Genomic DNA, 55054 nt, shown 5'->3' on the forward strand with positions numbered 1-55054 from the left:
CGCTGGCTGGGCTGGTGGGTGGGGGCCGACACCGACGGCATCGACGACGGCGACGCCGCCGGTCAGGCGCGGCTGCGGGCCGCGGTGGCCGCGGCGGCCCATCTGCACCGGGTGCGCGGCACCCGCCGCGGGCTGGCGGAGACGGTGCGGCTGGCGTTCGGCGTCGCACCGGAGATCTCCGAGAGCGGCGCGGCGGCGTGGAGCGCCCGCCCGCGCGGCCCGGCCCCGGGCGAGCCCCGCCCGCGGCTGCACGTCACGCTCCGGCTGCCCGCGCCGACCGCCGCGGACACCCACCGGCTGGACGCCCTCGTGGCGGCCGCCCGCCCCGCCCACATGCCGTACACCGTCGAGGTGCTGACGGCGGAAAGGACCTGACCGACATGAGCAACAGCCCGTCCTCCGGAGCCTCCGGCAAGGACGCGCGCCCGGCGGCCTGCGAACAGTGCGGTACGCCGCACGAGGCGGGGCAGCCGTTCTGCGACACCTGCGGCGCCGTCCTGCGCTGGACGCCCGGCGGCGTCCGCCCGGCCGCCGCCGCGCACCGGCCGCCGCCCGGCCCGGACGAGGACACCGCCGGTCTGCCGTCCGCCCCGGGCCGCCCGGCCGCGCCGGACGCCGCATCCGACACCGCGGACACCGGCCGGGAGCGGACGGCGGGCTCCTCCGGCACCGGCGGCACGGCCGGGTCCTTTGGAACGTCCGGCACCGGTGCGGCGGAGGGCCCCGGTCCGGCGGCCGCGCCCGGGACCGGGACCGCGTCCGGGACCGCGTCCGGCACCGCGTCCGGGACCACGCCGCTGCCCGGCGCCTCCGATCCGGCCGAGGACGAGCGGGCCCGCGCCCGGGCGTTGCTCGTGCCGGTCGACGATCCGCAGGGGGAGCCGGAGCGGCCGTCCGTGGCGCCCGTGCTGCCGGGGCAGCCCATCGCGGCGCGGCCGCAGGTCCGGGCGCCGGGCGAGTATCAGACGGTGGACGGGACGGCCTGTCCCTGGTGCGGTACGCCCAACCGGCCGGACCGGCACTTCTGCTGCCGCTGTGCGATGCGGATGGCGTCGTCGCCCGACGGGCCGGTCCGGCTGCCGTGGTGGCGGCGGCTGTTCGACCGCCGCAACCGGGAGCAGCCGTGGGCCGGGGACCGGCCGCGGCTGCGGTGGCAGCTCGGCCGGATCCTGCGGTGGCTGGTCACGGCCGCGGCGCTCGGCCTCGTCGTGTTCGGGCTGTTCCACGTCGACGAGGGGATCCAGGCGGTCAAGGACCACTTCGCCAAGCGGGCGCTGGTGAGCCCGGAGGCGGCCACCGCGTCCCGGTCGTTCGCCAAGCACGGGCCCGACCAGGCGTTCGACCCGTTCAGCAACACCTGGTGGGGGCCCGGGGTCTCGCCGGGGACGGGGAACTGGCTGGAGGCGCGGTTCTCGGACCCGGTGCGGCTGCTGGACATCGGCATCACACCAGGTGAGTCCTCGCACGCCGAGGCGCTCGACAAGTCGGCGCAGCCGCACCGGATCACGGCGCAGATCACCATGGACAACGGGCACACCGCCACCCAGGTCATCAACCTCGACCAGGGCAGCGGTTTCCAGCACCAGAAGTTCCGCTACGGCGATGTGGTGAAGGTGCGGCTGACCGTGGACTCGGCGTACGGGACGGGGCCGGACAAGCAGGTGGCCATCGCCGCGGTCGAGTTCTTCGGGCCGTCGCACAGCCAGAGCTGACGACGCGGGCGCGCGGGGCCCGTCCGGGAGCGGGCGGGCCCCTTCGCACACGCCCGCGCGCCGGGTCCGTGCACACCGCCCCGACCTTCTCTACAGTGTTGTAGATTTTGGGTTTCCGCAGCCGGGCGGGCGCGCCCGCGGCACGCCCGTCATCCGGTGGCACCGCCCGGCTCACCGTCACGACAGAGGAATCTGATGTCCGTAAACCTGAGCAAGGGCCAGAAGATCAGCCTGAGCAAGTCCGACGGCGGCGCGCTCACCCTCGTGCGGATGGGGCTGGGCTGGCAGGCCGCGGGCCGCAAGGGGTTCTGGGCCAAGCTCACCGCCAAGGAGATCGACCTGGACGCCTCGGCGGTGCTCTTCGCCGGGCAGCAGCCCGTCGACGTCGTCTTCTTCCAGCATCTGATCAGTGACGACGGCTCGGTCCGGCACACCGGCGACAACCGCGTGGGCGGCGCCGGTCAGGGCGGTGACGACGAGTCGATCCTGGTGGACCTCGGGAAGGTGCCCGGCAACGTCGACCAGATCGTCTTCACCGTCAACTCCTTCACGGGCCAGACGTTCCAGGAGGTCCAGAACGCCTTCTGCCGGCTGGTCGACGAGACCACCGGCCAGGAGCTGGCCCGCTACACCCTCGACGGCGGCGGCGCGCACACCGCGCAGATCATGGCCAAGGTGTACCGCTCGGACCAGGGCTGGCAGATGGCCGCCCTCGGCTCCCCGGCGAACGGCCGCACCTTCCAGGACCTGATGCCGTCCATCGCCGCGCACCTGTGACGCGTGCGCCGCACCCGGCGGGGACCGGGTGCGGCGCGGTCGCCTTCCCGGGGGCGCGGCAACCGTGCCGCTCCGACGGCGATTCCTAGAACGCCCCCGCGATCGCCGCGCCCAGGAACGCGGCGCCGAGACCCGCGGCGAGTTGGGCGGCGACGTTGGCCGCCGCGAGGAACCGCGCACCGTCCTCGGCCAGCCGCAGCGTCTCGTACGAGAAGGTCGAGTACGTCGAGAGCGCGCCGCACAGCCCGGTGCCCAGGGTCAGTTGCACCTGCGGGGGGACGGCGCCGGACGCCGCGGCGCCGGTGATCAGGCCGAGGATCACGCACGCCGAGATGTTGACCGTGAAGGTGCCCCAGGGGAACACCGAGTCGTGGCGTGCCTGGACGGCGCGGTCGGTGAGGTAACGCAGCGGGGCGCCGACCACGGCGCCGGCGATGACGAGCAGCCAGTTCACCGGCGCACCTCGCTCCGCGTGTACCGCAGGGTTTCGCAGACGTCCAGGGTGACCAGACCGTCGCCCACCACCTCGTCGAGCTGCGGCAGGAAGCCGCGGATGCGCTCCTCGGTGTCGATGAGGACGACGGCGACCGGCAGGTCCTCGCTGAGCGACAGCAGGCGGCTGGTGTGGATGACGGACGAGCCGCCGAAGCCCTCGATGCCGTGGAAGACGGAGGCGCCGGCGAGCCCGGCGGCGCGGGCGCGGTGGACGATCTCGACGAAGACCGGCTTGTGGTGCCAGGTGTCGTGCTCCCCGACGTAGACGGTCGCCCGCAGCGCGGATCCGGTGAACCTCACTTCTGCCTCCCTACGACGACCCGGCGGGTGACCGTCGCCGCGAGGGTCACGGACACCAGCGCCGTGACGACGGTCAGCGCCAGATAGGCGAGCCCGGTGCGGGCCCGGCCGTCGGCCATCAGCCGCTGGATCTCCACGGCGTAGGTGGAGAACGTGGTGAAGCCGCCGAGCACGCCGGTGCCGAAGAAGGGCCGCACCAGGCGGTGGGCGGCCCAGACCTCGCTGATCAGCACCATGAAGACGCCGATGACGGCGCAGCCGAGGGAGTTGACCGCGAGCGTGGTCCAGGGGAAGCCGCCGCGCGGGGTGGGCCACAGCAGCGAGGCGCCGTAGCGGGCGCAGGCGCCGAGGGCGCCGCCGAGGGCGACCACGCCGACGACGGCTCCCTGGCCGCTCAGCGGATTGCGGCGCCGCGCGGGCGGGCGGACGCCGATATCGGGGTCAACGGGGTCGTCACACACCGGTTCCTGGGCCTTCACCATGCGTCTCTCCTACTCGCGGCGCTCCGTCGCCGGGCGCACATCGTCGCAAGTAGGGACCGTTGGCGGCATGTCGCCGCGGTTGGGTACGGCGGGCCCCACCGCCGTGCAGCGCCCGAAGGCGCCGCGTGGCTCCACGGTACCTCCGGGCTGCCGGAGAGCTGTACCGGGGGCTGGCCGAAAAGCATCCACGGGGACGAGGCGGGCGCCCGTACCGCGTACGGAGCCTCCCACGGGGCGGGATGCCGGTGGGCGCAGGGCGTGCGGGCCGGTTCCGCGGCCGTCCGGTGCGGCCGGACCGGACGCCTTCCGCACCAGGTCACCTGCGGTTCCGGGCGCCGTCTGCGGGCATCGGCGCGGCTTCGCGACGGATTCCACGGGCGACGGAACGCGCACGGCGGCGGCGCCCGCGGCGGGCCGGGCGACGGCGGCCGCACCGCTCCGCCCGAGCCCGCCACCCCGCCTGCGGCCCCGCTCCGGACGCCTCCGGACGGCTCCGTCCCGGGGGCCACTCCCCCACCCACCGCCACCACCGAATCCGTTCCGCCACCTCCACCACGACACCAATACCTCCCCATCACCCCCTCCCCGCAACGGATTTCGTCGTCTTGCGAATTTCATATGAAACCTTGACGGACCTCTGGGACAGGGGTTTCATTCGGTCACCGAAACGGCGACCGCGCCTCGGCTGCGCTTCCCGGGTCGCTCCGCTTCGTGGCACCACCTCTTCGGCACGCACCTCGGCCGCTCGCACGATGGGACACGGATGACCACTACGCCCTCCACACCCGTTGCCTCCGCGACCCCCGCGGCGGATCCGCATCCGGTGCCGGCGGCCGGAGCGGATACGGACGCCGCGGCCGGCGAAGCCCCCAAGCTCAACCGGTCGATCGGCGTGGTGGGCGGCACCCTGCTCACCCTCTCCTGCCTGACCCCGGCGTCCTCGCTCTTCGTGATCGTGCCGGACTCCTTCGCGACGCTGGGCACCGGCACCGCGCTCACCATCGCCATCGCCGCCGTGCTCTGTATCGGCGTCGCGTTCGCCTACTCCGAACTGGGCACCCTGATCCCCAGCTCCGGCGGGGAGTACGCGATGGTCGGCACGTTGATGGGGCGGCTCGCCGGCTGGCTGGTCTTCGTGCTGTCGCTGATCGTCGTCATGATCGTGCCGCCGATCATCGCGCTGGGCACCGCCGACTACCTGGCCCCGCTGACCCCGCTCGATCCGCAGTGGACGGCCGCCGCGGTGATGCTCCTCGCCACCGCCATGGGCCTGCTCGACCTGCGGGCCAACGCCTGGATCACCGGCGTCTTCCTGGTCCTGGAGGTGGTGGCCGCCGCGGTCGTCGCCTTCCTCGGCTTCAGCCACACCAGCCGCCCGGCGTCCGTCCTGGTGCACCCGGTGATCGCCACGCCCGACGGGCACAGCACCGCGCTGACCGCGGGCCTGGTGGTGACCGGCCTGGCCACCGCGCTCTTCATCCTCCAGGGCTTCTCGACGGCGGTGTACCTCGCCGAGGAGATGGAGAACCCGCGGCGCAACGTCTCCCGTACGGTCCTGTGGACGCTGGGCATCGGCGCGGCGGTCGTGCTGGTGCCGGTCGTCGCGATCACGCTGGGCGCCCCGGACCTGGCGACACTGACCTCGGGTGATGTCGCGGGCATGGTGGAGTCCTGGAGCAATTCCGCGGTCGGTACGTTCGTCAGCCTCTGCATCGCGCTGGCGATCATCAACGCGGCGATCGTGATGGTGATCCAGAACTCCCGGGTGGTCTTCGCCTCGGCACGCGACGCGGCCTGGCCGAGCGGCGTGGGCCGGCTCCTGTCCCACCTCGGGCAGCGCTTCGGCTCCCCCTGGGCCGCGACGCTGGCGGTGGGCGTGCCCGGTGCGGCCCTGTGCTTCGTCAACCTGGACATGCTGAGCGAGGTCACCGGCGTCGCGGTCGCGGCGATGTACGTCTTCGTGGCGCTGGGCGCGCTGGTCTCGCGGCGGGGCGCGCACCGGCACCGCGCGGCCTGGCGGATGCCGCTGTGGCCGGCGGTGCCGGCGCTGCTCGTACTGGTCCTGGTGTGGGTGCTGTGGCAGCAGAGCGCCGAGAGCCTGGCGATCACCGGCGCGATCGTCGCGGCGGCGGCCCTGTACTGGGCGTGCTACCTGCGGCCGCGCCAGGACACCCACTGGGTGATCTCGGTACCGGAGGAGGAGGCCGGGGAGGGCGCCTGAGCGGTGCGGCGGGCGGACACCCGGACGGGCCCGGCGGGCGCGGTCACCGACCCGCGCCCGCCGGACCCCGGCTCACCGCCACTCGCCCTGGGCCACCTCGATGTGGTCGTGCAGGGTGTCGGCGGCGCTCAGCTCCGCCGCGCCCGTGGTGACCAGGCAGAGCAGCAGCCCGGCGGCGACGGCGCGGCGCAGCCGGGGCGCCGGGCGGGCGCCCACCTCACGGCCGAGCAGCGCCGCGACCCGGCGGGGCACCGGTCCGGCGGTGGCGGCCAGGACCGTACGCGGCCCGGGCGCGGGGCCGCCCGCGAGCGCCGCCCGGCCGACCGCGCGGGCGGTCAGCGTCCGGTCGCCGACGGCGTCCGCGGCGGCCTCGTCGGCGATCCGCTCCAGCGCGTACCCGAGCGGCGCGCACAGACCGCGCAGCGCCGGATGGCAGCGGGCGGCGAGGTCCGCGGCGGCGAGCAGCAGATGGTGACGGCCGCGCAGATGGGCGCGTTCATGGGCGAAGAGCGCCGCGTGCTCGGCCGGTTCCAGGGCGGCCAGCATCGCGGTGGTCACCACGATCCGGTCGGGCCGCCCGGGCAGCGCGAAGGCGTCCGGCCGCTCGTCGGACACCACGGCCAGTTCGCCACCGGCCGGCCCGGCCCATGCGCGGGCGGCCCGCAGGTCGGCGCGGTGGGCGCGCAGGCGGACCGCCACCGCGACGGCGCTCGCGCCCAGCAGTGCGGCGGCCGCCGCCGAGAGGGCGACGGTCACGGCGGGCGGACCGTCGGTGAGCGGGGTGAGCAGGTCACCGGCGGCGGCCACCCACGGCAGGTACGACGCGCCGGGGACCGTCAGCAGCGCCAGCGCCGCCGCGGTGCAGAGCGCGAGCCCCACCGCGACGCAGACCAGCAGCGCGGCGGCGCGGCGCGGTGCGAGGGCGTCGGCCAGCCGCCGGGCCGCCGGGACGGCGAGGAACGGCGCGAGCAGCGGGATCCACACGAAGGACATCACGGGCGGTCTCCGGCGGGGCCCTCGTCGAGCAGGGAGCGCAGCAGCCGCTCGTCCTCGTCGGAGAGCTGGGAGACGAACCGGGCGAGCACGGCGCCGCGGTCCTCGTCCTTCGCCAGCTCCGAGTGCATCCGGCGGGCGGTCAGCCCGGGGGCGTCCTGGGCGGGTGCGTAGGCGTAGCCGCGGCCGGAGCGGGCGCGGACGACGCTGCCCTTGTCGTGGAGGCGGCTGAGGATCGTGGTGACCGTGGTGCGCGCCAGCGACGCGCCGAGCGCCTGCTGGACCTGACCGGGGGTGAGCGGACCGTCCGCCGCCCACAACACGGCGAGCACCCCGGATTCCAGCTCACCGGCGGGCCGCCGTTCCTTGTCCGCGCCGCTCATCGGGTCTCCTCCCTGCCGCTCATGGCGTCCAGCCTCCCATATCGTCGTCTACAGTGGCGTAGTCGGTCTACTGGCGTGTAGACACTCACGCCGTCCGGTCCAGGCCTCCCTCCGGGGCGGACGGCGGACCGAAGGGCCCGCACGCGGGGCGCCGCACGGCGCCCGCCCACCGGCGCCCGTCCCTCCTCCGCTCACAAGGAGCTGCCGTGACCCTTCCGCTCGCCGCCGGCGGAGCCTCCCTCGACGGGGGGCTCTACCTCTGGGTGACCGATCTCGCCGCGCACGCCCCGGCCCCGTGGAACACCGCGGTGTCGGTGTGGACGGACTTCGGCCTCGGCGCGTTCGCCCTGTGCCTGGCCGTCGCCTGGTGGCGGGCGCGCACCGCCCAGGACCCGGCCCGGATGGCGCGGGCGCTGGCCGTACCGGTGGCGATCGTCGCCGCGTACCTCGTCAACGACCTGGTCAAGGCGGTCTTCGACGAACGGCGGCCGTGCCAGGTGCTGCACGCCGTCACCGTCCAGGCGTGCCCGCCGCCGGGCGACTGGTCCTTCCCCAGCAACCACGCCGCCATCGCCGGCGCCGCCGCCGTGGCGCTCCTCCTGGTGGACCGGCGCATCGGCGCGCTCGCCGCGGTGCTGGCGCTGCTGATGGCCGCGTCCCGGGTGTGGGTGGGCGCGCACTATCCGCACGACGTCGCGGCCGGACTGGTGGTCGGTGCGGTCGTGGCCTGCGCGGTGTCCGTCCCGGCGGGCCGCGCCGCGCCGCTGGTGGAGCGGCTGCACGCCACGCGGCTGCGGCCGTTGGTGACGGCGGCGTAGCGGCGAACGACGGGCGGCGGGCGGCTCAGGCCGTCCGCCGCCCGCCTCCTGCGCGGGCCCCGGCCGGCCGCGGGCGCCCGCACTCCACCCGCGGGCCACTCGTCCTCCCGCCCCGGAGCACCGCAGCCCCCCCGCCCCTCACTCCCCCGCGGCCAGGGCGCGCCCCCGTGCGGCCGTCACCAGTTCGACGGCCTGTTCGCGGGTGCGGCCCGGTACCGCGTTCCAGTCGCCGATCAGCGCCCGCCAGCCGCGGTGGCGCAGTTCGCCGAGGATGTGGGCGGCGGCGCGTTCCGCGGCGTCCTCCGATCCGACGCCGAGCGCCACCGCGCCGAGGAGCGCCCCGCAGACGCACCGGCGCCCGCGGCGGTCCCGCAGCCGGTGCGGGCGCTGCTGCCAGCCCCAGGTCCGGAGGATCTCGGCGGTGACGGCGAGTTGGGTGCTCGGCCGGTGGGCCAGGCCCGGGCGGCGGCGGTGCGCCCAGTCGGGCAGCGCACGGGCGAACCGGCCGGGCAGCCGCACCTCGACGTCCGGGCGGGTCCCGTGGCGGGGCACCGCGCGCAGCGCCTCGGCGACCAGTTCGTCGACGGTGGCGCGGGTCAGCCGCCGGGCCGCCGGATCGGCGGGCGCGGTGCGCGCCCAGCCCGCGGCGATGCCGTCCCACGCGGCCCGCTCCCGGGCGTTTGCGCCCCCGGATTCCGGGCCGGCGCCCCGGCGGACGGGATCCCGCCCCGCCGAGTCCGGCCCGGCGCCCGGGCCCGGCCCGGCGTCCACCAGGCGGGCGGCGGCCCGGTCGAGAGCGGTGACGGTCAGCTCCGGGACGGGCATGAGGTCCCCTTCGCGGTGCGCGGGATGGCTGTGCCGCGACCACCGCGGCACACCGGAGACCTTATGTCCCTATTTGCGGTTTTTCTTCTTACGTGCGCCTCGCGTCTCGCGTGCGCCTCGCGTCCGGAAGAGGCCCGAGCCGGGCGCGCCGGTTCGGTCTCCGGCGAGCGGCGCGGCCCGCGCGCCGATCGGGCTCCGGCGCGCGGGCCGCCGCTCCGAGGTGACGGGCGCTCAGCCGCGGCCGCCCGCCGCCGGGGGCCAGGCCTGGAAGCGCTTCGGGCGGGGCGGGGCGTAGGTGCGCGCCTTGGAGGTCTTCAGGCCGAGGCGGACGAGGGATTCGGCGATGGTGACCGCCGCCGCGACGCCGTCCACCACGGGCACGCCGGTCCGCTCGACGACGCGTTCGCCCAGCCCGGACATGCCGCCGCAGCCCAGGCAGATCACCTCGGCGCGGTCCTGCTCGACGGCGCGGGCCGCCTCCTCGGCGATCGCCTCGACCGCGGCCGCCGGGTCGCGCTCCAGGTCGAGCACGGCCAGGCCGCTGGCGCGGACCGAGGCGCAGCGGGCGGCGAGCCCGGCGAGGGTGAGCCGGTCCTCGATCAGCGGGACGGCCCGGTCGAGCGTGGTGACGACGGAGTAGCTGCGCCCCAGGAACTGCGCCGTGGAGGCGGCCGCCTCGGTGATGTCGACGACCGGGACGTCCAGCAGCTCCTGGAGCCCCTCGCGGCCGTGTTCGCCGTAGCCCGCCTGGATCACCGCGTCGTACGGATCCCGGTAGGCGCGGACGGTCTCCATGACGGCGACGGCCGCGAGGTGGCTCTCGTAGTTGCCCTCGACGGACTCGGCGCCGAACGCCGGGGTGAGCGGCACGATCTCGGTGCCGGGCGCGGCGACGGCCGCCGCCTGTGCGCCGATGCTCCGCGTCATCGATTCGGTGGTGTTGACGTTGACGACCAGCAGCCGCATGAGGGGTTTCCTGTTTCGCTAGGGGTTTTCGGTGGAGCGGGGCGCGTTACGCGCTGGGCACGGCGATCTCCTCGCCGTCCACGTCCTCATGCGGGTGGCGTGCCCGGCCGGGCACCGCCACGTAGAGCACCGCGGCGAGCACCGCGCCGAGGAACCACGAGAAGCCGGAGACGGCGGAGAAGTACGGGACGAGGGCGACCGCGACGGCGACGGCGGCCGAGGGGACGAGGGCGGCGACGGCGCGCGGGTTGACGCCCGAGCGGTAGGCGTAACTCGCCCGCGGGTCCTCGGTGTAGAGGTGCGGGACGTGCACGCGGGTCCGGCGGATCAGCCAGTAGTCGGCCTTCACGATGCCGAATACCGGGCCGAGCAGCGCCCCGAGCCCGCCGAGGAAGTACTCGACGACGACCGGGCTGTCGTAGAGGTTCCACGGCAGGATCACCAGGCCGATGACGGCGCTGACGACGGCCGCGCGGCGGAAGTCGAGCCGCTGCGGGAAGAGGTTGACCAGGGCGTAGACGGGTGCGACGAAGTTGGCCATGAGGTTGACCGCGACCGTCAGCACGATGAGCGCCAGCGAGGCCAGGACCAGCAGGAAGGTGTTGGGGATCGTCCGCACGATGTCGTCGGAGCCCGCGATGATCCGGCCGTTGATCTTGAACTGCGCGCCGCTGAGCACGACCACGATGCCGGCGAAGAACATCATGTTGACGGGGATGCCGATGAGATTGCCCAGCAGGATCGAGCGGTGGGATCTGGCGGAGCGGGTGAAGTCGCAGAAGTTGAGGACGAAGGTGCCGTAGATGACGACCCACAGCGCCGCCGCCTCCAGGATGTGCAGCCAGCGGTCCGCGCCGGTGAAGGGGTGGCCCGCGTCCATCGCCAGCGACCAGTCCGCCTTGGCGAACATCCACACCGCCAGCGCCAGCATCGTCACGAGGACCGCCGGCGCCGCCACCGCGATGTACTTGCGGATGACGTCCATGCCGTAACTGACGATCAGCACCTGGACGAGCCAGAGCACGAGGAAGGAGGCCCAACCGAGCGCCGGCAGACCGAGCAGCGAGTGCTGCTGCCAGGAGCGCAGCCCCGGCGCCACCGCCACCAGCAGCGTGGAGAGCACGGACGAGGCGAGATAGGTCTGGATGCCGAACCAGGCGATGGCCACGCCGCCGCGTACCACCGCCGGGAGCTTGGCGCCCCGGATCCCGAAGGCGATCCGGCTCATCACCGGGAACGGCACGCCCGTCTTCGCCCCCATGTAGCCGGAGAGGCTCAGCAGCCCGAAGAGGAAGACGGAGGCGAGGACGAAGGCGGCGAGGATGTCCCAGACGCCCATGCCGAGGGCGAACAGGCCGATCGCGAAGGCGTAATTGCCGAGGCTGTGCACGTCGTTGGCCCACAGCGTGAAGACGTTGTACCCGCTCCAGCTGCGACCGGCCTTCTTGGTGGGGGCGAGATCGGGGTTGTAGAGCCGGGGACTGGTGTCGGTGCCCGCGGTGCCCGCCGCCGGGCCGGCGAGCGGCGTCCCCTCCGTGCGCGATGCGCCCTGCGTTGCGGTCACACCAGCCGCCTTTCCAGAAAATTTTCCGGTATACAGAAATCAAATTCCGCTGAGGTGACGGGGACGCTACGGGCGGCTTGACGCGGCGGTCAAGAGGCGTGCAGAAGAAAAACGCAGGTGGGGTGCGTCACAGAAGATGCGGCTGCGGGAGCGCCGTAAAGGGCGGACGAGCCTTGATGGGATACCAAACACCAGATCCGGCTCCACGCCCAGCAGATGAGGCCGACATCACGGCCGTCCGGCGACCGACGGCGGGGCGACATCGGCCACCCCTTCGCGCCACCTGGCCGAAGTGTGCCGGTCAGCGCCGTATCACCCCTCCGGACCAGGCATACTTCAGTCATTGCGCAATCCGGGAACCATAGGATCGCGGAAACCGAAGGACGCCGTACCGGACGGCAGTTGTGGAGGACGAGATGACGGTGGCCCTGACCAAGGGCGGCAATGTGTCGCTCAGCAAACAGGCCCCCGGCCTGACCGCCGTGCGGGTGGGGCTGGGCTGGCGGACCGAAGCCACCGCAGGCACCGGCTGCGACCTGGACGCGAGCGCGCTGCTGTGCGACGCCTCCGGAAAGGTGCTCTCCGAGGAGCACTTCGTCTTCTTCAACAACCTCCGCAGCCCCGAGGGCGCGGTGACCCTCGCCGCCGCACCGAACGACGGCAGCGGCGACGACGCCCGGATCGACATCGACCTCACCGCGGTGCCCGCCGCCGTCACCAAGATCGTCTTCCCGGTCTCGCTCTACGAGGCGGAGACCCGCGGGCAGAGCTTCGCGCAGGTCACCGCCGCCCACATCCGGGTCACCGGCACCGACGGCACCGCCCTCGCCCGCTACGACCTGCACGGCGCGGGCGGCGCCGAGACCGCCATGGTCTTCGGTGAGCTCTACCGCCACGGCGCGGAGTGGAAGTTCCGCGCCATCGGCCAGGGATACGCCTCCGGGCTCGCCGGCATCGCCCAGGACTACGGCGTCGACGTCCTGCGCCCCGAACCTGCCGCCCCGGCACCGGCCGCCGCGCCCCCGGCGCCGCCCGCGCCCGCCATGCCCCCGCTCCCCCCGGAGCCCGCCGCCTTCCCCCCGGCCGCTCACGCCACCGTGCCGGACCCCGCATCCCACCCCGCACCGATCGGAGACACCGACATGACCTGCTTCTTCGACCCCTCGCACGGCCCCGGCACGACGCCCGTCATGTGGTCGCCGCAGTGGGGCGTCCCGCGCCAGATCACCTCCTGCCCCGGCTGCGCCCAGCGCGTCCAGACCACCCCGCCGCCGTACTACACCGCACCGCAGCAGGGCTACCCCCAGGCCGGCTACCCCCAGCAGCCCACCCAGCCGGGCTACCCGCAGGCGGCGCCCGCACAGCCCGGCTACCCGCAGCCCGAACAGCCGCAGCAGGGCCGCCGGTTCGGCACCGGCGCGCTCATCGGCGCCGGTGCGGCCGGTCTGGTCGGCGGCGCGCTGCTCAACGAGGCGTTCGACGACGACGAGCCCGATGTGATCGTCAACAACTACTACGAGGACTGAGCCCACCGCGGGCGGCCCGGGCGGCGGCGAAGTGCCGCGCCCCCGGCCCTCCTTGAAACCGCCGCGGCGCCCGGCCACCACCCCCGGCCGGGCGCCGCCGCGTCCGCCCGCGCCGCCGCCCGACGGGCCCGGCGGCCGCGCGCCGGGTGCCCACGTAGGATCCGCTTGTCAAAGGTCAAGGATCTGCCGGGCGGACGGTGGACGTGCGGCGATCGGGGTGGCATCGATGAGGCTCTGCTTCCTGGTGGAAGAGCAGTACCGCCATGACGGAATGCCCCGGGAGGTGATCGCCCAACTCGGCGCCTGGGGCCACACGGTGGACGTCATCCGGCCCGGCCGCGCGCTGCTGCCGCTGACCTCCGCCCTCACCGCCGGCGACCACGACGCCTGGGTGCTCAAGACCGTCTCCGGCGGCCCCGGCCTCACCCTGCTGGAGGCCGCCGCCCACACCGGTCTGACGACGGTCAACGACGTCCGGGCCATCCGCGGCGTCCGCGACAAGGCGCTCGCCGCGGTCATCGCCCGCACCCACGGCCTGCCCGTCCCGGTGACGTACGCGGCCGCCCGCGCGCAGGAGTTCGCGCGGCTGCCCGAGGCGGAGTTCCCGCTGGTCGTCAAGCCCGCCGACGGCAGCTCCGGCCGTGCCGTGCGGCTGGTGCGCGATCCGGGCGAGCTGACCGCCACGGACCACGAACCCACCACCGGGCTGCTGATCGCCCAGCCCTACGTCCCCAACTCCGGCACCGACCTCAAGGTCTACAGCGTCGCCGGGGAACTGTTCGCCACCGAGCGCCGCTCCCCGCTCCACCCCGGGCACGCGGTCCGCGAGCGGTGCGTCCCGCTCTCCGCCGAGGTCGCCCGGATCACCGCCGAGACGGGCGCCGCCTTCGGACTCGACCTCTACGGCGTCGACGTCCTGTACGGGCCCGACGGCCCGGTGGTCGTCGACATCAACGACTTCCCCAGCTTCCGTCAGGTCCCGGACGCCGTCGCCCGGGTCTCCGCCGCCGTCCTCCGCCTCGCCCGCCGCGATCCCGGCGCCCTGACCGCCCCGCCGCTCCCGGTCCCGGTCACCGTCCCCGCACAGCCCGCGGCGCGCTGACGCCCCGCCCGCCCGCGCGGGGCCCGGCCGCCGCCTGGACCTGCGGAATTGCGAAAGTTAGCAATTGGTTAGATGCTGTCGTGATGAGCTTTGCACTGTGGCCCGGCCACCGGGAGGAACGGTGATCGCGGGGCTGGAATCGCTGCGGCAGCGGCACGTCCTGACCCTGCCCACCGTTCCCGCCGCGGTCCGGGTGGCGCGGGAGACCGCCGAGCAGGTCCTCGCGGAGTGGCACATCGGCGCGCACCACCCGACCGTCGGCCCGGCGCTGCTGATCCTCGCCGAGCTGGTCACCAACAGCGTCCGGCACGCCGCGCCGCTCTCCACCCAGCTGACCGTCGTCTACGCGGCCCGCCGCGACCGGCTGGTCGTCGCGGTCCACGACCGGCACCCGTACCTGCCGACGCTGTACGGCGCGCGGGTCGGCAGCGACGGCGGCGGACTGGCCACCGTCATGGAGCTCACCCTCGGTCTGGGCGGCACGGCCGGGGTGGTCCCGGACGAGGACGGCAAGGGCAAGACCGTACGGGTCGCTCTGCCGCTGTGAGCCGGGCGCGGGCCTCCGGGCGCCCTCGCCGGGCCGCCTGCGGTGACCGGCGGAGTTGATAATCTTGGCGATTGCCGAGGTCACCACGTCGGCCTCAGGTGGCTTCGGATTCCCGCGCGCGTCGGCCGCCCGTCACCGCGCGGGAGGAGGAACCGATGTCGTCGACGAGCGGATGGACGCGGTACGCCGCGGAGGGCCCGGCCGGGCCCTCCCGCCGCGCCGGAGAAGTGGGGGCGCGATGAGCACGCCGCTGTACCAACTCAAGGCCGAATTCTTCAAGACGCTGGGGCATCCGGCACGCATCCGCGTTCTGGAGCTGCTGAGCCAGCGGGAGCACGCGGTGGCGGAGCTGCTGCCCGAGATCGGCCTCGAACCGGCACATCTGTCCCAGCAGCTCGCGGTCCTGCGGCGGGCGAAGCTGGTCACCACCCGCAAAGAGGGCTCGACCGTCCACTACTCCCTGGCCAACCCGCAGGTCGCGGAGTTGCTCAGGGTCGCCCGGACGATCTTGACGGGCGTCCTCGCCGGCCAGGCCGAGCTCCTCGCCGATCTCCGGGCGACCACGGACGAGGCCCCGAAGCCGTAGCCCGGGGCGGCAGGAGGGTGCGCACGGGGCGCCGCGCCCCGGGTGCCACAATGCCTCCATGAGCAACAACGTATTTTTCGACATCACCATTGACGGCCAGGCCGCGGGCCGCATCGTTTTCAAGCTGTACGACGACGTCGTGCCGAAGACCGCCGCCAACTTCCGCCAGCTGGCCACCGGCGAGCACGGCTTCGGTTACGCCGGTTCCGGCTTCCACCGTGTCATTCCGCAGTTCATGCTCCAGGGCGGCGACTTCACCAACCACAACGGCACCGGCGGCAAGAGCATCTACGGCGAGAAGTTCGCCGATGAGAACTTCCAGCTCAAGCACGACCGCCCGTTCCTGCTGTCGATGGCGAACGCCGGCCGCAACACCAACGGCTCGCAGTTCTTCATCACCACCGTCGTCACCTCGTGGCTGGACGGCAAGCACGTCGTCTTCGGCGAGGTCGTCGAGGGCCAGGACCTGGTGACGAAGATCGAGGGCCTCGGCTCGCAGAGCGGCGCCCCGAAGGCCAAGGTCACCATCGAGAAGTCCGGCGTCGTCGCCTGACACCCGCACCACCGACGGGGCCACCGCCCCGCGGCCGAGCGCGCCCCCGGCACCACGCCGGGCGGCGCGCTCGGCCGTTTCCGGTGCGGGGAACGCGCCAATCTCCGGCCGGATCGCGCCGCGGGTGCCCGCGTCAGCGGTCTTTGCGGATGCGCTCGTTGCAGCGGTCGGCGGCGCGTTCGCCCAGCACGCCGAGGACGGCGCGCAGCCGGCGCGCGGGCGGCTGGTCGTCGGCCGCGACATCGGCGCCGGTCACCGTCGCCGGGGCGTCGCCGCGGGGCAGTGCCCGGGCGACCGCGGCCATCAGGCGGGCGGTGGTCACCGGGGCGACGCCGCCCGCCACGGCGCCGAGCCGGGCGGCCGGGGTGAGGACGATCCGCGGGCGGCGGCGCCGCATCCCGGCGACGATCCGGTCCGCGGCCCGTTCGGCGTCCACGGACAGCAGCGGCAGCCCGGCCAGCGCCGAGAACCAGGCGTACTCCCGCCGCCGGTCGCCGCCGAAGTACGCCCGCACATGCGCACCGGTCCGCACCGGCCCCGGATGGACGGCGGTGACGGTGACGCCGTGCGCCGCCTCCTCGGCGCGCAGCCCCGCCGCGAGGGCGCCGACGGCCGATCCGGCGCAGGCGCGGGGCACCAGATGCGGTGTGGGCACCGGCGCGCCCACCGACCCGATCAGCCCGAGGCGGCCGCCGACGGGGCTGCGCCGCAGGTGGGGCAGGGCGGCGAGGGCGGTGTGCAGGGCGCCGGTGAAGACGGCGTCCAGGGCCCGGCGGAAGCCGTCGGGGCCGAGCGCCGCGGCCGGGCCGACCTGGAGGAGGCCGGCGTGGGCGACGACGATGTCGATGCCGCCCTCGTCCTCGGCGATCTCCGCGAACCGGTCGCCGACCGCCGCCGCGTCCCGGACGTCGCAGACCACCCCGCGCACCGGGCCCCCGGCGCTCCGTCCGGCGAGCCGGACCGCCCGGTCGAGTTCGGCGGCGTCCGGGGCGAGCAGCACCACCCGGCAGCCGTGCTGCGCGAAGCGGCGGCCGAGGAGGAGGCCCAGGCCCCGGGAGCCGCCGGTGACGACGGCGGTGAGGCCGCCGATGTCCGGTGCGGCGGTCAGCGCGTCGCGGGCTCTGGTCATGGCGCACCTTCCGTGGCGCCGTCGCGTCCTCCGGGCGGCGCACGGCCGCGCGGCGGCGGCGGGCGGGGTGGGAGCGGGGATTTCCGGGACCACGGTACGTCGGCGGGGGCCGCGGCGCGCGGTGGGCGGGCGCGGGCGGCGGGGCCCGGTTCCGGGTCCGTTCACGGGAGCGGCCGCCGCCCGATGGCGGTGCGGGCGGGGAGCGGACAGCATGTGCCGGGAGCGGGCCGGTGCCGTGCCGAGGCGCCGGGCCCGGCGGCCGGTGCCTGCCCGGCGTCATGTCGTGCCCTTGGAGGAACCCGACGCCGGGCCCGGCGCCCGCCGCCTGCCCGTTCCTCGTCCACCGGCCCCGACCGTGAGGTGTGCCCCATGTCGAAGCCTCCGCTGCCCGAGGCGGCGATCGCCGTGCTGGCGAAGGCCAACCCCGCCGTCATCGCGACCCTGCGGCCGGACGGCCAGCCCGTCTCCACGGCCACCTGGTACCTCTGGGACGGCGGCCGGGTCATGGTCAACATGGACGAGGGCCGCCGGCGGCTGACGCATCTGCGGGCCGATCCGCGGGTGACGCTCACCGTGCTCGACGAGGGCAACTGGTACACCCATCTCAGCCTCATCGGCCGCGTCGCCGAGCTGCGCCCGGACGAGGACCTGGCCGATATCGACCGGCTGTCCCACCACTACCTCGGCACCCCGTACCCGCGGCGGGACCGGGCCCGGGTCACCGGCTGGATCGAGATCGAGCGGTGGCACGGCTGGGGCACCCTCAAGGACAGCGCGCAGGCCGGTTGACCGGGGCCCGCAGCGGGCGCGGGCCCCGGATCCCGGTCTCACCGCGCGGCGGTCAGGGCGTGCCCTCCGCCGCGGCCCGCGGGGCGCCGGAGCGTTCCCGGACGGCCGTCACGATGGCGGAGAAGTCGCGGTCCGCTCCCCCGCCGGCGCCGAACTCCGCGTACAGCCGGGCCGCCTGGAGGCCGAGCCGGGCGTCGACCCCGCCGGCGCGGGCGGCGTCGGCGGCCAGGCCCAGGTCCTTCGCCATGAGGGCGGCGGCGAAGCCCGGGCGGTAGCCGCGGTTGGCCGGGCTGGCCGGGACGGGGCCGGGGACCGGGCAGTTGGCGGTCAGCGCCCAGCACCGGCCGGACGCGGCGGCGGCGACGTCGTAGAGCGCCTGGTGGGACAGGCCCAGGCGCTCGCCGAGGACGAACGCCTCGCTGACCGCGATCATCGAGATGCCGAGGATCATGTTGTTGCAGATCTTCGCGGCCACTCCGGCGCCCGCGCCGCCGCAGTGGACCGCCTTCCGCCCCATGGCGGCGAGGAGCGGTTCCGCCTCGGCGAACTCGTCCGCGCCGCCGCCCGCCATGAAGGTGAGGGTGGCCGCCTCGGCGCCCGCCACCCCGCCGGAGACGGGTGCGTCCAGCGCCCGGTGGCCCGCGTCGGTGGCCGCCCGGTGGACGAGGCGGGCGTCGGCGACGTCGATGGTGGAGCAGTCGACGAAGAGGGTGCCCGGCGCGGCGGCGGCGAGCAGGCCCTCGTCCCGGTGGAGGGCGAGGACGTGGCGGCCCGTGGGGAGCATGGTGACGACCGCGTCGGCGGCGGCCACGGCGTCCGGTGCCGAGGCGGCGGTCTCGACGCCGGCGGCCGCCGCCAGCGCCCGGTCCGACAGGTCGTAGCCGCGTACCCGGTGACCTGCGCGGACGAGGTTGGCGGCCATCGGGCCGCCCATGTGGCCGAGACCGATGAAGGCGATGTTCACCACGGGACCTCCTGGGGTGCGGCGCCGGTGGCCAGGCGCAGCGGCCGGCCGGCGGGCGGGGCGAAGAAGCGCGCCACGTCGTCGTCGGTCACCTCGGCGAGGGAGGCGGGCGACCAGCGGGGCGTGCGGTCCTTGTCGATCACCTGGGCGCGGATGCCCTCGGCCAGGTCGGGGGCGGACAGCGCGGCGCAGGAGACGCGGTACTCCTGCTCCAGCACCGCCTCCAGCGGGCCGAGCCCCGGTGCCCCGCGCAGGGCGGCGAGGGTGACCTTCAGCGAGGTGGGCGAGGCGGCGAGGAGGGCTGCGGCCGCCTCCTGCGCGGCGGGCCGGCCGCTGCCGAGCAGCCTGTCGACGATCTCCTCGACCGTGTCCGCCGCGAAGGCGTGGTCGATCCATGCGCGGTGCGCGTCGAGGCGGCCGGGCGGGGCCTCGCCGACGAAGTCCGCGAGGACGTCGTGGACGTCGCGGCCGGCCAGGGCGGTGAGCAGGTCCGGCAGCCGGCCGGCCGGGACGAAGTGGTCGGCCAGGCCGCAGCGCAGCGCGTCCCCGGCGCCGACCGGCTGCCCGGTCAGCGCGAGGTAGGTGCCCAACTCGCCGGGCGCCAGCGCCAGCAGATGGGTGCCGCCGACGTCGGGGACGAAGCCGATGCCGGTCTCCGGCATGGCCAGCCGGGTCCGCTCGGTGACGATGCGGACAGTGCCGTGCGCGGAGACGCCGACGCCGCCGCCCATCACGATGCCGTCCATGAACGCCACGTACGGCTTGGGGTAGCGGGCGATGCGGGCGTTGAGCCGGTACTCGTCGCGCCAGAAGGCGGCCGAGGCCGCGCCGCCGCCCGCGCGGATGTCGTCGTGGACGGCGCGGATGTCGCCGCCCGCGCACAGCCCGCGCGCGCCCGCGCCGGTGAGGACGACGGTCCGTACGGCGGGGTCGTGCTCCCAGGCGTCGAGCGTCTCGGCGATGCGGCGGACCATGGGGTGGGTGAGGGCGTTGAGGGCCCGGGGGCGGTTGAGGGTGAGGCGGCCGGTGCGGCCCGTCACCTCGGTCAGGACCGGGTCGTCGGATGCGGTCACCGGGCGACCTCCGTCAGGCCGCGGGCCACGACGATCCGCATGATCTCGTTGCTCCCTTCCAGGATCTGGTGGACGCGGAGGTCCCGGACGATCTTCTCGATGCCGTACGCGCTCAGATAGCCGTAGCCGCCGTGGAGTTGCAGGGCCCGGTCGGCGACGGCGTAGCCGGTGTCGGTGGCGAACCGCTTGGCCATCGCGCACAGCTGCGGCGCCTGCGGGTCGCCGGCGTCCAGGGCGTCGGCGGCCTGCCGCACCAGGGCGCGGGCGGCGGCGAGTTCGGTCGCCATGTCGGCGAGGCGGAAGCGGAGCGCCTGGGCGTCGAGCAGCGGGGCGCCGAACGCCTCCCGGTCGGCGAGGTGGGCCAGGCTGCGGTGGAGGGCGCTGCGGCCGCCGCCGAGCGAGCAGGCGGCGATGCCGAGGCGGCCGCCGTTCAGGCCCGTCATGGCGATGCGGAAGCCGTCGCCCTCGGCGCCGAGCATCCGGTCGGCGGGGATGCGGACGCCGTCGAGGACCACCTGCCGGGTGGGCTGCGCGTTCCAGCCCATCTTCTGCTCGTCGGGCCCGAACGACAGCCCCGGGTCGTCGCGTTCGACGACGAAGGCGGAGATGCCGCGCGGCCCCTCGCCGCCGGTGCGGGCCATCACGACGTAGACCCGGGAAGCGCCCGCGCCGGAGATGAACTGCTTGACGCCGGTGAGGACGTAGTGGTCGCCGTCGCGGACGGCGCGGGTGCGCAGCGCGGCGGCGTCGGAGCCGGCGCCCGGTTCGGTCAGGCAGTAGCTGCCGAGCGCCGCCATGGTGCACAGGTCCGGCAGCCAGCGGGCGCGCTGGGCGTCGTCGCCGTAGTGGTCGACCATCCAGGCGACCATGTTGTGGATGGAGAGGTAGCCGGCGATGGAGGGGCAGCCGGTGGCCAGCACCTCCAGGACGACGACGCCGTCGGCGCGGGTCAGCCCGGAGCCGCCGTGGTCCTCGCGGACGTGGATGCCGCCGAGGCCCAGTGCGGCGGCCTTGCGCAGGACGTCGACGGGGAAGTGCTTGTCGCGGTCCCAGGCGACGGCGTGCGGGGTGAGGTGTTCCTCGGTGAAGTCGAGGGTGACCTCGGCGAGGGCGAGTTGGTCCTTGGTGAGGGTGGTGGTCATCGCCCTCATCCCATCGTCGGCAGGGTGAAGCTCGCGCCTTCCTTGACCCCGGAGGGCCAGCGCGAGGTGACGGTCTTGGTGCGGGTGCAGAAGCGGATCGCGTCGGGCCCGTGCTGGTTCAGGTCGCCGAAGCCGGACCGCTTCCAGCCGCCGAAGGTGTGGTAGGCGACGGGCACCGGGATCGGGACGTTGACGCCGACCATGCCGGTGTCGACGCGGCGGGTGAAGTCGCGGGCGGTGTCGCCGTCGCGGGTGAAGAGCGAGACGCCGTTGCCGTACGGGTGCGCGCTGGGCAGCCGCAGCGCCTCCTCGTAGTCGGCGGCGCGCACCACGCTCAGGACCGGGCCGAAGATCTCCTCGCGGTAGATCCGCATGGCGGGGCTGACCCGGTCGAAGAGGGAGGCGCCCGCGAAGAAGCCGTTCTCGTGGCCGGGGAGGGTGAAACCGCGGCCGTCGACGACGAGTTCGGCGCCCTCGTTGACGCCGATGTCGACGTAGCGGCGCACCCGGTCGACGGCGTCGCGGCCGATCATCGGGCCGAAGTCGGCGTCCGGGTCGTCCCAGGTGCCGATGCGCAGCCGGCTCATGCGTTCCTTGAGGCGGGCGACGAGGCGGTCGGCGGTCTCCTCGCCCACGGGGACGGCGACGGAGACGGCCATGCAGCGCTCGCCCGCGGAGCCGAATCCGGCGCCGATCAGCGCCTCGACGGCCTGGTCGAGGTCGGCGTCGGGCATCACGATCAGGTGGTTCTTGGCGCCGCCGAAGCACTGGGCGCGCTTGCCGTGGCGGGCGGCGGTGGCGTAGACGCCGGCGGCGATCGCGGTGGAGCCGACGAAGCCGACGGCCTGGACGCGCGGATCGGCGAGGAGGATGCCGGCCGCCTCCTCGCCGCCGTTGACGACGTTCAGCACGCCGGGCGGCAGTCCGGCCTCCAGGAAGAGTTCGGCGAGCCGCAGCGGGACGGACGGATCGCGTTCGGAGGGTTTGAGGACCACGGCGTTGCCGCAGGCCAGGGCGGGTGCGGCCTGCCAGAGCGGGATCATCGCGGGGAAGTTGAACGGGGTGATGCCGGCGATGACGCCGAGCGGGCGGCGCAGCGAGTGCACGTCGATGCCGCGCCCGGCGTTGTCGGTGAACTCGCCCTTGAGCAGATGCGGGATGCCGGCGGCGAACTCCACGGCCTCCAGGCCGCGTTGGAGGTCGCCGTGGGCGTCCGCGACGGTCTTGCCGTGCTCGCAGGAGAGCAGCCGGGCGAGCCGTTCGCGTTCACCGTCGACGAGTTGGAGGAATTTCAGCAGCACCCGGGCGCGCCGCTGCGGGTTCCACTCGCCCCACTCCGGCTGGGCCGCGGCGGCGTCGCCGATCGCCCGCTCGGTGTCGGCCCGCCCGGCGAGCGGGACGCGCGCCTGGACCTGGCCGGTGTTGGGGTCGTGGACGTCGGCGAAGAGCCCCGAGGTGCCCGGGGCGGGGGCGCCGCCGATGAAGTGCGTCAGTTCACGGATCATGGGATGCCTGCTCTCGTCAGGTGCGATCCGGGGAGGGCGCGGCGGGCCGGGGCGCACCCGGTGGGGTGCGGGCAGGGTCCGCCGCGGAACACGATGGCCGGGGGCCGTCGCGGGCCGGGGGCGTGGCCGGGGCGTCGTCGCACGGGGTGCGGTCGCCCCGGGCGCCGTCACGGGCGCCGCGAAGAGGCCCTTCGGGCGGACGCCGCCGCTCGCCGCGCGGGGTCACCTGGGTCGTGGGTACGGACCGGTGCCATGCGTGTCTGCTCCATCCTCGTGGACAACACGGAACACCCCGCGGCCGGTATCCTGACTCCCGGATCTGCGCGCGCCCTTGGCCTTCCCGACGGTGCTTCCACCGTCAGTGGCCATCTCTCGCCGAAGGGCGTACTCCCCGGTCACAGTGGCGGGACCGCGCCGGATTCACACCGGCTTCCCTGCACCGCGGGCCTTGGCCCCGAACATATAGTTGGACGTCCTAGTAAGTCCACCCCACCCGCCGGGCCGTTGCCATCGGCGGATGGGGACCTCGCAGGTCAGACCGGCTCCGGCGGCTCCACCGGCTCCCGGCCGCGGAGCGCGGCGCGGTCGTCCGTCTCGTAGGTGAGGCGGTTGACCACCTCGACCACCCCGTCGACGCTCTCGCACAGCCGCACCGCGACGACCACCAGGCTGCGGCGCGCGAGGGTGCCGCTGAGCGTCACCGTGCCGTCCGAGACCTCCACGGTGACGGCGGACGGCGGGACGCCGAGCGTGCGGGTCAGCACGTCCTCCAGGATCTCCTCCTGGATCGCGCGGTCGCGCCGCAGGAAGAGCTGGACGAGGTCGCCGCGGCTGAGCACGCCGATGAGCAGCCCCTCGTCGTCGACCACCGGCAGCCGCTTGACGCCCTTCTCCGCCATCACCCGGGCCGCCCGGATCGCGCTCCACCGCGGGCGCGCCACGACGGCGGGGCTGGTCATGAGCGAGTCGGCGGTGTTCGACGGCGTCCGCTCGATGTGCCGCCGCAGCAGATCGGCCTCGGAGACGACGCCGAGCGTCCGCCCGGCCTCGTCCACCACCGGCACGGCGCTGATGTCGTACTCGTCCAGCAGCCGCGCGATCTCGCCGAACGCCGTGCCGGGTTGCACGGCGACGGCGCCGGGCGTCATCAGATCGGCGACACTACGGTGCCTCATCGCGTTCCCGTCCCTCCCGATATCCACCCCAACGGGATATCTGCGCTCCATTGTCGCGCGTCCCTGGGCGCCGCTCTCCGGCGCCTTCGGACCGGGCCCGGGCGCCGGGCGTCTCAGCCGGCGGTCGCGACGAAGGCCACCAGGGCGATCAGCGCGGCGCAGACGCCGAGGTTGACCACCTTGTGCTCCCAGAACACCGCGACGAACTCGCGGAGCGTGGCGCTCGGCCAGAAGTACCTCGCGGTCGGCGAGCCCAGCACCTGGCCCTCGACACCGGCCTGACGGGCCGTCATGGCGGCGCGGAAGGCGTGGAAGTTGTTGGTGACGACGACGCAGCGGTAGCCGCTCTTGGCGGCGGTCATGATCTCGTGGCTGAAGCGCAGGTTCTCGTCGGTGGTCCGGGAGCGGTTCTCCTCCCGGACGTGGTCGGCCGGGGCGCCCTGCTCGACCAGCCAGCGGGCCATCGCCTCGGCCTCGGGCAGCTTCTCGTCCGGGCCCTGGCCGCCGGAGGTGAGCAGGACCGGCGCCGGGCCGCCGCGGGCGAGCTGCGCGTCGTGGATCTCCAGGCCCTTGCGCAGCCGGGAGGCCAGCAGCGGCGGCACCCGCTCGCCGCCGATCAGCCCGGAGCCCAGCACGACCACGTAGTCGACGTCGCCGCGGACCGTGATCCGCCCGTAGAGGAAGGCGTAGGCGAGGAAGCAGAGGAAGAGGAAGGAGACGTAGGCGGCGAGGAGGAGCACGGCGACGGCGACGGGGAAGGCGGGCGAGCCCGCCAGGCGGCCCAGCGACGCCAGCAGGACGATCAGGCCGAAGACTGCCACGCCCAGCAGCCCCGAGAGGAGGTTGGCCGGGCGGAGCCCTTCCTTCCTGGCCATGGTGATGCCGTTGGCCACCAGGAAACCGCCGAGCGCCACCACGCCGACGGTGGGGGTGAGGAAGGCCAGCAGGTAGACCGCCTCGGCCGCGACGGGAGGCAGCCGGCTCGCTCTGCCGAGGAGCCAGCCGGAGAAGCTGATGAGCGCCAGTCCGAGGAGGACGGCGTTACGGAACCGGCGGCGGTCCTTCCGGACGCTGAGCCCGAAGAGGGCGAAGAGGAGGACGGTCATGATCATGTGCGCAGTATGCATCGGCGCCGCGCCCGCCCGGCAGGCCGCTGCCCGGACGGGGACGGATCCGTGACAGGGCAGGTCAGAAGGGGTCCGGTGGGGACTTGTCGGGTCGGCGCACGTCCTCGGGGAGGCCGGGCGGACCGCCTGCGGGGCCGGTCGGCCCTGGCCCGGGGGCCGCTTCGGCGCGACGGTGGGAAGAGGTCCCGGGAGCCGGAAGGCGGTGGGGACGATGGAGCTTCCCGTGGTGGTGGGCATCGACGGTTCCGACGCGAGCCTCACGGCCGTGGACTGGGCCGCCGGCGAGGCCGTACGGCGCGGGCGTCCGCTGCGGCTGGTGCACGCCTCGCTGTGGGAGCGGTACGAGGGCGTGGAGCCGGACCCGGCCGCGGACCGGCCCGCGGAGCAGCTGCTCGCCGAGACGATCGCCGCCGCCGCGGCCGAACGCGCCGGACAGCGGGCGCCGGGCCTCGCCGTCACGGCGGACGTGGCCGCCACGGACGCCGCGACCGCGCTGCTCGACGCGGCGCAGGAGGCCGCGCTCCTGGTCGTCGGGGACCGCGGGCGGGGCGCGGTGGCCGGGCTGCTGCTCGGCTCCGTCAGCCTCCTCGTGGCCGCCCGCGCCCCCTGCCCGGTCGTCGTCGTCCGCGGGGACCGGCACGCCCTGGAGGAACGCCACGGGCGGGTGCTGCTGGGCATCGGCGACCACGACGTGGACTCCCCGGCGGTGCGGTTCGCGTTCCGCGCCGCGGCGGCCCGGGACGCCGAACTCGACGCCGTCCGCACCTGGCGGCGGCCGCTGCACGAACCGGCCGGCCACCCGCTGCTGGCCGGTGCGCCCGGCACGTACCACGCCGAGCGCGCCGCGGAACTGCTGGACGAGGCGGTGGCGGCCGCGGTCCGCGAGCATCCCGGGGTGCGGCTGCGCAGGCGTACGCCCGAGGGGACCGCGCGCCGGACGATGACCGCGTGGTCGGCCGCCGCCGATCTGCTGGTTCTCGGGGCGCGGCGGCACGGCGGCGTCTTCGGGCGGGAGTTCGGCGGTGTCGTCCACCGGGCGCTGCACCATGCGGCGTGCCCGGTGGCCGTCGTCCCGCAGCGGCGGCCGGCCGTCGCCGAGACCGCGGAGGAGGAGCCGTGAGCGGGACGGGCGGCTCCAGGACGGGCGGCTCCGGGGTGCGGGGCCGGAGGTGAACGGCATGGTGTGGAGCCGGAGATGAACGACATCCTGGTCGGCGTGGACCCGCAGGAGCTGTCGGTCCCGGCGCTGGTGTGGGCCGCCGACGAGGCCGCGCACCGCAAGGTGCGGCTGCGGCTGGTGACCGTCGCGCCGCCGCTGCGGTACGGGGCGTTCACCCGCCGCAGCGCCCTGCTGATCCGTGCGCAGTCCGCCCTGGCCACGGCGGAGGACCTGGTGCGGGAGCTGCACGCCGGGCTGTGGACCGCGACGGAGTTCCTCGACGGCCCGCCGGTCGCCGTGTTGCGGGACCGGACGGTGCACGCCGCGCTCGCGGTGCTGGGGTCGCGGCGCCTCGGCCGGGTCGCCGAGGTCCTCGGTGAGACGTCGGTGGCGATCCCGCTGGCCGCGCGCGCCCACTGCCCGGTCGTGGTGGTCCGCGCCCCCGAGCGTCCGGCGATCCATCCGCCGCTGGTCGTCGTCGGGGTGGACGGCGGCCGGGACTGCCGGGCGGCCGTCGGCTTCGCGGTCGCGGAGGCGGCGCTGCGCGAGGCCCGGCTGCGGGCGGTCTGGGTGTGGCCCGGCCCGCTCCCCCACCGGGACGACGCCGCACAGGAGCTGGCCGCACGCCGCCGCGCACTGGCCGAGGCGGTCGCGGGCTGGGCCGAGCGCTACCCCGAGGTCCCCGTGGAGCAGCAGGTCGTCCGGGGCCGCCCGGTCGAGCAGCTGAGCCGGGTCTCGTACGCCGCCCTCGCGGTGGTCGTCGGCCGCGGGAGCCACGGCGGGCGGTGCGCGGGGCGGCTCGGGTCGACGGTTCACGGGTTGCTGCACCGCGCGGCGTGCCCGGTGGTCGCGGTTCCGCCGGAGGGGTAGCCGCGGCGGGGTGGCCGTCAGTTCCGTTCCGGTCCCGGGGGTTCCCTTGCGGGTCCGGTCCGGTGGGCGGATTCCGGCGCCGGGACGCCGGTCCCGGGGGTTCCCTTGCGGGTCCGGCTGGGGGTTCCCTCACGGGTCCGGCCGGGGGTTCCCTCACGGGTCCGGCCGGGTGGTCAGGTCGCACCGTACGTCCACCACGCCCTCCACGGCGCGGGTCAGGCGGGCGGCGAGCGGGACGACCGCGCTGTCGGCGACGGTGCCGGAGAGCGTCACGACTCCGGCGTCGACGGCGACGCCGATCCGGTGGGGCGTCTCCGGGAACAGCGGCTCGACGACCTCGCGGCGCACCTCGGCCGCGAGGTCCGCGTCCGGGCGGAGGAACACCTTGAGCAGATCGGCGCGGCTGACGATGCCCCGAAGGGCCCCGTCCTCGTCGACGACCGGCAGCCGTTTGACCTGGTGGGTGGCCATGAGGCGGGCGGCCTGGGGCAGGGACGCCCCGGCGCCGACGGTGACGGCGGGGGCGGCCATGAGGTCCTCGGCCCGGCGGGAGCCCGCCTTGGCGGTGGCGTCCAGACGGCGCCGCTGCTCGATGAGGCCGGTGCGGTGGTCGTGGAACTCCTCCTTCGCCAGCAGATCGGCCTCGGACACCACACCGACGACCCGGCCCGACGCCCCGACGACGGGCACGGCGGTCACCTTCCACCGGGCCATCGCCGCCACGATCTCCTTGAAGCCGGCGTCCCGCCGGACGGCGACGACCTGCCGCGTCATCACATCGGCGACGGTGAACAGCTGGGCGGTCATGGGGCTTTCCTCATCGTGCGGGACGCGGACGGGGTGCGGGGTGGGGTTCGCGTACGGGACGCGGTCCGCCGCGGGCGGCGGGGCGCGGGCGGCCGCCGGGGCGTGCCCGGGCACGGGCCGGTGGCCCCGCTGCGGCACCGGCGCACGGCGCCCGGCGCGCGCCCGGCCTGTTCCCACCGTCTCCCTCCGGGTGCCGCCGCGCACGCCGGGGCCGGTGGGGCCGGTAGGGCCACCTGGCTCGGTGGGGCCGGTCACCGAGCAGGGAGGGCCGCCCCCGCGCCGGGACGGGGCCGCTCCCGGTTGCGGCGGCACGGGTTCGCGGAACCCTGGAAGGGACCACGGCCGACCGGGGTCCGGGGCGGCCGCTCCCCCGGAGACGGCCTGGGCCCGGTCCGCCCCGGGGTGCCCGGACCGGCCCGTGCCGCCCGGGCGGTGCGTACGCCGTACGCGAGGAGGCATCAGGTGAACTCCCCCGGCCCGCCGGCCGGTCCGCCCGCCGGTCCGCTGCGGGCGGTCGTCCTGGACACCGACGGTGTCCTCCTCGACTCCGCCCGCCTGCACGCCGCGGCGTGGCGGACCGCGCTGGACGCCTGCCTCCGGGCCGTCGCGGACGGCGCGCGGCCGCCGTTCGACAGCGACGCCGACTACCGCCGGTTCGTCGACGGGAGATCCCGCTACGACGGGGCGGCCGCCTTCCTCACCGCCCGGGGCATCGACCTCCCGACGGGCACCCGGGGCGACCCGCCCGGCGTCGGCACGGTGTGGGCGGTCGCCGCGGCCAAGGAGCGGGCGTTCGCCGAGCGGGTCCGGCGTAAGGGCGTCACCGCCTTCCCGGACGCCGGCCCCGCGCTGCGGGCGCTGCGCAGCGAGGGCGTGCCGTGCGCCGCGGTGTCGGCGTCCCGGCACGCCCGGGAACTGCTCGCGGCCGCGGGGCTCGACGGGCTCTGCACCGTGGTCGTGGACGGTGCGGACGCCGCCCGGCACGGTCTCGCCGGGAAACCCGACCCGGCGCTCTTCCTGCACGCCACCGGCCTGCTCGGCGCCCGCCCGGCGGACACCGCGGTGGCCGAGGACGCGCTCGCCGGGGTGCGGGCGGCCCGGCGGGGCGGCTTCGCCCTCGTCGTCGGCATCGACCGCACCGCGGACAAAAGCGCCTCGGCCGCGCTGCGCGAGGCGGGCGCGGACGAGACGGCCGGCGAGCTGACGGCGCTGGTCCGGCGGGTACGGGGAGAGCGCGGATGACCGACCCCGACTGGCGGTACGACCGCTACGACCCGGCGCGCGAGCGGCTGGTCGAGGCGCTCTGCACCCTCGGCAACGGCCGGTTCGCCACCCGCGGCTCCGCCCCCGAGTGCCCGGCCGGCCCCACCCACTACCCGGGCACCTACCTGGCGGGCTGCTACGACCGGCGCACCTCACACGTCGCGGGCCGGCGGATCGAGAACGAGGACCTGGTCAACCTGCCCAACTGGACGCTGCTGCGCTACCGCTGCCGGCCCGACGACGCCCCGCCCGGCCCCTGGCTGACGCCCGGCGCGGCGCGCCACTGCACCGCCCGCCTCGACCCGCGGACCGGCGTCCTCGTCCGGTACCTGTTCTTCGAGGACGCCGACGGGCGCGGGCTGCGCGTGAGCCATCTGCGGCTCGTCCACATGGCGGACCCGGATCTGGCGGCGCAGCGCACCCTGTTCCGCGCCTACGGCTGGCGCGGCACCGTCGAGGTCGAGTCGGTGCTCGACGGCGACGTCACCAACAGCGGCGTGGCGCGCTACCGGGACCTCGAAGGGCGTCATCTCGGCGGCCATCAGGCAGGTTTCCGGTCCGGCGGCGTCGCCTGGCTGGCCTGCCGGACGGCCGACCCGGGCGTCCGGATCGCGCTGGCCGTCCGCACCGAGGCCACCCCGGAGCGCCCCGCCCGGGAGACGGTCACGGCCACCGGGACCGTCCAGACCTACCGGCTGCCCATGGCGCCCCGGCGCACGGCGACGGTGGTGAAGACCCTGGCCCTGCGCTCCTCGCTGGACCGGCCGGTCGCCGACCCGGCCACCGCCGCCTGCGACGAGGCCGCCCGGGCACCGGCGCTGCCCCGGCTGCTCGCCACCCACGAGGCGGCCTGGGCGCGGCTGTGGGAGCAGGGGGAGCTGGAGGTGCCGGGGGAAGCGGGCCGGATTCTGCGGCTGCACCTGTTCCACCTGCTGCAGACGCTCTCCCCGCACACCGCCGGCCTCGACGCCGGCGTCCCCGCGCGCGGGCTGCACGGCGAGGCGTACCGGGGGCACGTCTTCTGGGACGAGCTGTTCGTGCTGCCCTACCTCGGTCTGCACTTCCCGGAGGTGGCGCGGTCCCTGCTGCTCCACCGCCATCGGCGGCTCCCGGCCGCGCGGGCGGCGGCGCGCGACGAGGGCCTTCCGGGCGCCATGTACCCCTGGCAGAGCGCGAGTTCGGGCCGGGAGGAGACGCAGACGCTGCACCTCAACCCGCGCTCCGGGCGCTGGCTGCCCGACCATTCGCACCTCCAGCGCCATGTGGGATCGGCGATCGCCCACAACGTCTGGCGGTACGCGGAGACCACCGGCGACCGCGGGTTCCTGTACTCCGCCGGGGCGGAGATCCTGCTGTCGGTCGCCCGCTTCTGGTCCGGGGCCGCCACCTTCGACCCGGCGCTCGGCCGCTACCGGCTCACCGGTGTCGTCGGGCCGGACGAGTACCACGACGCCTATCCCGACGCCGCCGGGCCGGGCATCGACGACAACGCCTACACCAACGCGACCGCCGCCTGGGTGCTCGCCCGCGGTCTCGACCTGCTCGGCGAGCTGCCCGCCGCCCGGCGCGCGGAACTGTGCGGGTCCCTCTGCCTCGACGACGCGGAACTGTCCCGCTGGGACGCTCTCTCCCGCCGGCTGTACCTCCCCTTCCACCAGGGTGTGATCAGCCAGTTCGCGGGCTACGGCGACCTGGCGGAGCTGGACTGGGAGCGCTACCGGGAGCGCTACGGCGACATCCGCCGGCTGGACCGGATCCTGGAGGCCGAGGGCGACACCGTCAACCGCTACCAGGCGTCGAAGCAGGCCGACGCCCTGATGCTCGGGTATCTCTTCCGGCCCTCGGAGCTGGCCGCGCTGTTCGCCCGGCTCGGGTACCGGCTGGACGATGCGCTGTGGCGCGCGACGGTCGACTACTACCGGCGGCGCAGCAGCCACGGCTCGACGCTCAGCAGCCTGGTCCACGGCTGGCTGCTCACCCGCGGGGACGGGCCGGGGGCCTGGGAGCACTGCCGGGAGGCGCTGCTCGGCGACGTCGCCGATCTGCAGGGCGGGACGACGGGCGAGGGCATCCACCTCGGAGCGATGGCGGGCACCGTCGACCTGGTGGAGCGCGGGCTCACCGGTCTGGCGGCGGGCCCGGAGGGGCTGCGGGTGGCGCCGGTGACGCTGCGGGAGATCCCCCGCACCGCCTTCACCTGCTGCGTCGGCGCTCACCGTGGTGTACGGCTGCGGATGCTGCCCGGGAGGCTGGCCGTCCGGGTACCGGCCTCGTCCCCAGGCCCGCTGCCGATCGTCCTCCCCGGTGACCGGCACCGCACCGTCGCACCGGGCGAGGAGCGCTGGTTCCGGCTCTGAGGGCGGCCCGGCGGCCCCGGAGGAGATCGACAGGAAGGCCGCCGGTGGCCGGACTACGGTGAAGGTGGGCCCGGCGCGCGGGCGGAGGTGGCGATGGGGACCGGTGACCCGCAGCGGCCGAGCAGGATCCCGCGGCTGCGGCTCAACGAACTCCTCGACGAACTGCGGGTACGCATCGACGAGGTCCGCGGCACCCGGGACCGGCTCGACGGGCTCCTCGACGCGGTGATCGCCGTCGGGGCGGAGCTGGAGCTGCCCGAGGTGCTGCGGGGCATCGTGCGGGCGGCCGTGACCTTGGTTGACGCCCGGTACGGCGCGCTCGGCGTGATCGGCGACGACCGCCGGCTCGCGGAGTTCGTCCCGGTCGGCATCGACGACGAGGGGCGGGCCCGCATCGGCGACCTGCCCTCGGGCCACGGCCTGCTCGGCGAGCTGATCCGCGACCCGCGGCCGCTGCGCCTGTCCGACCTGGCCGCACACCCGGCCTCGGCCGGCTTCCCGCCGCACCATCCGCCGATGCGCTCGTTCCTCGGGGTGCCCATCCGCGTCCGCGACGAGGTCGTCGGCAATCTGTACCTCACCGAGAAGCGCGGCGGCGCCGACTTCGACGACGAGGACGAGGCGGTGGTGACCACGCTGGCCGTGGCCGCCGGGTTCGCCCTCGACAACGCCCGCCTCTACGAACAGGGCAGGCTCCGGCAGCGGTGGCTGGCCGCCGGCTCCGAGCTGACCCGCGCCCTGCTGTCCGGGGCGGCGGAGTCCGAGGTCTTCGACGGCATGCTGGAGCGGGCGGTCGGCATCGCGGACGCCGACACCGGGGTCTTCTACCTCGTCGGTCCCGGCGGCGAGGTCCGCGGCTCGCTGGCCCGGGGCGAGGGGGCCGCGGACCACCGGGACATGACGTTCGGCGGCGAGGGGACGCTGGTGGCGGCCGCGCTGCGCTGCGACGGCCTGGTCACGGTGGCGGACGCGGCGGGCGACGGGCGGGTCACGGCGCAGCCGGACCGCTGGCCGGGCTCCGGTCCGGCGGTGGCCGTCGCGGTCGGGACGAAGGAACGCCTGAGCGGGGTGCTGGTGCTCGCCCGGCGCCGCGGGCGCCCGCCCTTCACCGGCGCCGAGGTCACCCCGCTCGCGGGCTTCGCCGACCAGGCGGCGCTCGCCCTCGAACTGGCCGCCCGGCGCCGCGACGCGGAGCAGGTCAGCCTGGAGGAGGACCGCGACCGGATCGCCCGCGACCTGCACGACCTGGCGATCCAGCGGCTCTTCGCGACCGGGCTGACGCTGCAGAGCGCGCGCCGGTTCGTGGACCATCCCCAGGCGGCGGCCCGGCTGGCCCGGGCGACCGAGGACCTGGACACCACCATCAAGATCATCCGCTCGACCATCTTCGGCCTCCGCGCCCACGACCTGCCCGGCGCCGCCCCGAAGCTCCGCAACCGGGTGGTCAAGGCGGTGGACGCGGCCGTGCCCGCCCTCGGGTTCACGCCCGCCCTGCGGATGGAGGGCCTGCTCGACACGGAGGTGCCGGCCGAGGTGGCCGAGGAGGTCGTCGCGGTCCTCGGCGAGGCGCTCACCAATGTGGCCCGCCATGCGCGGGCCCGCCGGGCGGAGGTGTCGGTCGTCGTCGGCGACGGGGTGCTGACGGTGACGGTGGACGACGACGGCGTCGGCATCCCGCCGGACACCGCCCGCAGCGGCCTGCGCAACCTCGCCGAACGGGCCGACCGCCTCGGCGGCTCCCTCACCGCCCGCGCCCGCCCCGGGCCGGCCGGCGGTACGGCACTCGTCTGGCGCGTCCCGCTGGCGGCGGAGGAGGAGGAAGAAGAAGGGTGAGGGAGGCCGGGGGCCGGGCGGGCCGCAGGCGGGCGGGCCCGGGGCACGTGAAGCCTGGGCGGGTGCCCGGACGCTGTGGCGTTGCCCTGGGTGGTGGTTGCCCTGGGTGGTGGTTGTCCGGGACGGTGGCCGTCCGGCGGCGGGGGAACGGGCGCTATCCGTGCCCGGGGCGGTGGCCGGGGGCGGGGGTGTGCGCGGGAGACGGCCGGTGCGCGTACGGCTGCGCGTGGTCCCGAGCCTGCGCGTGCTCCTGCACCTGTGCGTGCTCGTGGGCCTGTGCGTGTTCATGGGCCTGAGCTGCGAGGACCGCGGCCTGGACGCGGCGTTCCACGCCCAGCTTGCCCAGCAGCCGGGAGATGTGGTTCTTGACGGTCTTCTCCGAGAGATGGAGCCGGCCGGCGATCTGCCGGTTGGTGAGCCCCTCGCCGATCAGCTCCAGTACGGCCCGCTCCCGCTCCGACAGCACCGCCAACCGCTCCTCCTCCGGCGCCTTCGCCTCCCCGGGCCCCCGTAGCGAACGCATCAGCCGGGCGGTGGTGGCCGGGTCCAGCATCGACTGCCCGGTGGCCACGGTCCGTACCGCCGCCACGAGATCGGCGCCCCGGATCTGCTTGAGCACATAGCCCGCGGCCCCGGCCATGATCGCGTCGAGCAGCGCGTCCTCGTCATCGAACGAGGTCAGCATCAGACAGGCAAGACCCGGCATCCGCGACCGCAGCTCCCGGCAGACGGCGATGCCGTCGCCGTCCGGGAGCCGGACGTCCAGCACCGCGACATCGGGCCGCAGCGCGGGCCCCCGGGCCACCGCCTGATCCGCGGTCGCCGCCTCCCCGGCCACCTCCATGCCGGGCTCGTCGTCGATCAGATCGCGCAGCCCCCGGCGTACCACCTCGTGGTCGTCCACGAGGAAGACACGGATGGCGGCCCCGGTGACCGGAGTGTCGGACATGACGCCCCCTGCGAGCGGTACGGGTCTACCCGTATTGTCCGCCCTCCGGCGGTCCGGGACGGGGTCGAGGCGAGGCGGGAGCGGCACGGGGCGGGCGCCGGGTGAGCACTTCGGCGTGCGCCGTGTGGGCCGTCGTACCGCGCGAGGGGGCCGACCGGCCCATGCGCGGTGGGGGCTGTCCGGCGGACGCTGGACGGGTGGGCACCGGGCCGGCGGCCGGGAAATCCCTCCCGGGCGAGGGTCTCCCGTCCCTCCCGCGAAAGGACGTGCATCATGACCGAGCACGATCAGGACCGTGGTCCCGGTGCAACGCCGCCTCCGGCGGGCAGCGATCTCGGGCGGCGGGTGCGGTTCCGGCGGCGGCGTCTCGGGCTGAGCCTTGCGGAGGCGGCGGCGCGGGCGGCGGCCTCGCCCGGTTACCTGCGGCATGTGGAGGAGGAGCCCGCTCAGCCGGGTGCCGCCTTTCTGCTGCGGCTCGCCGATGCGCTGGAGACCACGGTGGCGGAGCTGGTGGGCGGGACCGCGGAGTTCCCCCCGGGGCTCGCGGGGGCCGCGGCCCGGCCCGAGGTGCTGGTGCTCGACGCCGCCGACTGCTGGGCGCACCTCGCGACGCACGGCGTCGGCCGGCTCGCGGTCACCGTCGACGACGCCCCCGCGATCTTCCCGGTGAACTACACCGTCACCGACCGGAGGATCGCTTTCCGTACCGCCCCGGAGTCCGGGCCTGCCGCGGCCGCCGGGCACCGGGCCGCGCTGGAGGCCGACCACCTCGACGACGCGTTCGGCGAGGGCTGGAGCGTCCTGGTGGTGGGCCCGGCCCGGGCGGTCACCGACGCCGCCGAGGCCCACCGGCTGACGACGGCCGCCCCTTCCGGCCCCTGGGTGGGCCCGCACCCGCTCTGGATCGTCCTCGACCCGGAACGCGTCACGGGCCGACGGATCCGCGCGGCGGGTATGCCCCTGTCCACCTCTTCCTGAAGCGGGCGCGGGGCCCCGGGCCCGGAGCAACGACGGACGGCGGGCCGGGGACGGCAGCCGAGGGCAGGCGACCGCAGACCGCAGACCGCAGACCGCAGACCGCAGACCGCAGACCGCAGAAAACGAACGCCCCCTTCCGCCCCCGCTTCCGCCTCCTCACGCCGTAGCCCTGCTCCTGATGTCCTCCGCCACCGACACCACCCCGTCCACCCCGGCGCACATCCGGGTGAGGACGGGGATCAGGAGCGGATCGTCCACCGCGCCGTGCAGGGTGACCTGGCCCTTGGCGACCTCGGCGGTGACGCCGGCCGCGCCGAGGCGGGCGAGGCGTCCGACGATCTCATGGGTGATCTCCTCCCGGATCGCCTGGTCCCGCCGCAGGAAGACCCGGAGCAGGTCGCTGCGGCTGACGATGCCCAGCAGCCGGTCCGTCTCGTCGACCACGGGCAGCCGCTTCACGCTCTGCACCTGCATCAGCCGGGCGGCCTCCACGACCGTCCACTCCGGGTGTGCGCAGACCGCCGGGGCGGACATGAACTCCCCGGCGGTGCGGCCCTCGGCCCGCTCCCGTTCCCAGGCCTCCAGGTGCGGCAGCGGCGTCCGGCCGGTCAGATCGGAGCGGTCGGCCACCTTCCGCAGCAGATCGGCCTCCGAGACCATCCCCGCGGGCCGGCCGAGGCCGTCGAGGACGGGGACCGCGCTCACCGCGTTGTCGGCCAGGATCTGCGCGATCTCCTTGAACGGTGTCTCCAGCCGCACGCTCACCACCTTGCGCGTCATGAGTTCACCCACCGTGCGGTGTTCCATGACCGGCTCCTTTCCGCCACGGCACCCGCGCCCGGGCCCTGCCCCTTCAGCATGGCCGGGCGCGCGCCGCCGTGGCATGGGCCGGTCGGCCCCCGGGCGGGTCCGGGGCGGGGACATCCAGCCCTGGTACGTGCGGGCCGGACCGGCGACCCTGGAGGAAACCGGCCGTTCGCCGAAACCGGCCGTCCGTCGTCCGCTCCGTCCAGGAGGTGCCGGTGTCCGCTCCCCCTCTCGACGACACGCTGGTGAGGACGCTCGTCGCCGACGCCGTCACCGCGCCGTCGCAGCACAACACCCAGCCCTGGCGGTTCCGCTACGCCCGGGCCGACCGCACGCTGACCCTCACCGCCGACCCGGACCGGGCCCTGCCGGAGGCCGACCCCGCCGGCCGCGCCCGCCATCTGGGCTGCGGCGCCGCGCTGCTGAACCTGCGGGTCGCCGCGGCCCACGCCGGACTCCGCGCGGCGCCCGCCCTGCTGCCCGATCCGGAGCGGCCCGACGTCCTCGCCTCCGTACGCCTGGACGCCGCCGCCGACGCCGACCCCGGCCTCGCCGCTCTCCACACAGCGGTCCGCGCCCGGCACACCAGCCGGGTGCCGTACACCGACCGGGAGATCCCGCCGCCCGAGCGCGCCGCGCTGCTCGCGGCGGCCGCGGCCGAGGGGGCGTGTCTGGCCTTCCTGACCGGGCAGCACCGCGAGACCGTCCTCGGCCTGATCGAGCAGGCCGAGGGCTACGACCGGATGGACGCGGCCCGCGACGCCGAACAGCGCCGCTGGACCCGCGGGAGCGCGGCCGGGCCGCCGGCCGACGACGGCGTCCCCGACTACGCCTTCGGCCCCCGCTCACCGGACGCGGCGGCGCCCCTGCGGGACTTCGCCGGGCGGCAGGCCCAGCCGGACCGCGCCTACGCCACGTTCGAGCACCGTCCCCAGCTCGCGACGCTGAGCACGCCCGGCGACGCCCCGGCCGACTGGCTGCGGGCGGGGCAGGCGCTCCAGCGCGTCCTGCTGGAGGCCACCCGCCGCGGGCTCGTCAGCTCCTTCGCGACCCAGCCCGTCGAATGGCCCGATCTGCGCTGGATCCTCCGCGACCCGGTGTCCGGCACCGGCCACGTCCAGATGATCCTGCGCCTGGGCTACGGCCCGGAGGGGCCCGCGACGCCCCGGCGCCCCGTGGAGCAGGTGCTGACGATCGTGCCGTGACCGGGCGCCGCGCCCGCCGTACGAGGAGGAGCCATGGAACCGGAAGTGATCACCGTGGGGCTGGACGGCTCCGCGGAGAGCCTGGCGGCGGCGCGGTGGGCGGCCGAGGAGGCGGAGCGGCGGCACGCCGTGCTGCGGCTGCTGCACGCCTGGATCCTGCTGGCCGCCGAGGCGCCCGACACCCCGCCGGACCGCGATCGGAACGCCGGTGCCCGGCGCCTCGTGGAGCAGGCCCTCGACGAGGTCCGCGCCGGCCATCAGGACCTGCGGATCATCGAGGACCTGGTCGGCTCCGAGGCCGTACCGGCGCTGCTGCGCGCGGCGGAGGAATCGCGGCTGCTCGCGCTCGGTTCGAGGGCGCTCACGGCATGGGAGAGCTATGTCCTCGGCGATGTCAGCCTGGAGGTGGTGGGCCGGGCCGGCCGCCCGGTCGTCCTGGTCCGGGAGGGCTGGTCCGGGCGCCCGGCGTTCCCCGCGGCCGAAGGGGAGGACGTGCCGCTGCCCGCCCCGCACGTGGTCGTCGGGATGGGCCTGAAGGGCAGCTGTGACGCCCTCCTCGCCTTCGCCTTCGACGCCGCCGAGAGCCGCGGTCTGCCGCTGCACGCGGTGCACGGCCGGGCGCTGCCCGTCACCGCCTACGCGCCCTGGGGCGTCGATCCCGATGCCGCCGAGGAGTTCGTCAAGGAGAGCGAGGAGGCGGTGCGGGCGGCGGTGCGGCCGTGGCAGGAGCGCCACCCCGGGGTCGAGGTGGCGGTGACGGTGCGGCCGGAGAACCCGACCCGGGCCCTGCTGCGCAGCGCCCCCGGGGCCGTCCTGCTGGCGGTCGGCCGCCGGCGGCGGCACGCCTTCGTCCCCCGGGTGGGGCCGGTCGCGCACGCCGCGATGCACCATGCGGCCTGCCCGGTGGCGGTGGTCCCCGACGAGCGGCCCGGGTGACGGCGTCCCGCTGCGCCGGGGCCGGGTGTGGCGGAAGCTGGGGGAAGGGCGTGCACGGGCGCGCCGCTCCGGTGCGCCGGAGACCCGCCTCGCGGAGGTCGCCATGGAGAACCGGCAGCAGGACCACGGACGCATCGTCGTGGGCGTGGACGGCTCGGAGCCGTCGCAGGAGGCGCTGCGCTGGGCGCTGCGCCAGGCGGAGCTGACGGGGAGCACCGTCACCGCGGTGATGGCGTGGGAGTATCCGCCGCTCTACGGCTCCGTCGGCTGGATGGACACGCCCCAGGACTTCCGGGCCTCGCTGGAGCGGTCGGCGGGCCAGGAGCTGGACGACGCCGTCGCGAAGGCCGTCCGGCCGGGTTCCGGGCCGCCGGTGGAGAAGTTCCTCGGGTACGGCACGGCCGCCGGGGTGCTGCTGGACGCGGCCCGCGGCGCCGATCTGCTGGTCGTCGGCAGCCGCGGGCGGGGCGGGTTCACCGGGGCGCTGCTGGGCTCGGTCAGCCATCACTGCACGGCGCACGCCCCGTGCCCGGTGGTCGTCGTCCGCGAGATCGAGCCGGTGGCGGACGACGCGTAGGGCGCGCCCCTCAGCTGCCGTTGCCGTCCCCCGGTGCGTCCGGCCGCTCCGTCAGCAGCCTGGTGCGGAAGAGGTCCAGGACCTGGTCGAGGGCGGCGCGGGTCGGCTGGCCCGGTGCGTCGATCAGATGCTCCGTCACGACGGAGTGCGGCGGCATGACGGCGTCGGGGTTGGCGTCCTCGTCGTCCAGTTCGACGGCGGTGAACGCGTCCCCCAACTCGCGGCGCAGCGCGGCGAACCGCTCCCCGGGGACGAAGCGGTCGCCGCGGAAGCGCATGCCGAGGACGCGCAGATCGCCGCGGGCGCAGCGGTCCTTGACGACGGCCAGCTCCGCCGGGGAGATGTCGAGGGCGCGGCGGCGCGCGGCGGTGACCGGCAGCGGCAGCGAGGGCTGGGAGAGGACGGGGGCGAGCAGCCGTTCGTCGGTGGCCATGGCGAGGGCGAAGCCGCCGGTGACGCACATGCCGATCGCCCCGACGCCGGGGCCGCCGCACCGCTCGTGCTCATGGGCGGCGAGCGCCCGCAGCCAGCTGACGACCGGGGAGCTGCGGCCGGTGGCGAGGAGCGTGAACTCCCTGCTCACACACAGCTTCAGGAAGGTGGACCCGACGTACGCCCGGGCGCGCAGCGCGCCGTGCGCCGACGGGTCGGGGTCGCGTCCGGGGGTGCCGAAGAGGACGGGCAGCACGGCGGTGCACCCGATGGCGGCCACGCGTTCGGCGAACCCCAGGACCTTGGGGGTGATGCCCGGCACCTCGGACATCACGATCACGGCGGGCCCGGTGCCGCGGCGCAGCACCCTGCGGGTGACGCCGTCGTGCGTGAAGGTGGTGCGCCCGAATCCTTCGAGCCCGTGATCCGCCATGGCCGCCTGTCCGTCCGATGTCGTCGCCGATGCCCCGTGCGGGCAGCCGTGCCCCGGGGCGTGTGCCCCTGACAGTGCCAGTGGCCCGCCGTCCGTGTCCCCGATTTTCTGCTTTTCCCCGCCTGCGGCGCACGCCACCGGGCCGTGTCCGCCCGGCGTACGGGCACGACACGCGCGCCGGGTCGCACCTTGGGCGCGCCGGGCCGGGAGACGATGCCCGGCAGGGCTCGGCAGCGGGGCCGGGGCCTGCCGGGAAGGCGAGCGATGGGCGCGGGGCGAAGCGGACGGGCCGGGGCTCGGGGCGGCGGCGCGGTGGAGCAGCCGAACCTCGTCGCACCGGCGGACGTCCCGTCGCTGTCCGCGCGGCTTTGGCTGCTGGTGGTGGCCACCGGGGTGCTGGCGGGGCTCGCGGGCGCCGCGCTGATGGTGCTGCTGCACGCGGCGGCCCAGCTCACGTACGGGCAGGGTCGGGGAGTTTTCCGGCCGCGGTCGAACGGGCGGGCGCGGGCCGCCGGGTGGTGGCCCTGGCCCTCGCCGGGATGGTGGCCGGGGCCGGCCGGTGGCTGCTGCGGCGGTGGACGGGGCCCGGCGGTCCGGAGGTGAGCCGGGCGCTGTGGCAGGACGAGGGGCGGCTGCCGCTGCGGCGCAGTCTGGGCACGGCGGTGCTGTCCGTGGTGATCGTCGGCATGGGCGCGTCGCCGGGCCGGGAGGCCGCGCCGCGGCTGGCGGGCGCGGCGCTCGCGTCCCGGCTGTCCGACTGGGCCCAGCTGCCCACCGCGCACCGCAGACTGCTGGCCGCCTGCGGCGCCGGGGCGGGCATGGCGTGTGTGTACAACGTTCCGCTGGGCGGGGCGCTGCTCACCCTGGAGGTGATGCTCGGCGTGCTGTCGCTGCGGCCGGCGCTGCCCGCGCCGGCCACCTCGTGCCTGGCCACCGCGGTCTCCTGGCTGGTGCTGCCCACGGGCCGACCTACCGGCTGCCCGAGGTGGGGCTGTCCGCGTCGCTGCTCGTGTTCGCCCTGGTGATCGGCCCGTTCGCCGGGTGGGTGGCGGTCGGCTGGGTGCGGATGATCCGGATCGCGCACGGACGGCGGCCGACGGGGCGGGGGCTGCTCGCCGGACCGCCGCTGGTGTTCACCGCGGTCGGCGCGCTGGCCGTGCCGTACCCGGAACTGCTCGGCAACGGCAAGGACATCGTCCAGCTCACCCTGGGCGCGCAGTTCGGCGTCGCCACGCTGGTGGCGCTGTTGCTCCTCAAACCGCTGGCCACCGCGGGCAGTCTGGGCAGCGGCGCCGGCGGCGGGCTCTTCACCCCGACGCCGGCCACCGGCGCGCTGCTCGGTTCCCTCGCCGGGCAGGGCTGGACGCTTCTCTGGCCGGGCCCGGCCGCGGGCTTCGCGATCATCGGCGCGGCGGCCGTCCTCGCCGCGGCGATGCAGGCGCCGGTCGCCGCCGTCGTCCTGGCGCTGGAACTCACCCGCACCCTCGACGCCCTGATGGTCCCGCTGCTCCTCGCGGTCACCGGCGCGGTGCTCGTCTCCCGCCGGTGCGACACCCCTTCGCTGTACTCGGTGCGGCTGCCCGCCCAGTGACCGGGGCGTACGGCGTCGGGCGCGCGCCCGGCGTGGCGCGGCGCGCCACCGGGCGCCGGCCGGTAGGACACTTCCCCATGGGCGACCACACCGGGCAAGAGCCCCACGAGGGCGGGCGGACCGGCTGGTACAGCGCCGGGGTGGGCGGCGTCGGCGCGGCGAGCTTCTTCAGCGACTCCGGGCACGAGATCGCCACCGCCGTGCTGCCCGGCTTCCTCACCGCCACCCTGCACGCCTCCCCGGGCGCGCTCGGCGTGGTCGAGGGCGTCAGCGATGCGCTCACCGGCGTCGCCAAGCTGGCCGGCGGCCCGCTGGCCAACTCCCCGGCGCGCCGGGCCAAGATCGCCACCGGCGGCTACCTCGGCACGGCGCTGGCCACCGGCGCCCTCGGCCTCGCGCAGTCCGTGTGGCAGGTCGGCGCGCTGCGCGCCACGGCGTGGGCCTCGCGCGGGATCCGGTCGCCGGCCCGGGACGCGCTGTTGGCCTCCCTCGCCCCGCCGCGCGCCTACGGGCGGGCCTTCGGCCTGGAGCGGGCCGGTGACAACCTCGGCGCCGTCGTCGGTCCGCTCCTCGCGGCGCTGCTGGTCTCCCTGATCGGCATCCGCGCCACGCTCTGGTGCGCGGCGCTGCCCGGTCTGCTCGCGGCGGTGGCCATCACCTTCGCGGGCCGCGAGGCGCGCCGCATCCTCGCGCAGCCGTCCGCCCGGCGCCGTATCCGGCTCCGCCTGGGCGATCTGCGGCGCGCCGGGATGGTGCGCGCGCTACTGCCGGTGGCCCTGTTCGAGATCGGCAACGTCGCCGTCACGCTGCTCATCCTGCGCGCCACCGGGCTCCTGCACCACGGCGCCCGCGACCTCGCCGCCGCCACCTCGCTGGCCGTGCTGATCTACGCGGCGCACAACGCGCTCGCCGCCGCCGTCGCGTACCTGGGCGGCCACTGGATCGACCGGGCGGGCCCCCGCGTCGCCTTCGCCACCGGCGGCGTCCTCTACCTGGCGGCGTACGGCATGTTCGCCGTCCCCTGGCACGGCTGGCCGCCGCTGCTGGCCGCCTTCGTGCTGGCGGGCAGCGGCATCGGGCTGGTCGAGCCCGCCGAGTCGACGCTGGTGGCGGGGATGCTCCCGGACGCGCTGCGCGGCAGCGGCTTCGGTCTGCTCGGACTCGTCCAGTCCCTCGGCGACTTCGCCTCCTCGGCCGTCGTCGGCCTGCTGTGGACGGTCTTCGGCCCGGCGGTCGGCTTCGGCTACGCGGCGGCGTGGACCGGGGCGTCGGCGGTGGCGGTGTGGGCGACCGGACGCGGACGGCGGTGACCTCGGCCGCGGCGCATCCGCGCGGGGCGCGCCGCGGGCTTCGGCCGAGGGGGTTCGCCGGTGCGTGCGCCGCGGTCGCTACGCGGGGCGCACCGCGGGCTTCGTCCGGGGTGCGCGGTTGCTGGTCCACACCGCGGCGATCACCAGGGCGCAGCCGCCCAGCTGGGTCACGGTGGGCGTCTCGCGGAGGATGAGGAGGGCGAACGCGATGGCCATGACCGGCTGGAGGAGCAGCAGCGCCGCCGCGGTGTTGGGCGGGAGCAGCGGCCCGCCCTTGCTGATCAGCAGCCAGGCCGCGACCTGGCCGAGGAGCGCCAGCGCCACGATCCAGCCCCAGGAGGCGGCCGGGACGGCCAGCGGCAGCCCGGTCGTGAGAAGGCTGATGACGCCGGAACTGACGGTGGCCGCGGCCGTCGAGACGCAGACCGGGGTCACCACGTGCCGCGGTGAACTCCGGCCGCAGCGGCGGATCAGATACAGGTACACCGCGTAGGCCGTGCCCGCGCCGACGCCCAGCAGCGCGCCCCGCACGGGGTGCGCGGCCTGCTCGCCGGAGCCGGTGACGCCGCCCGCCAGGGTGATGCCCATCAGCATCAGCGGGCAGGCCAGCAGGAAGCGGCGCGTCACGCGGGTGCCGTCCCAGACCCGGGCCAGCAGCGGGAAGACGATCACCTGCACGTTGATGAGCACGGTGGAGACCGCGGCGCCGATGTCCAGGATGCTGAGGGTCCACATCACGTAGTCGGCGCCGAGGAACACGCCCGCGAGGATCGCGTTCCGGTGCAGCGCGGCGGGCATCGCGCCGCGCCGGCGGGTCTCGTACACGAGCATCGGCACGAGGGCGAGCAGGGCGACGGCGCAGCGCAGAAAGGCCGCGGTGCCGGCGTTGACGTCGGCCAGCTTGACGAAGACGGCCGACATCGAGAGGCAGGCGGCCCCTCCGACGATCAGAGCGGCCGCCTTCGGCTGGGTGCCCGGCGTCTCCGGGACACGTTCGGGGGCGGGGGTTCGGGGCTTCGGTACGGCTTTCACGCCAGGCAGCCTTCCCCCGTCGACGCGACGGCATCACTTACTGTTCGTGCGCTGCCTTCCCCGGGCTTCGCACGGCGGGTCGCGAGAGCATGCGCGTCTTCGACGCGGCGCAGGTCAGAGGCCTGCCGCCGTGCGCAGCGCCGCGACCCGGTCGGTGCGCTCCCAGGTGAACTCGGGGAGTTCACGGCCGAAGTGGCCGTACGCGGCGGTCCGGGAGTAGATCGGGCGGAGCAGGTCGAGGTCGCGGATGATCGCGGCGGGGCGGAGGTCGAAGACCTCATCGATGGCCTGCTCGATCTTGTCGGTGTCGACGGCGGCGGTACCGAAGGTCTCGACGAAGAGACCGACCGGCTCCGCCTTGCCGATGGCGTACGCCACCTGAACCTCGCAACGGGAGGCGAGACCGGCCGCGACGACGTTCTTGGCCACCCAGCGCATCGCGTACGCCGCGGAGCGGTCCACCTTCGACGGGTCCTTGCCGGAGAAGGCGCCGCCACCGTGCCGCGCCATACCGCCGTACGTGTCGATGATGATCTTGCGGCCGGTCAGCCCCGCGTCACCCATCGGGCCGCCGATCTCGAAGCGGCCGGTCGGGTTGACCAGCAGACGGTAGCCGTCGGTCTCCAGCTTGATGCCGTCCTCGACCAGCTCCCCCAGCACGTGCTCCACGACGAACTCACGGATGTCGGGCGCGAGGAGGGACTCCAGGTCGATGTCGCTCGCGTGCTGCGAGGAGACCACGACGGTGTCCAGACGGACCGCCTTGTCACCGTCGTACTCGACGGTGACCTGGGTCTTCCCGTCGGGGCGCAGATAGGGGACCGTGCCGTTCCTGCGGACCTCGGACAGGCGCTTCGACAGGCGGTGGGCCAGGAAGATCGGCAGCGGCATCAGCGTCGGTGTCTCGTCCGACGCGTAACCGAACATCAGGCCCTGGTCGCCCGCGCCCTGGCGGTCCAGTTCGTCGCCCTCGTCCCGTGCCTCGTACGCCGCGTCGACGCCCTGCGCGATGTCCGGGGACTGCGCGCCGATCGACACCGAGACGCCGCAGGAGGCGCCGTCGAAGCCCTTCTTCGACGAGTCGTAGCCGATGTCCAGGATGGTGTCGCGCACCAGTTGGGCGAGCGGCACGTACGCCTTGGTCGTGACCTCGCCGGCCACATGCACCAGGCCGGTCGTGATGAGCGTCTCCACCGCGACACGGGACGTGGGGTCCTCGCGCAGCAGCGCATCGAGAATGGCATCGCTGATCTGGTCAGCGATCTTGTCGGGGTGCCCCTCGGTCACGGACTCCGAGGTGAACAGACGGCGGGACATGGCGTTCTCCAGGATGGGGAGGCGGTGAGGTGACGCGACGTCACGGAAACTTGGTCCCCCTCCGGCGGAGGGGGACCAAGGCGGCGCCCAGTTGCTCCGGCGCGCGGAAGGGAGGGGCGACGGCGGCCGCGCGGGCACGGTCCCGCTCGGCTCTCATGGGTCTCGACGGCCACGCGAGCACCGACGCCGTGCCCGCGCAGCTCTCCGAGTCCCTTGCCGCACACGAACATGACGCCGTGTCATTTACGGGACCGGCGCACCGAATCCGCCCCCTCACGCAATGCCCCAGGGACGGGCAGGCCGAGGGAGCGGACGGCCGTTACTTCAGGCATCGTCCTTGACGATGGTGATGTTGTTGAAGCCGCAGGTCGCAGTGGTCTGGCGGTTGCTCCGCATCCACTCCTTCATCTCCGCCTCGATTTCCGCCCGGCTCTCCGGCGACAGCTCCAGGGTGTAATTCCTGAATGCGGTGGCCATCAGGAGATTCCAGCCCGCGTCGGGCGTCTGGTAATCCATGATGACGGACCGGTGGGCGAGATTGACCCGCTGCCCGTTCGTCACCTCTCCGAGGAGCGTCTTCAAGAAGCGGATGTCTTCCGTGCTGCGCCAGGGCGTGGGGGCCTGGAGGTCGTCGGTCTTGCTCTGCGCCAGGTCCAGGAGGACGCCGGAGATGGGCGCGAGGAAATTGCGCCCCAAGGTGCAGAGGACCAATTTTCCGCCGGGCTTGACGGCGCCCCACAGTTTCGTCAGGAAGGCCTTGAGGTCCGAGGCGAAGAAGGGGCCGCAGGACGACACGACGATGTCGTACGCGGCGGCGTCGAACTGCGCCTTCTCCATGTCCTCCACGACGAACTCGATGTTCTTCAACCCCGCGGCCTCGGCCTTTGCCTTGGCTTCCTCGATCATGGAGGGGGCGACATCTATGGCCAGCGCGTGTCCGGTCGGCCCGGCGATCTGCGCCGCCCGGACGATCGCGTCGCCCGTCCCGCAGGGCAGATCGAGTATCCGGTCGCCTTCCTTCACCGCCATGTCGGCCAGCAGCGGGTCGCGTATCACATGGGGAAAGGTGTCCTGGATCTTCGTGTACTCGTTTGCCGCCTTCTGGAACGTGCCGCGAGAGTCGAATCCAGCCATTTATTGAATCCCCTTCAGGTCTGTGAGCCTGTGATGCCGGGCGAACGGTCGCACTCAATGGAATACGTGCTGGCGAGCTCCCTCTGCACCCCTGATTCGGGGCGGGGTGTCCGAGGATCTCCAGAAGGATTCAGGAGAGGGAATTCAGCGGCTTCACCTCGGCCGCGTCCCACCCATTTATTTTGCGGAGCGCGGCACCGAGGGAGGAAGTGTCTCCCGATCATGGTGGTGCGAACACCAGTGGTGCGGAGAATCCGATCCGTGCCCCGGGTGAGAATCCGCAGCGAGCCGGCCACGCCAGCGGACGGGCAGGCGCCGGGGGCCTCGTATGAGCAGGCCCTGGCGCCAGGGCAGGGACGCCGGATCCTGGTCCAGGGCCAGGTCGGGGCAGCGTTCGAGGAGTGCGGTGATCGCGGTGGCCGCCTGGAGCCGGGCGAGGGGGGCGCCGAGGCAGTAGTGGATGCCATGGCCGAAGGAGAGGTGGCCGCCCGTGGCCCGGCGGATGTCGAAGCGGTTCGGGTCCGGGAAGCGGGCGGCGTCCCGTCCGGCGTCGGCGAGCGCGATCAGCACCAGCTCGCCGCCGCCCGGGACGGTCACCCCGCCGATCGTCACCGGCCCGGTGGTGAAGCGGTACGTCGTCGTCTCGACCGGACTCTCATGGCGCAGCACCTCCTCCACGGCGTTGCCGATGAGGCCCAAGTCGGCGCGCAGGGCCTCGAGTTGGTCCGAGTGGCGGAGCAGGGCGAGGACGCCCGAAGCGATGAGGTTGACGGTGGTCTCGAAGCCGGTGACCAGCAACAGCCAGGACATGCCGATGAGTTCGTCGGCGGACAGGCGGTCGCCGTCCTCGTCGGTGGTGCGGATGAGGGCACTGATCAGGTCGTCGCCGGGCCGGCCGCGCTTCTCGTCGATCATGCCGGTCAGATAGGCGGTCATCGCGCCGGTCGCGGCGCGGCGGGTGTCGCGGTCCGGGCTGCTGAGGGCCTGTTCGGCCCAGGTGCGGAAGGAGCCGCGGTCCAGGGAGGGGACGCCGAGGAGTTCGCCGATGATGCCGATCGCGAGCGGGAAGGCGAGGGCCTCGACGAGGTCGGCGCGTCCGTCGGGCGTCGCGAGCATGGCGTCGAGGAGTGCGCCGGTCAGGGCCGCCACGCGCGGCTGGAGGGTCTCCACGCGGCGCGGGGTGAACTCCCTGGAGACCAGCTTGCGCAGCCGGGTGTGGTCCGGCGGGTCCGAGCTGAGCAGGTTGTGGCCGGCGGACAGCCGGGCCAGCGGCAAATCGGGGGACGCGTTTTCCCAGTTCTTGGACAGCGCGGGGTCGGTGAGGGCGTCCTTGCAGGCCTCGTACCCGACGACGAGCCAGGCCTCCGCGCCCTCGGGGACCCGCACACGGTGCACGGGACCGCGGGCGCGGAGTTCGGCGTAGACGGGGTGGGGATTTCTGAAGAATTCCTCGCCGAACGCCCCGAAGTCCGCTGCGACATCCGTTTTCATGGTGAGCTGCTTCCCTTGATCGGTGCTGGATGCACGAACCGGTCAGCCATACGGTGTTCACGAACAGGCAACGGGGCGTTCCACTTCTTTATGACCGTGTTTCCACGGGCATGCCGCTACCGCCGTACCGCTTTACGGCTCTACGGAGAGGTTTCGCTTCTCAAAGACTTCCCGGGCCGTCCTGATGGCGTTGAGGACGCGCGGGAAGCCGGCGTACGCGGTCACCTGGGTCAGGGTCTCCACGACCTGGGTCGGGCTCAGGCCGACGTTGAGGGCCGCCCCGACGTGCACCGCCAACTGGGGCGCCGTGTCGCCGAAGGCCGTCAGGGCGGCGACGGTGACGAGCTGCTTGCGCTGCGGCGAGAGCCACGGCCGGTGGTAGATGTCGCCGAAGGAGAACTCGACGACGAAGCGGGCCAGGTCCGGGGCGATGTCCTTGAGGGAGCCCACGACGTCCAGGCCGTGCTGGCCGTCGATCCTGATCAGGTTCTCGGCGCCGCGCTCGTAGCGGTCGCGGTCGTCGTCCATGACCACCGGCTCGGCGGTGACACCGTGTTCGGCGAAGACGGCCCGGGCGACGCGGATCGCGTTGAGCACGCGCGGGAAGCCCATGAAGGGGACCAGGTGGACGAGGGCTTCCACGATCTCCACGGGCGTGACGCCGAGCTGGAGGGCCGCGTCGATGTGGAAATTCAGCTGGGGTTCGCTGTCCCCCAGCGCGGCGAGCGCGCCGACCGTGGCCAGCTCGCGCTCCTGCCGGTCGAGTCCGGGGCGGTCGAAGATGTCGGCGTAGGCCCACTCGACGACGAAGCGGCCGAGGTCCGGGGCGATGTCGGCCAGCGCGTCGACGATGGCGGCGCCGCGCTCACCGGAGATCTCGCCGAGGACGGTGCGGCCGCGCTCGAATCGGGTGCCGGTCTGCGCGGAAGGGGAATTGGGCTCATTCATGCTGCACCATGCTAGTAATTAGAGTGCACACCAAGCAATTTGAGAATTCAGACGGTGCCGACCGCGACGACATTTCCCTCGCTGATGTAACCGTCCGGATGGCGCAACGGGTTCGCCGCGTCCCGCGGGTCGAGGAACGGCGCCCAGTCGCCCGGAATCCCGAGATTCCGCGCCTGCCGCGCGAATCGTGCGCACGCGTTGCCGTAGAACCGCAGGGCCGCGGGGGAAAGCGGAGCGTGATGTTCCATGAGGATGGTGCGCTGCCGTACCGAACGCAGACCGGCCTCGCGGAGCCGGCGGTACAGGTCGCGGCCACGCAGCAGTTGCCGCGCGTACCCGGGGGACGCGGCGGACGCGCGGAAGAAGTCGGTGATCAGGAACGGGTCCGCGGGGCGCACGGTGCTCAGCGTGCCGTCGACGTCCTTGACCGCGACCAGCCCCCCGGGCCGGGTGACCCGGCGGAACTCCGAGAGGGCGCGGGCCAGTTCGGCGTCGTCGAGGTACTGGGTGGTGTTGGCGCACCACACGGCGTCGAACGAATCGTCCGGGTAGGGCAGTTGGAGCACGCTGCCGCGCCGTATCTCCGTCCGCGGCCGGGCCGGATGGTTGCGCATCCGCTCGGCGGCCCGCTCGGCGTTCTCCCCGGCCAGGTCGAGGGCGAAGATCCGGCCCCGTTCGCCGACGGACTCCGCGAGCCAGGGCAGAAAGGTGCCGCTTCCGCAGCCCGCGTCCAGGACCTGCCAGCCGGCGCGGATCCCGACCCCTTCCAGGGCCTCCCGGTAGGCATCGGCGCAGGCTTCGAAGTGCGGGTCGACGATCTCCTCGTGGGTGAAGGCGAAGCCGGTGGAGGTCGTGTAGCCGAGCGTGGCGTGATCGTCTGTCAGCATGCTGTCGCTCCGGTCGGACGGGCGGCCTGCGCCGCGGCGAGGAGGGCGGTGAGGATCTCCACGGTTTTCCCGGGCGCCTCCAGCGGGGCGAGGTGGCCGACGCCGGGGAGGGTGACGAGCCGGCCGTGGGGCAGGGCGGCGGCGCTCTCGCGGGCCTCGTCGGGGCTGACGAGTTCGTCCTCCTCGCCCCGGACGACCACGGCGGGCACGTCCGTGGCGCTCAGGGCGGCCAGGGAATCCCCGCGGGCGGCGATGGCCCGCTGCGCCCACGCGACGGAGCGCGGATCGGCCGCCCGGGCCAGGGCCGTCACCCGGTCCAGCAGCCGGGGCCGCCGGGCCCGGGTGGTGGCGCCGAGCAGGGACGGGGTGGTGTCGGCGACGATCCCGGCGCGCAGCGAGTCATCGGTGATCAGGTCGGCGAAGCGGAGGCGCGCCGCGGCCTGCTTCGGCGTGTCGGCCGCGGAGCGGGCCGCGAACAGGGCCAGGGCGCGGACGCGGTGCGGATGGCGGCGCAGGAACGACATCGCCGTATAGCCGCCCATCGAGCAGCCGGCGACGAGCGCCGAGCCGAGGCCGCGGCGGTCGAGTGCGCGGGCCAGGTCGTCGGCGACCAGGTCGAGGGAGGGGGCGGCGTCCGCCGGGAGCGGGGTGCCGCCGAAGCCGCGCTGGTCGATGGGGAGGACGCGGTGGCCGCGGGCCCGCAGCGCCCGGGCGGGCCCGTCCCACATGGCGGAGTCGAGCGGCAGGGCGTGGAGCAGGACGACGGGGAGGCCCGCGCCGGTCTTCGCATCGCTCATCGCCGGGCCGCCCGTTCCGCGTCGCCGACGAAGCGCCGGACCCGCTCGGGCAGCCGGGTGCCGCGCAGCCAGGCGAGCGTCACCGGGGCGGGCGGCAGGTCGTGCACCGGGACCGCCTTGATGCCGGGCGGCAGGGCCGCGTCGAGGGACTGGAAGGACAGATGCACCGCGAGCGTGCTCCGCAGCACTTCCAGCAGGGCGGGCACGGTGGTCATGGTGTGCGTACGGCTCAGGGCACGGCCCGTCCGGGTGTGCGGCGGTACGACGAGGTCCCAGACGTGCGGCGGGAAGTCGCCGGGGCACCGGAAGCCCTCGTGGTCGGCGACCTGTTCGAGGGAGACCGACTCCTGTGCGGCCAGGGGGTGATGGGCGCCGACGAGCACGGCGCGGCCGTCCCAGGCGACGGGTTCGCTCAGTTCGATGTCCGGATCGCGCGGGTCGTACTTCACGAGCATGAGGTCCGTCGCCCCGGCACGCAGCAGCGTGAACGGCTCGGAGACCTCGTAGGGGACGTACTCGACCGACGACCGCGGGTGGCCGGCGGCGGCCACGATGCGGGCGGCGAGGTGGGTGAAGCCGTGGACGCCGAGCCGGAGGGGGCGGGGCGGGGCGGCCGCGCCGGGGGCGGCATCGGCGGCCGCGGGTGTGCGGGTGGTCATGGGTCAGATCTCCGTGGTCAGTCCCGCGTAGGCCTGGAGTTCGTCCGGGCGGTGGACGTCGGTGTCCACGCGGAGCATGGCGAACTGATCGGCCAGGCCGGCCAGTCGGGGAACGAAGCGCAGGGTCAGGCGGTCGCCGGGGTGGATCAGCCCGTCCAGGACGGCCTCGGCGAGCAGATGGTTGAGGTGCACGAGGGCGCGTGCGACGGTCACCCTGGCGGTGGCGATGTACAGGTCGCGGTGGACGGCGGAGCGGGACCAGCCGGCACCGGACGCGGTCGCCGTACGCGGGACGGTCGCCGTACGCGGGACGGTCACCGTGGTCGCGGGCATCGCGGTCAGCTCGTGTCCGGCCTCGAAGGCCTTGAGGAGGCGGCGCAGCGTGGCCGTCGCCGTGCCCGGCGCCGGTCCGCACCAGGCGACCGAGCCGTCGCCCGCGACGTGGTCGAAGGCGAACCGCTCCCGCAGGTTGGCCGGGCTGCCGGCCAGGTACACGGTGCGGGTGAAGGAGCCGCGCCAGGCGTCACGCGCCTCCGGCGCCAGGCCGAGCGCGAAGGCGCAGGTCTCGCGCACCCAGCGGGGCAGATCGAGCCGGCCCACGACGACCACCGCCAGCACCTCGGTGCCGGTGGCGTCCGCGTGGTGGAAGCCGTCCCGCAGCTCCCGCAGGGCCTGGGCGCTGGACAGATCGAGCCGGTCGGCAAGTTCCGGGCGGGCGGTGCGGACGCGGTCCAGGGCGGAGCGCAGCAGGGCGTCCGGGGAGAGGCCGTGGGGCGGGGCCGGAGCGAGCGTGTCCGCGGGGTCGGAAGCCGTGTGGGCGAGGGCCGTCGATTCGAGGGAACTGGTCACAGGTACACCGCCGACAGAAGTCCGGGATCGGGAGCGGGCCGGCCGCGGCCCAGGAGGGAGCAGGTGAGCCGGTAGGGGTCGACGTAGGTGTGGCCCCGCCGGTGCCGGTCGAGCGTGTCGGACAGCTCGCCGGTGCCGGGCCCGGCTGCGGACCGGGAACGCTTGAGGAGCCGGGCGGCCGTGGTCAGGCAGTTGTGCAGCAGGTCGTGGCGGAACGACTGGCGCTGGCCGGGGCCGAGGGTCGCCACGAAGTACAGGCGCATGCCGAGCCGCAGCGCCTCGGTGTCGTCCCCGCACGTCTCTGCGGCCTCACCGAGCAGCACACCGGCCGTGTGCCCGCGCCAGCCGCCGTGCCGGGCCGAGGCGATCCGTCCGTCGATGGGTACCCGCCCCACGGGCACCCGGCGCACGGTGGGCCCGAGGCGGGCCAGGACGCGGTTGAGCAGCTGGTAGTCGGTGTCCAGCTCGCGGTCGTAGAGCAGGACGACCTCGTCGTACCAGGGCACGAGCGGCAGCAGTTCGCGCAGGGCGCAGGCGAGGTAGTTGGGCCGCCCGTCCGAGGTGATGATGCGGCGCAGCGGCATGCCGTACCGGGTGAGGTCGAGGTAGACCGGGCCGCCGCAGTCGCGCTGGTCGAGGACGAGGCCCGTGGCGGCGAGCTGTTCGACCATCTCCTCCAGGGCGAGGCCCGGCGGCTGGTGTGCCCGGAGGCCGGGGTCGTGCATGCCGAGCCGCTCGTAGTGCCCGGCCCACAGCTCCAGCAGGCGCCGGCTCGCGGGGTGGGTCCAGCCGCTGTGCTCGACGGCGTCCCGGTACGGTCGCAGCGCCTGCGCGCTCTGCGGCTGCGCCTCGGACCGGTAGCGCACGTAGAGTTCGCCGATCTCCTCCTCGGAGAGCCGTGCGTAGTCGGTCGTGCCGGGGGTCCGGTCGAGGTACTCCCAGAAGCCGACCGTCTGCTCGGTGACGTGGTAGGTGGTGTGGCTGTAGCGGTACGTCACCTCGGCGAGCCGCGCCGTGGCCCGGAACATGACGTCGGTCCACAGCAGCCCCTTGAGGTGGCTGGGGGTCAGGGGTTTGGTGGGGGTCACCGTGACCGGGGCCAGCAGGACGTTCTTGCGGGGCGGCATCCTCATCCTCCTTTCCGCACGGCGGCTGTGAGGGTCTCCAGGAGTTCGGCCCGGGTGGGGGGCGAGGCTCCGGGAGACGGGGCGGGGTCCGCGGGCACGTGGCGTATCCGGCTCCGGAAGCGCTCGTCGGCGAGGAGCCGCGCGGGGGTGGTCAGGCTCGTCCGGGCGCGGGTGACGCCCCGCCATATGACCGGGTCGGTGGCGGTGGCCGCGATCGCCGCCGCCCAGAGGTCCGGGGGCACCGGCGGCGCCGGGGGGCGCCGGGACGCCGGGGGCTCCCCCGCCGCCGCCCGCCACCGCTCGGCGCGCGCCCATGAGTCGTGGACGCCCTGCTCGTACCAGGGGCGCAGGAGCGCGTCGGTGAGGTCCGCTGCGGCGCGACCCAGCTCGGCCGGGGCCGGGTGCCGGTCGATCAGGTCCGCGAGCCGGAAGGCATGGGTGAGGGCGAGGGAGAGCCCGCGGCCGAACATCGGGTCGGTGACGCAGGCGGCGTCCCCGGCCCGGAGGAGGCCTCTGAGGGGTGAGGCGGCCCGCAGGAGGTTCGGCGGCATGCCGATCACCCGCACCGGGCCCATCGGCTCCACGGCGCTCTCGTCGACCCACGGGAGGAGATCCGGCGAGATCCGGCAGGCGGCGGTGAAGGCGGCGGGGTCGCGCAGTGCCGTCGTGGCGCGGTCGCCGGGCAGGGTGCCGAGGGTGAGGGCGAACACGTCGTTGTCCGCCGGATGCGCCACGGCCGAGTAGTGGCCCCAGATGCCGCCGGCCGCGTTGCCCCGGTTGAGCGGGCCCGGCGGTGAGCCGCCGGGCTCGCGCAGCCGGTAGAAGCGGCCGAAGGCGCGCAGGTGGCTGGCGCCGGTGCGGTCCTTCCCGGCCGGGACGCCGGCGGCGGCGAGCCAGGTCCGGGACGCGCAGCGGCGGCCGGAGGCGTCCACGACCAGGTCGGCGGCGAGGCTCTCGCCGGAGTCCGTGACGGCTCCGGTCGCCCGGTCGGCGCCGAGCAGGAGCCCGGTGACCGCGGTGCCGTGGCTGATGGTCACCGTGGGCAGGGCGCTCGCGCAGCGGTGGAGGACGAGGTCCAGCACCGAGCGGCGGCAGAACAAGGTGGCCAGGTCCGCGTCGTCGACCTCGCCGGGCGCCGCCGCCGCGAGGTCCAGCAGCCGCGCCCCCTCGTCCAGCAGCGCGGTCAGCACCTCGGGTGCGTGCCGCCGCAGCGTCCGTACCCCGAGCGCGTTGAGGATGTGGTCGTGCGCGGCCTGCGGCACCTCCGGTCGCCGCCACAGCTCCGCGCTCTTGCCGGCGGGCCCGTCCGGGGGCGCCTCCCCCCGTTCCAGCACCCGGACCCGGTGGCCGCGTCCGCCGAGCGCCAGCGCCAGGGCGAGACCGGCGGTGCCGCCGCCCGCGATCACGATGGCCGCCATGATCAGCGTCTCCGGCCGTGCACGAAGAACACCCGGCGTACCGCGGCGACGTCGCGTGGCGGCACCGGGTCCGGCCACCGCCCGTAGTCGGCGCCCGTCTCGCCCGGCTGGCTGGCGTGCACGTCGAAGCCGTACTGCGCGAACAGCGCCTCCGGCTCGTCGGTGCCGAACACCCAGGGGCAGCCCCAGCCGCTGAACACATCGAGGAGGCCCTGCATATGAGGGAGCGTCAGCGCGGCCCGGTTGACGATGTCGGCCGCGATCCGGCTGCCGGGCGCGGAGATCGCCGCGACCCGCTCCAGCATGCGGCGGGAGTCGGCCTCGGGGATGTAGTAGAGCAGGCCCTCCAGCAGCCAGGTCGAGGGCACGGTCGGGTCGTACCCGGCCGCGCCGAGCCGGTCCTCCCAGTCGTCGTCGGTGAGGTCGACGGCGACCGTGCGGTGGTCGACGCGGGGCGGGATCCCGCGCAGCCGCTCGGCCTTGAAGTCGAGCACGGACGGGCGGTCGACCTCGAAGTAGCGGATGTGGCCGGGCCAGGGCAGCCGGTAGGCGCGCGAGTCCATGCCGGCCGGGGCCAGCACGATCTGCGTGGTCTCCGGCGCCCGGGCGGCGTCCTGCAGCAGATCGTCGAAGAACCGGGTGCGGATGGCGTTGTAGTCCGGGGTGCTGGGCAGGGAGCGCGGCCGGTCCGGCGGGAAGGTCGCGGCCCGGATCTCGGCCAGCAGGTCCGGCCCGTCGTCTCCGGCCAGTCCGGCGGCGTACGGGTCCTCGTACAGCCGGTCCGGGCGGCGGGTCTCCGCCGCGCGCAGGGCGGCGGTGAGCAGGGCGGTGCGTTCGACGGGGTTGAGCACGGGCATGGGGAGGGCTCCTGGTCGGGGGCGGCGCGAGGACGCGGGGGCGTTGACGGGACCGGGGGAAGGTTCGGGAACGGGGGGTGTGGGTGGGGCCGGGGGAGGTTCGGAAGCGCGCGGGCGGGGCCCGGGGTGGCCCGCGGGCCTGCCGGGAGCGGGTCGGCCCGCCGGACGGGCTGCGGTGGTTCGCTGCGCGGGGGTCAGCGGGTGGGCGTGGGCGCCGAGCCGGATGCCGTGCCGGTCAGCCGCTGCCACAGGGCGTCGTCCTGCCGGAACAGCCGGT

54 protein-coding genes, 1 pseudogene and 1 riboswitch (2 of these 56 cut by a window edge) are annotated in these 55054 nt (G+C 75.0%); of the genes and pseudogenes, 23 read left to right on the forward strand and 32 right to left on the reverse strand.

The window, feature by feature from the left end; translation table 11 throughout:
* The 3 genes from ABT345_RS23875 to ABT345_RS23885 form a co-directional block, all read left to right on the forward strand.
* Nucleotides 1–375, forward strand: partial view of a phage tail protein gene (locus ABT345_RS23875; RefSeq protein WP_345091310.1) — the 3' portion only. 189 nt of this gene lie to the left of the window's left edge; only the last 375 of its 564 coding nucleotides appear in the window; the start codon falls outside the window, past its left edge; it ends in the stop codon at nucleotides 373–375.
* 5 nt (nucleotides 376–380) lie between these two features.
* Nucleotides 381–1712, forward strand: coding sequence for an NADase-type glycan-binding domain-containing protein (locus tag ABT345_RS23880; RefSeq protein WP_345091313.1), 1332 nt, complete (start codon nucleotides 381–383; stop codon nucleotides 1710–1712).
* A 195-nt stretch (nucleotides 1713–1907) separates the two neighbouring features.
* A complete protein-coding gene (locus ABT345_RS23885) occupies nucleotides 1908–2489 on the forward strand; it encodes a TerD family protein (protein ID WP_345091316.1) in 582 nt (193 codons plus the stop codon).
* 85 nt (nucleotides 2490–2574) lie between these two features.
* Here the strand turns inward: ABT345_RS23885 and crcB (ABT345_RS23890) are convergent, their stop codons facing one another.
* The 3 genes from crcB (ABT345_RS23890) to crcB (ABT345_RS23900) are packed head-to-tail and all read right to left on the reverse strand — an operon-like array spanning nucleotide 2575 to nucleotide 3766.
* Complete coding sequence (gene crcB, locus ABT345_RS23890) at nucleotides 2575–2943, reverse strand: fluoride efflux transporter CrcB (RefSeq protein WP_345091318.1); 369 nt, start codon at nucleotides 2941–2943, stop codon at nucleotides 2575–2577.
* Nucleotides 2940–3284, reverse strand: coding sequence for a DUF190 domain-containing protein (locus ABT345_RS23895; protein ID WP_345091321.1), 345 nt, complete (start codon nucleotides 3282–3284; stop codon nucleotides 2940–2942). Before ABT345_RS23895 ends, crcB (ABT345_RS23890) begins: the two co-directional genes overlap by 4 nt.
* The gene (gene crcB / locus ABT345_RS23900; protein WP_345091323.1) at nucleotides 3281–3766 is read right to left on the reverse strand and encodes a fluoride efflux transporter CrcB; all 486 of its coding nucleotides are present in this window, start codon (nucleotides 3764–3766) and stop codon (nucleotides 3281–3283) included. Before crcB (ABT345_RS23900) ends, ABT345_RS23895 begins: the two co-directional genes overlap by 4 nt.
* Nucleotides 3767–4529: 763 nt before the next feature.
* Between crcB (ABT345_RS23900) and ABT345_RS23905 the strand changes: the two genes are divergently transcribed.
* Complete coding sequence (locus ABT345_RS23905) at nucleotides 4530–5987, forward strand: APC family permease (protein WP_345091326.1); 1458 nt, start codon at nucleotides 4530–4532, stop codon at nucleotides 5985–5987.
* Nucleotides 5988–6059: 72 nt separating this feature from the next.
* On the opposite strand, the gene ABT345_RS23910 is transcribed toward ABT345_RS23905, so the two are convergent.
* Complete coding sequence (locus tag ABT345_RS23910; RefSeq protein ID WP_345091329.1) at nucleotides 6060–6980, reverse strand: M56 family metallopeptidase; 921 nt, start codon at nucleotides 6978–6980, stop codon at nucleotides 6060–6062.
* A complete protein-coding gene (locus tag ABT345_RS23915; protein WP_345091332.1) occupies nucleotides 6980–7363 on the reverse strand; it encodes a BlaI/MecI/CopY family transcriptional regulator in 384 nt (127 codons plus the stop codon). The genes ABT345_RS23910 and ABT345_RS23915 overlap by 1 nt, the downstream gene beginning before the upstream one ends.
* 206 nt (nucleotides 7364–7569) lie before the next feature.
* Between ABT345_RS23915 and ABT345_RS23920 the strand changes: the two genes are divergently transcribed.
* Nucleotides 7570–8181 carry a phosphatase PAP2 family protein gene (locus ABT345_RS23920; RefSeq protein ID WP_345091335.1) on the forward strand — a complete coding sequence of 204 codons (612 nt, stop codon included), beginning with the start codon at nucleotides 7570–7572 and terminating at the stop codon, nucleotides 8179–8181.
* 138 nt (nucleotides 8182–8319) lie between these two features.
* Here the strand turns inward: ABT345_RS23920 and ABT345_RS23925 are convergent, their stop codons facing one another.
* From ABT345_RS23925 to ABT345_RS23935, 3 genes are all read right to left on the reverse strand, one after another.
* Nucleotides 8320–9006 (reverse strand): DUF6197 family protein, encoded by a 687-nt coding sequence (locus ABT345_RS23925; protein WP_345091338.1) that lies wholly within the window; start codon nucleotides 9004–9006, stop codon nucleotides 8320–8322.
* A gap of 231 nt (nucleotides 9007–9237) precedes the next feature.
* Nucleotides 9238–9972 (reverse strand): aspartate/glutamate racemase family protein, encoded by a 735-nt coding sequence (locus ABT345_RS23930; protein WP_345091340.1) that lies wholly within the window; start codon nucleotides 9970–9972, stop codon nucleotides 9238–9240.
* Between the two features lie 46 nt (nucleotides 9973–10018).
* Entirely contained in the window at nucleotides 10019–11536 is a 1518-nt protein-coding gene (locus ABT345_RS23935; protein ID WP_345091343.1) for an NCS1 family nucleobase:cation symporter-1, read from the reverse strand.
* A gap of 416 nt (nucleotides 11537–11952) precedes the next feature.
* Between ABT345_RS23935 and ABT345_RS23940 the strand changes: the two genes are divergently transcribed.
* From ABT345_RS23940 to ABT345_RS23960, 5 genes are all read left to right on the forward strand, one after another.
* The gene (locus tag ABT345_RS23940; RefSeq protein ID WP_345091345.1) at nucleotides 11953–13062 is read left to right on the forward strand and encodes a TerD family protein; all 1110 of its coding nucleotides are present in this window, start codon (nucleotides 11953–11955) and stop codon (nucleotides 13060–13062) included.
* A gap of 226 nt (nucleotides 13063–13288) precedes the next feature.
* Nucleotides 13289–14164 carry an ATP-grasp domain-containing protein gene (locus ABT345_RS23945; RefSeq protein WP_345091347.1) on the forward strand — a complete coding sequence of 292 codons (876 nt, stop codon included), beginning with the start codon at nucleotides 13289–13291 and terminating at the stop codon, nucleotides 14162–14164.
* 121 nt (nucleotides 14165–14285) lie between these two features.
* Nucleotides 14286–14711, forward strand: a complete 426-nt coding sequence (locus ABT345_RS23950; RefSeq protein ID WP_345091349.1) for an ATP-binding protein — start codon at nucleotides 14286–14288, stop codon at nucleotides 14709–14711.
* Between the two features lie 238 nt (nucleotides 14712–14949).
* On the forward strand, nucleotides 14950–15297 hold the full coding sequence (locus ABT345_RS23955; protein ID WP_345091352.1) for an ArsR/SmtB family transcription factor: 348 nt from the start codon (nucleotides 14950–14952) through the stop codon (nucleotides 15295–15297).
* Between the two features lie 58 nt (nucleotides 15298–15355).
* Nucleotides 15356–15850, forward strand: a complete 495-nt coding sequence (locus ABT345_RS23960; RefSeq protein WP_345091355.1) for a peptidylprolyl isomerase — start codon at nucleotides 15356–15358, stop codon at nucleotides 15848–15850.
* A 133-nt stretch (nucleotides 15851–15983) separates the two neighbouring features.
* Here the strand turns inward: ABT345_RS23960 and ABT345_RS23965 are convergent, their stop codons facing one another.
* Nucleotides 15984–16979, reverse strand: a complete 996-nt coding sequence (locus tag ABT345_RS23965; RefSeq protein WP_345091358.1) for an SDR family NAD(P)-dependent oxidoreductase — start codon at nucleotides 16977–16979, stop codon at nucleotides 15984–15986.
* A gap of 369 nt (nucleotides 16980–17348) precedes the next feature.
* On the opposite strand from ABT345_RS23965, the gene ABT345_RS23970 reads away from it, so the two are divergent.
* On the forward strand, nucleotides 17349–17768 hold the full coding sequence (locus ABT345_RS23970; protein ID WP_345091361.1) for a PPOX class F420-dependent oxidoreductase: 420 nt from the start codon (nucleotides 17349–17351) through the stop codon (nucleotides 17766–17768).
* Between the two features lie 52 nt (nucleotides 17769–17820).
* Here ABT345_RS23970 and mmsB read toward each other — a convergent pair whose 3' ends face one another.
* From mmsB to ABT345_RS24000, 6 genes are all read right to left on the reverse strand, one after another.
* The gene (gene mmsB / locus ABT345_RS23975) at nucleotides 17821–18735 is read right to left on the reverse strand and encodes a 3-hydroxyisobutyrate dehydrogenase (RefSeq protein ID WP_345091364.1); all 915 of its coding nucleotides are present in this window, start codon (nucleotides 18733–18735) and stop codon (nucleotides 17821–17823) included.
* Complete coding sequence (locus ABT345_RS23980) at nucleotides 18729–19805, reverse strand: enoyl-CoA hydratase/isomerase family protein (protein WP_345091367.1); 1077 nt, start codon at nucleotides 19803–19805, stop codon at nucleotides 18729–18731. The genes mmsB and ABT345_RS23980 overlap by 7 nt, the downstream gene beginning before the upstream one ends.
* Nucleotides 19802–20956, reverse strand: a complete 1155-nt coding sequence (locus tag ABT345_RS23985) for an acyl-CoA dehydrogenase family protein (protein WP_345091370.1) — start codon at nucleotides 20954–20956, stop codon at nucleotides 19802–19804. Before ABT345_RS23985 ends, ABT345_RS23980 begins: the two co-directional genes overlap by 4 nt.
* Entirely contained in the window at nucleotides 20953–22452 is a 1500-nt protein-coding gene (locus tag ABT345_RS23990) for a CoA-acylating methylmalonate-semialdehyde dehydrogenase (protein WP_345091373.1), read from the reverse strand. The genes ABT345_RS23985 and ABT345_RS23990 overlap by 4 nt, the downstream gene beginning before the upstream one ends.
* A 279-nt stretch (nucleotides 22453–22731) precedes the next feature.
* A riboswitch (cobalamin riboswitch) is annotated at nucleotides 22732–22911 on the reverse strand.
* A gap of 74 nt (nucleotides 22912–22985) precedes the next feature.
* Nucleotides 22986–23627, reverse strand: a complete 642-nt coding sequence (locus tag ABT345_RS23995) for a CBS domain-containing protein (RefSeq protein ID WP_345091376.1) — start codon at nucleotides 23625–23627, stop codon at nucleotides 22986–22988.
* 113 nt (nucleotides 23628–23740) lie between these two features.
* On the reverse strand, nucleotides 23741–24739 hold the full coding sequence (locus ABT345_RS24000) for a YdcF family protein (protein WP_345091379.1): 999 nt from the start codon (nucleotides 24737–24739) through the stop codon (nucleotides 23741–23743).
* 226 nt (nucleotides 24740–24965) lie between these two features.
* Here ABT345_RS24000 and ABT345_RS24005 point away from each other — a divergent pair, with 226 nt between their 5' ends.
* Nucleotides 24966–25874, forward strand: a complete 909-nt coding sequence (locus tag ABT345_RS24005) for a universal stress protein (protein WP_345091382.1) — start codon at nucleotides 24966–24968, stop codon at nucleotides 25872–25874.
* A gap of 75 nt (nucleotides 25875–25949) precedes the next feature.
* Nucleotides 25950–26783 carry a universal stress protein gene (locus tag ABT345_RS24010; protein WP_345091385.1) on the forward strand — a complete coding sequence of 278 codons (834 nt, stop codon included), beginning with the start codon at nucleotides 25950–25952 and terminating at the stop codon, nucleotides 26781–26783.
* A gap of 153 nt (nucleotides 26784–26936) precedes the next feature.
* Here ABT345_RS24010 and ABT345_RS24015 read toward each other — a convergent pair whose 3' ends face one another.
* On the reverse strand, nucleotides 26937–27590 hold the full coding sequence (locus ABT345_RS24015) for a CBS domain-containing protein (RefSeq protein ID WP_345091388.1): 654 nt from the start codon (nucleotides 27588–27590) through the stop codon (nucleotides 26937–26939).
* 462 nt (nucleotides 27591–28052) lie between these two features.
* On the opposite strand from ABT345_RS24015, the gene ABT345_RS24020 reads away from it, so the two are divergent.
* The 3 genes from ABT345_RS24020 (at nucleotide 28053) to ABT345_RS24030 (ending at nucleotide 33043) form a co-directional block, all read left to right on the forward strand.
* Nucleotides 28053–28832, forward strand: a complete 780-nt coding sequence (locus tag ABT345_RS24020; RefSeq protein ID WP_345091391.1) for an HAD family hydrolase — start codon at nucleotides 28053–28055, stop codon at nucleotides 28830–28832.
* Nucleotides 28829–31210 carry a glycoside hydrolase family 65 protein gene (locus tag ABT345_RS24025; RefSeq protein WP_345091394.1) on the forward strand — a complete coding sequence of 794 codons (2382 nt, stop codon included), beginning with the start codon at nucleotides 28829–28831 and terminating at the stop codon, nucleotides 31208–31210. Before ABT345_RS24020 ends, ABT345_RS24025 begins: the two co-directional genes overlap by 4 nt.
* A gap of 93 nt (nucleotides 31211–31303) precedes the next feature.
* The gene (locus ABT345_RS24030) at nucleotides 31304–33043 is read left to right on the forward strand and encodes a sensor histidine kinase (RefSeq protein WP_345091396.1); all 1740 of its coding nucleotides are present in this window, start codon (nucleotides 31304–31306) and stop codon (nucleotides 33041–33043) included.
* A gap of 274 nt (nucleotides 33044–33317) precedes the next feature.
* On the opposite strand, the pseudogene ABT345_RS24035 reads toward ABT345_RS24030, so the two are convergent.
* Nucleotides 33318–33992, reverse strand: a pseudogene (locus ABT345_RS24035) (response regulator); the annotation flags it as partial.
* Nucleotides 33993–34265: 273 nt separating this feature from the next.
* On the opposite strand from ABT345_RS24035, the gene ABT345_RS24040 reads away from it, so the two are divergent.
* The gene (locus ABT345_RS24040) at nucleotides 34266–34970 is read left to right on the forward strand and encodes a pyridoxamine 5'-phosphate oxidase family protein (RefSeq protein ID WP_345091401.1); all 705 of its coding nucleotides are present in this window, start codon (nucleotides 34266–34268) and stop codon (nucleotides 34968–34970) included.
* Nucleotides 34971–35126: 156 nt separating this feature from the next.
* Here ABT345_RS24040 and ABT345_RS24045 read toward each other — a convergent pair whose 3' ends face one another.
* A complete protein-coding gene (locus ABT345_RS24045) occupies nucleotides 35127–35777 on the reverse strand; it encodes a CBS domain-containing protein (protein ID WP_345091404.1) in 651 nt (216 codons plus the stop codon).
* Between the two features lie 215 nt (nucleotides 35778–35992).
* On the opposite strand from ABT345_RS24045, the gene ABT345_RS24050 reads away from it, so the two are divergent.
* The 3 genes from ABT345_RS24050 (at nucleotide 35993) to ABT345_RS24060 (ending at nucleotide 38495) form a co-directional block, all read left to right on the forward strand.
* The gene (locus ABT345_RS24050) at nucleotides 35993–36982 is read left to right on the forward strand and encodes an Acg family FMN-binding oxidoreductase (RefSeq protein ID WP_345091407.1); all 990 of its coding nucleotides are present in this window, start codon (nucleotides 35993–35995) and stop codon (nucleotides 36980–36982) included.
* Nucleotides 36983–37015: 33 nt separating this feature from the next.
* Nucleotides 37016–37918: a universal stress protein gene (locus ABT345_RS24055; RefSeq protein WP_345091410.1), complete on the forward strand. Its 903-nt coding sequence runs from the start codon at nucleotides 37016–37018 to the stop codon at nucleotides 37916–37918.
* A 103-nt stretch (nucleotides 37919–38021) separates the two neighbouring features.
* A complete protein-coding gene (locus ABT345_RS24060; RefSeq protein ID WP_345091413.1) occupies nucleotides 38022–38495 on the forward strand; it encodes a universal stress protein in 474 nt (157 codons plus the stop codon).
* 10 nt (nucleotides 38496–38505) lie between these two features.
* On the opposite strand, the gene ABT345_RS24065 is transcribed toward ABT345_RS24060, so the two are convergent.
* Nucleotides 38506–39360 (reverse strand): dienelactone hydrolase family protein, encoded by an 855-nt coding sequence (locus tag ABT345_RS24065; RefSeq protein WP_345091416.1) that lies wholly within the window; start codon nucleotides 39358–39360, stop codon nucleotides 38506–38508.
* A 515-nt stretch (nucleotides 39361–39875) separates the two neighbouring features.
* On the opposite strand from ABT345_RS24065, the gene ABT345_RS24070 reads away from it, so the two are divergent.
* From ABT345_RS24070 to ABT345_RS24080, 3 genes are all read left to right on the forward strand, one after another.
* Nucleotides 39876–40385, forward strand: a complete 510-nt coding sequence (locus tag ABT345_RS24070) for a chloride channel protein (protein WP_345091419.1) — start codon at nucleotides 39876–39878, stop codon at nucleotides 40383–40385.
* Complete coding sequence (locus ABT345_RS24075) at nucleotides 40346–40951, forward strand: chloride channel protein (RefSeq protein ID WP_345091422.1); 606 nt, start codon at nucleotides 40346–40348, stop codon at nucleotides 40949–40951. Before ABT345_RS24070 ends, ABT345_RS24075 begins: the two co-directional genes overlap by 40 nt.
* A gap of 77 nt (nucleotides 40952–41028) precedes the next feature.
* Nucleotides 41029–42261 carry an MFS transporter gene (locus ABT345_RS24080; RefSeq protein ID WP_345091425.1) on the forward strand — a complete coding sequence of 411 codons (1233 nt, stop codon included), beginning with the start codon at nucleotides 41029–41031 and terminating at the stop codon, nucleotides 42259–42261.
* A 78-nt stretch (nucleotides 42262–42339) separates the two neighbouring features.
* Here the strand turns inward: ABT345_RS24080 and ABT345_RS24085 are convergent, their stop codons facing one another.
* The 13 genes from ABT345_RS24085 to ABT345_RS24145 all read right to left on the reverse strand — a co-directional run.
* The gene (locus ABT345_RS24085; RefSeq protein WP_345091428.1) at nucleotides 42340–43293 is read right to left on the reverse strand and encodes a DMT family transporter; all 954 of its coding nucleotides are present in this window, start codon (nucleotides 43291–43293) and stop codon (nucleotides 42340–42342) included.
* Between the two features lie 114 nt (nucleotides 43294–43407).
* Nucleotides 43408–44610, reverse strand: coding sequence for a methionine adenosyltransferase (gene metK, locus ABT345_RS24090; protein ID WP_345091431.1), 1203 nt, complete (start codon nucleotides 44608–44610; stop codon nucleotides 43408–43410).
* A gap of 324 nt (nucleotides 44611–44934) precedes the next feature.
* A complete protein-coding gene (locus ABT345_RS24095) occupies nucleotides 44935–45744 on the reverse strand; it encodes a class I SAM-dependent methyltransferase (RefSeq protein ID WP_345091434.1) in 810 nt (269 codons plus the stop codon).
* A gap of 177 nt (nucleotides 45745–45921) precedes the next feature.
* The gene (locus tag ABT345_RS24100) at nucleotides 45922–47235 is read right to left on the reverse strand and encodes a cytochrome P450 family protein (RefSeq protein ID WP_345091437.1); all 1314 of its coding nucleotides are present in this window, start codon (nucleotides 47233–47235) and stop codon (nucleotides 45922–45924) included.
* A 132-nt stretch (nucleotides 47236–47367) separates the two neighbouring features.
* A complete protein-coding gene (locus ABT345_RS24105) occupies nucleotides 47368–48183 on the reverse strand; it encodes a carboxymuconolactone decarboxylase family protein (RefSeq protein ID WP_345091440.1) in 816 nt (271 codons plus the stop codon).
* 47 nt (nucleotides 48184–48230) lie between these two features.
* On the reverse strand, nucleotides 48231–49070 hold the full coding sequence (locus tag ABT345_RS24110) for a class I SAM-dependent methyltransferase (protein ID WP_345091444.1): 840 nt from the start codon (nucleotides 49068–49070) through the stop codon (nucleotides 48231–48233).
* Complete coding sequence (locus tag ABT345_RS24115) at nucleotides 49064–49867, reverse strand: alpha/beta fold hydrolase (protein ID WP_345091447.1); 804 nt, start codon at nucleotides 49865–49867, stop codon at nucleotides 49064–49066. The genes ABT345_RS24110 and ABT345_RS24115 overlap by 7 nt, the downstream gene beginning before the upstream one ends.
* The gene (locus tag ABT345_RS24120) at nucleotides 49864–50526 is read right to left on the reverse strand and encodes a LysR substrate-binding domain-containing protein (RefSeq protein WP_345091450.1); all 663 of its coding nucleotides are present in this window, start codon (nucleotides 50524–50526) and stop codon (nucleotides 49864–49866) included. Before ABT345_RS24120 ends, ABT345_RS24115 begins: the two co-directional genes overlap by 4 nt.
* Before the next feature lie 3 nt (nucleotides 50527–50529).
* On the reverse strand, nucleotides 50530–51375 hold the full coding sequence (locus tag ABT345_RS24125) for a DUF6182 family protein (protein ID WP_345091453.1): 846 nt from the start codon (nucleotides 51373–51375) through the stop codon (nucleotides 50530–50532).
* A complete protein-coding gene (locus tag ABT345_RS24130; protein ID WP_345091456.1) occupies nucleotides 51372–52502 on the reverse strand; it encodes a hypothetical protein in 1131 nt (376 codons plus the stop codon). Before ABT345_RS24130 ends, ABT345_RS24125 begins: the two co-directional genes overlap by 4 nt.
* Before the next feature lie 2 nt (nucleotides 52503–52504).
* On the reverse strand, nucleotides 52505–53920 hold the full coding sequence (locus ABT345_RS24135; RefSeq protein WP_345091460.1) for an NAD(P)/FAD-dependent oxidoreductase: 1416 nt from the start codon (nucleotides 53918–53920) through the stop codon (nucleotides 52505–52507).
* Between the two features lie 2 nt (nucleotides 53921–53922).
* A complete protein-coding gene (locus ABT345_RS24140; protein ID WP_345091462.1) occupies nucleotides 53923–54777 on the reverse strand; it encodes a class I SAM-dependent methyltransferase in 855 nt (284 codons plus the stop codon).
* 194 nt (nucleotides 54778–54971) lie between these two features.
* A protein-coding gene (locus ABT345_RS24145) for a GH3 family acyl-acid amido synthetase (protein ID WP_386459759.1) crosses the window boundary here: on the reverse strand, nucleotides 54972–55054 show its 3' end. The gene runs 1621 nt beyond the window's last position; the window shows 83 of its 1704 coding nt (coding positions 1622–1704); its start codon lies off the right edge, out of view; it ends in the stop codon at nucleotides 54972–54974.

The organism is Streptomyces sp. NPDC000404, assembly GCF_040300365.1.
GTDB classification, from domain to species: Bacteria; Actinomycetota; Actinomycetes; order Streptomycetales; family Streptomycetaceae; genus Streptomyces; species Streptomyces ramulosus.

Excerpts from the sequence above, each read along its gene's own strand:
- ABT345_RS24065 (WP_345091416.1), bottom strand. The coding sequence starts at position 39,360 with ATGGCGGATCACGGGCTCGAAGGATTCGGGCGCACCACCTTCACGCAC.
- ABT345_RS24095 (WP_345091434.1), bottom strand. The coding sequence starts at position 45,744 with ATGGCTGGATTCGACTCTCGCGGCACGTTCCAGAAGGCGGCAAACGAG.
- ABT345_RS24140 (WP_345091462.1), bottom strand. The coding sequence starts at position 54,777 with ATGCCCGTGCTCAACCCCGTCGAACGCACCGCCCTGCTCACCGCCGCC.
- ABT345_RS23915 (WP_345091332.1), bottom strand. The coding sequence starts at position 7,363 with ATGAGCGGCGCGGACAAGGAACGGCGGCCCGCCGGTGAGCTGGAATCC.
- ABT345_RS24030 (WP_345091396.1), top strand. The coding sequence starts at position 31,304 with ATGGGGACCGGTGACCCGCAGCGGCCGAGCAGGATCCCGCGGCTGCGG.
- ABT345_RS23930 (WP_345091340.1), bottom strand. The coding sequence starts at position 9,972 with ATGCGGCTGCTGGTCGTCAACGTCAACACCACCGAATCGATGACGCGG.
- ABT345_RS23995 (WP_345091376.1), bottom strand. The coding sequence starts at position 23,627 with ATGAGGCACCGTAGTGTCGCCGATCTGATGACGCCCGGCGCCGTCGCC.
- ABT345_RS24055 (WP_345091410.1), top strand. The coding sequence starts at position 37,016 with ATGGAACCGGAAGTGATCACCGTGGGGCTGGACGGCTCCGCGGAGAGC.
- ABT345_RS24005 (WP_345091382.1), top strand. The coding sequence starts at position 24,966 with ATGGAGCTTCCCGTGGTGGTGGGCATCGACGGTTCCGACGCGAGCCTC.
- ABT345_RS23880 (WP_345091313.1), top strand. The coding sequence starts at position 381 with ATGAGCAACAGCCCGTCCTCCGGAGCCTCCGGCAAGGACGCGCGCCCG.
- ABT345_RS24105 (WP_345091440.1), bottom strand. The coding sequence starts at position 48,183 with ATGAATGAGCCCAATTCCCCTTCCGCGCAGACCGGCACCCGATTCGAG.
- ABT345_RS23885 (WP_345091316.1), top strand. The coding sequence starts at position 1,908 with ATGTCCGTAAACCTGAGCAAGGGCCAGAAGATCAGCCTGAGCAAGTCC.
- ABT345_RS24135 (WP_345091460.1), bottom strand. The coding sequence starts at position 53,920 with ATGGCGGCCATCGTGATCGCGGGCGGCGGCACCGCCGGTCTCGCCCTG.
- ABT345_RS24115 (WP_345091447.1), bottom strand. The coding sequence starts at position 49,867 with ATGAGCGATGCGAAGACCGGCGCGGGCCTCCCCGTCGTCCTGCTCCAC.
- ABT345_RS24010 (WP_345091385.1), top strand. The coding sequence starts at position 25,950 with ATGAACGACATCCTGGTCGGCGTGGACCCGCAGGAGCTGTCGGTCCCG.
- ABT345_RS24040 (WP_345091401.1), top strand. The coding sequence starts at position 34,266 with ATGACCGAGCACGATCAGGACCGTGGTCCCGGTGCAACGCCGCCTCCG.
- ABT345_RS23945 (WP_345091347.1), top strand. The coding sequence starts at position 13,289 with ATGAGGCTCTGCTTCCTGGTGGAAGAGCAGTACCGCCATGACGGAATG.
- ABT345_RS24000 (WP_345091379.1), bottom strand. The coding sequence starts at position 24,739 with ATGATCATGACCGTCCTCCTCTTCGCCCTCTTCGGGCTCAGCGTCCGG.
- ABT345_RS24110 (WP_345091444.1), bottom strand. The coding sequence starts at position 49,070 with ATGCTGACAGACGATCACGCCACGCTCGGCTACACGACCTCCACCGGC.
- ABT345_RS24100 (WP_345091437.1), bottom strand. The coding sequence starts at position 47,235 with ATGAAAACGGATGTCGCAGCGGACTTCGGGGCGTTCGGCGAGGAATTC.
- ABT345_RS24025 (WP_345091394.1), top strand. The coding sequence starts at position 28,829 with ATGACCGACCCCGACTGGCGGTACGACCGCTACGACCCGGCGCGCGAG.
- ABT345_RS24130 (WP_345091456.1), bottom strand. The coding sequence starts at position 52,502 with ATGCCGCCCCGCAAGAACGTCCTGCTGGCCCCGGTCACGGTGACCCCC.
- ABT345_RS23910 (WP_345091329.1), bottom strand. The coding sequence starts at position 6,980 with ATGTCCTTCGTGTGGATCCCGCTGCTCGCGCCGTTCCTCGCCGTCCCG.
- ABT345_RS23905 (WP_345091326.1), top strand. The coding sequence starts at position 4,530 with ATGACCACTACGCCCTCCACACCCGTTGCCTCCGCGACCCCCGCGGCG.
- ABT345_RS23985 (WP_345091370.1), bottom strand. The coding sequence starts at position 20,956 with ATGAGGGCGATGACCACCACCCTCACCAAGGACCAACTCGCCCTCGCC.
- ABT345_RS23965 (WP_345091358.1), bottom strand. The coding sequence starts at position 16,979 with ATGACCAGAGCCCGCGACGCGCTGACCGCCGCACCGGACATCGGCGGC.
- ABT345_RS23925 (WP_345091338.1), bottom strand. The coding sequence starts at position 9,006 with ATGCCCGTCCCGGAGCTGACCGTCACCGCTCTCGACCGGGCCGCCGCC.
- ABT345_RS24045 (WP_345091404.1), bottom strand. The coding sequence starts at position 35,777 with ATGGAACACCGCACGGTGGGTGAACTCATGACGCGCAAGGTGGTGAGC.
- ABT345_RS23970 (WP_345091361.1), top strand. The coding sequence starts at position 17,349 with ATGTCGAAGCCTCCGCTGCCCGAGGCGGCGATCGCCGTGCTGGCGAAG.
- ABT345_RS23960 (WP_345091355.1), top strand. The coding sequence starts at position 15,356 with ATGAGCAACAACGTATTTTTCGACATCACCATTGACGGCCAGGCCGCG.
- ABT345_RS24060 (WP_345091413.1), top strand. The coding sequence starts at position 38,022 with ATGGAGAACCGGCAGCAGGACCACGGACGCATCGTCGTGGGCGTGGAC.
- ABT345_RS23955 (WP_345091352.1), top strand. The coding sequence starts at position 14,950 with ATGAGCACGCCGCTGTACCAACTCAAGGCCGAATTCTTCAAGACGCTG.
- crcB (WP_345091323.1), bottom strand. The coding sequence starts at position 3,766 with ATGGTGAAGGCCCAGGAACCGGTGTGTGACGACCCCGTTGACCCCGAT.
- ABT345_RS24080 (WP_345091425.1), top strand. The coding sequence starts at position 41,029 with ATGGGCGACCACACCGGGCAAGAGCCCCACGAGGGCGGGCGGACCGGC.
- ABT345_RS23940 (WP_345091345.1), top strand. The coding sequence starts at position 11,953 with ATGACGGTGGCCCTGACCAAGGGCGGCAATGTGTCGCTCAGCAAACAG.
- ABT345_RS23990 (WP_345091373.1), bottom strand. The coding sequence starts at position 22,452 with ATGATCCGTGAACTGACGCACTTCATCGGCGGCGCCCCCGCCCCGGGC.
- ABT345_RS24015 (WP_345091388.1), bottom strand. The coding sequence starts at position 27,590 with ATGACCGCCCAGCTGTTCACCGTCGCCGATGTGATGACGCGGCAGGTC.
- ABT345_RS24120 (WP_345091450.1), bottom strand. The coding sequence starts at position 50,526 with ATGACCACCCGCACACCCGCGGCCGCCGATGCCGCCCCCGGCGCGGCC.
- metK (WP_345091431.1), bottom strand. The coding sequence starts at position 44,610 with ATGTCCCGCCGTCTGTTCACCTCGGAGTCCGTGACCGAGGGGCACCCC.